The sequence below is a fragment of the candidate division TA06 bacterium genome (genome assembly GCA_004376575.1).
GTDB lineage: Bacteria > Hydrothermota > DG-26 > E44-bin18 > E44-bin18 > E44-bin18.
Genome location: SOJN01000087.1, coordinates 1 through 45,780, shown reverse-complemented (window position 1 = coordinate 45,780; position 45,780 = coordinate 1). Strand labels below are relative to the sequence as shown.

At 51.6% G+C, this 45,780-nt stretch carries 26 protein-coding genes; 9 read left to right on the top strand and 17 right to left on the bottom strand.

Annotated features, from left to right (window positions below):
* Positions 1–79 precede the first annotated feature (79 nt).
* The 16 genes from E3J62_07860 to E3J62_07785 form a co-directional block, all read right to left on the bottom strand.
* Complete coding sequence (locus tag E3J62_07860; protein TET45325.1) at positions 80–367, bottom strand: GIY-YIG nuclease family protein; 288 nt, start codon at positions 365–367, stop codon at positions 80–82.
* 285 nt (positions 368–652) lie between these two features.
* On the bottom strand, positions 653–2,632 hold the full coding sequence (locus tag E3J62_07855; GenBank protein TET45324.1) for a diguanylate cyclase: 1,980 nt from the start codon (positions 2,630–2,632) through the stop codon (positions 653–655).
* On the bottom strand, positions 2,629–3,984 hold the full coding sequence (locus E3J62_07850) for a sigma-54-dependent Fis family transcriptional regulator (GenBank protein TET45323.1): 1,356 nt from the start codon (positions 3,982–3,984) through the stop codon (positions 2,629–2,631). Before E3J62_07850 ends, E3J62_07855 begins: the two co-directional genes overlap by 4 nt.
* A gap of 11 nt (positions 3,985–3,995) precedes the next feature.
* Positions 3,996–5,960: a PAS domain-containing protein gene (locus E3J62_07845; GenBank protein ID TET45322.1), complete on the bottom strand. Its 1,965-nt coding sequence runs from the start codon at positions 5,958–5,960 to the stop codon at positions 3,996–3,998.
* Between the two features lie 185 nt (positions 5,961–6,145).
* Positions 6,146–6,499 (bottom strand): YlbF family regulator, encoded by a 354-nt coding sequence (locus tag E3J62_07840; GenBank protein ID TET45321.1) that lies wholly within the window; start codon positions 6,497–6,499, stop codon positions 6,146–6,148.
* A gap of 1,008 nt (positions 6,500–7,507) precedes the next feature.
* Positions 7,508–9,682, bottom strand: coding sequence for a VWA domain-containing protein (locus E3J62_07835; protein ID TET45320.1), 2,175 nt, complete (start codon positions 9,680–9,682; stop codon positions 7,508–7,510).
* A 204-nt stretch (positions 9,683–9,886) separates the two neighbouring features.
* Complete coding sequence (locus tag E3J62_07830) at positions 9,887–11,005, bottom strand: hypothetical protein (protein TET45319.1); 1,119 nt, start codon at positions 11,003–11,005, stop codon at positions 9,887–9,889.
* A gap of 16 nt (positions 11,006–11,021) precedes the next feature.
* On the bottom strand, positions 11,022–11,567 hold the full coding sequence (locus tag E3J62_07825; GenBank protein ID TET45318.1) for a sigma-70 family RNA polymerase sigma factor: 546 nt from the start codon (positions 11,565–11,567) through the stop codon (positions 11,022–11,024).
* A 49-nt stretch (positions 11,568–11,616) separates the two neighbouring features.
* On the bottom strand, positions 11,617–13,287 hold the full coding sequence (locus E3J62_07820) for a formate--tetrahydrofolate ligase (GenBank protein TET45317.1): 1,671 nt from the start codon (positions 13,285–13,287) through the stop codon (positions 11,617–11,619).
* A gap of 456 nt (positions 13,288–13,743) precedes the next feature.
* Positions 13,744–14,289 carry a peptidylprolyl isomerase gene (locus E3J62_07815; protein TET45326.1) on the bottom strand — a complete coding sequence of 182 codons (546 nt, stop codon included), beginning with the start codon at positions 14,287–14,289 and terminating at the stop codon, positions 13,744–13,746.
* Between the two features lie 151 nt (positions 14,290–14,440).
* Positions 14,441–14,839 (bottom strand): acyl-CoA thioesterase, encoded by a 399-nt coding sequence (locus E3J62_07810; GenBank protein ID TET45316.1) that lies wholly within the window; start codon positions 14,837–14,839, stop codon positions 14,441–14,443.
* Entirely contained in the window at positions 14,836–16,188 is a 1,353-nt protein-coding gene (locus E3J62_07805) for a radical SAM protein (GenBank protein ID TET45315.1), read from the bottom strand. Before E3J62_07805 ends, E3J62_07810 begins: the two co-directional genes overlap by 4 nt.
* Before the next feature lie 52 nt (positions 16,189–16,240).
* Positions 16,241–17,851: a hypothetical protein gene (locus tag E3J62_07800; protein TET45314.1), complete on the bottom strand. Its 1,611-nt coding sequence runs from the start codon at positions 17,849–17,851 to the stop codon at positions 16,241–16,243.
* Positions 17,852–17,865: 14 nt separating this feature from the next.
* Positions 17,866–18,249, bottom strand: a complete 384-nt coding sequence (locus tag E3J62_07795) for a hypothetical protein (GenBank protein TET45313.1) — start codon at positions 18,247–18,249, stop codon at positions 17,866–17,868.
* A gap of 79 nt (positions 18,250–18,328) precedes the next feature.
* Positions 18,329–18,640, bottom strand: coding sequence for a divalent-cation tolerance protein CutA (locus E3J62_07790; protein ID TET45312.1), 312 nt, complete (start codon positions 18,638–18,640; stop codon positions 18,329–18,331).
* Complete coding sequence (locus tag E3J62_07785) at positions 18,637–20,127, bottom strand: leucyl aminopeptidase (protein TET45311.1); 1,491 nt, start codon at positions 20,125–20,127, stop codon at positions 18,637–18,639. Before E3J62_07785 ends, E3J62_07790 begins: the two co-directional genes overlap by 4 nt.
* 797 nt (positions 20,128–20,924) lie before the next feature.
* Between E3J62_07785 and E3J62_07780 the strand changes: the two genes are divergently transcribed.
* The 9 genes from E3J62_07780 to E3J62_07740 all read left to right on the top strand — a co-directional run bounded on the left by E3J62_07780 (position 20,925) and on the right by E3J62_07740 (position 44,874).
* Positions 20,925–23,348: a T9SS type A sorting domain-containing protein gene (locus tag E3J62_07780; GenBank protein ID TET45310.1), complete on the top strand. Its 2,424-nt coding sequence runs from the start codon at positions 20,925–20,927 to the stop codon at positions 23,346–23,348.
* A gap of 592 nt (positions 23,349–23,940) precedes the next feature.
* Positions 23,941–26,328, top strand: coding sequence for a T9SS type A sorting domain-containing protein (locus E3J62_07775; GenBank protein TET45309.1), 2,388 nt, complete (start codon positions 23,941–23,943; stop codon positions 26,326–26,328).
* Between the two features lie 173 nt (positions 26,329–26,501).
* Positions 26,502–29,171 carry a T9SS type A sorting domain-containing protein gene (locus tag E3J62_07770; GenBank protein TET45308.1) on the top strand — a complete coding sequence of 890 codons (2,670 nt, stop codon included), beginning with the start codon at positions 26,502–26,504 and terminating at the stop codon, positions 29,169–29,171.
* A 407-nt stretch (positions 29,172–29,578) separates the two neighbouring features.
* The gene (locus E3J62_07765) at positions 29,579–33,151 is read left to right on the top strand and encodes a T9SS type A sorting domain-containing protein (GenBank protein ID TET45307.1); all 3,573 of its coding nucleotides are present in this window, start codon (positions 29,579–29,581) and stop codon (positions 33,149–33,151) included.
* Positions 33,152–33,744: 593 nt separating this feature from the next.
* On the top strand, positions 33,745–34,335 hold the full coding sequence (locus E3J62_07760; protein TET45306.1) for a hypothetical protein: 591 nt from the start codon (positions 33,745–33,747) through the stop codon (positions 34,333–34,335).
* 428 nt (positions 34,336–34,763) lie between these two features.
* Entirely contained in the window at positions 34,764–35,405 is a 642-nt protein-coding gene (locus tag E3J62_07755) for a hypothetical protein (protein ID TET45305.1), read from the top strand.
* Positions 35,406–35,567: 162 nt separating this feature from the next.
* Complete coding sequence (locus E3J62_07750) at positions 35,568–38,258, top strand: hypothetical protein (protein ID TET45304.1); 2,691 nt, start codon at positions 35,568–35,570, stop codon at positions 38,256–38,258.
* Positions 38,259–38,431: 173 nt separating this feature from the next.
* Complete coding sequence (locus tag E3J62_07745; protein TET45303.1) at positions 38,432–40,771, top strand: T9SS type A sorting domain-containing protein; 2,340 nt, start codon at positions 38,432–38,434, stop codon at positions 40,769–40,771.
* A gap of 941 nt (positions 40,772–41,712) precedes the next feature.
* Positions 41,713–44,874 (top strand): T9SS type A sorting domain-containing protein, encoded by a 3,162-nt coding sequence (locus E3J62_07740; protein ID TET45302.1) that lies wholly within the window; start codon positions 41,713–41,715, stop codon positions 44,872–44,874.
* 304 nt (positions 44,875–45,178) lie between these two features.
* On the opposite strand, the gene E3J62_07735 is transcribed toward E3J62_07740, so the two are convergent.
* Entirely contained in the window at positions 45,179–45,466 is a 288-nt protein-coding gene (locus E3J62_07735) for a GIY-YIG nuclease family protein (protein ID TET45301.1), read from the bottom strand.
* Positions 45,467–45,780: the final 314 nt, after the last annotated feature.

Genomic DNA, 45,780 nt, shown 5'->3' with positions numbered 1-45,780 from the left:
GTGGATTGCTTCGTCGGTTCCCTCCTCGCAATGACAAGGGAGGGCGTCATTGCGAGCGACCAAAGGTCGCGAAGCAATCTCACAGGTCATAGTACAGATCCCGCCACTCCTTGTTCACGCTTTCAATCAAGGCGATTTTCCTCTTCCTCGAACCGCCCTTAATCCGCTTTTCTCTTGTAATGGCATCAAGCACATTTCCAAAAACCTCGTTGTAGACCAATTTGATGATGTTGTATTTCCTCGTAAAACCCTTTACCAATCCCTGTTTGTGCTCCCATACTCTTTTCTTCAGGTCGCTAGTTATTCCCGTATAAAACACGGTGTGATGCTTGTTCGTCATTATGTAGACAGAATACTGTTTGTGCATTTCATATCACATTTAGATTGCTTCGCCTGCCCCGTTTCTCGCGAAGCGAGATACACGGGGTCGCCCTAACGGGCTCATCGCAATGACAACCTTCTTTCATATGCTTGATCTCAAAATGTATGTCAAAAAGCAAATCTGTCATTGCGAGCCAAAAAGGTCCGGCTTTTCAAGAGAAAAGACGAGACATTTTTGGTCCTTCGTCGGCACAAGCCGGCGGAGGACAATCGAAACGAGCCTAAGCAATCTCACAGGTCAATGACAATCCTTTTGCCATGCTTCATCTCCCTAATGTTTTTCATTTTGACTTGAATGTTTTTCCACAAGTTTGCATATCGACATCGCAGCCATCTCTCTCACACTCTCAAATCTATCCTTCAGCAAGACCCGGAGCGTCTCCAGAGCTTCAGGAACTCCCAGCTCTCCCAGAGCCCAGGCGGCATTGCGCTTCACGGTCGCCCTTCCATCTTTCATCGCAAGACGGAGCGGCCCCAGAGCCCTTTTGTCACCAATCTTTCCCAGGGCAACAGCTGCGGCAGACCTGACATAGTCTCTGGGATCACGCAAGAGCCCAACCACAGGCCCCACAGCCTCCAGGTGTCCAATGGCTCCCAGAGCCATGGCGCAGGTCCTAAGCACATATCCGTTCTTGCTACCCAAATGGTTCAGGAGCAGGTCAGCAACGTGACTCTTGTCCACCTGAACAAGGCCACTCTTGCCAATAAGATAGATGGAGTATGCTGCTCGCCACACACAGTCTAAATCATGGCTCTCCAGCACCTGACACAAAACATCCACGCACCTGACATCTGGAATGTAGCCGAGAGCCTCCGCCGCCGCTTTGGTCACAGGACTCGGCCCCTCTTTCAGGCAGCGAACCAGCTCTGGATAAGCAGCAGAACCTCCCAATGCACCCAGAGCCTTGACCGCAGATATCCTCACGTCTACTGAGCGATCCCGGGTCGCTTCTGCCAGATGAGGCATGGCCGAGTGAATCCCCAGGCGTCCGATAGATGTCAGAGCCGCGCATCTCACATGCCTTGAAACATCCGATCCCGCTCTTAACAGAGGTTCAAGCGCACTCCCATCCCCCATTTCGCCTAGGGCCTCAGCAGCTCTCATTCTCACATGGGCTGAAGTATCACTTAACGCCGCCATGAGTTCACCAGTACTTTCTCTGTCCGCTATTCTTCCAAGCGAGTATGCTGCTGATTTCCTCAACTTCTCATCCGGAGACTGTCTGAGCATCAGTTTCAGGCAATCAACAGTTTCGCCTAGGTGGAGTTCGCCTGCAGCTTCTATGACTGCTCTTCTGTAGGATGTGGGAATTGAGTCATTCACAATCAGGCTACCCAATAAGATCTCCGTATCGGTCCCCTTGTCACTCCCTTCGGAACTAAGGAACACAGAACCCTCTGTGCACGTCGCCTCGTACTTCGCCTTCCTCTTCAAGCTTGTCAGTTGCTGAGACATTTCCCTGCTGGTGCTCGCCTCTTTGCCACAGCGTAAAGAGGCAATAGAAATGGACATGAGCGGGAATTTCTTCCTCCTCCCTTCTCTGTCAAAGGAGACGATGCCGCCTCTCGACCGGTCGATCTCTGTATAGAACCCTCGAACCAACCGGTCAAATTCCAACGCCAGCCACCTCATGACAGAGCCCGGCTCGCGGCCGCTCACCACAACGAAGTCATCGCCACCTATATGCCCAGAAAAGGAATCCTCAGTATCAAACCTGGAAAGACCATCTACGATGGCAGACGAAAGGGCTTTTATGACCAGATCTCCCTTCTCAAAGCCATAGGCATCATTGAATGGTTTGAAGTTGTTTATGTCAATGTACGACACATAGAATACAGCCCCTGAATCGAACCTCGACTCTATCTCCATCTCTGTGCTGGAAGCACCCGGCAGTCCTGTCAGTGGTGAAACTGACCTTTCAATCAGTATTCTCTTTCTGAGGGCTTGTAATTGGGCTGCTACAAATTGCGGAGATGCTGGAGATTTGATTACCAGGTCTGCTCCATCCGGCCATGTTCCTACCTGTTCCATCACCGCGATGACTGGTACAAATCTTGTTGACGGGTCCTTTCTGAGCCTTCTGAGATCATTGTCAGAAGGATCAATGGCAACTATGATATCTGCGTCAGAATCTGTGGAGGGACTGTATCCAAGGGCTGCAATAGCCCTGAGGTAGGGCTCAAGTAACTTCTTATCTCCTAATCCTAATACCTTGCACGGTGAGGGCTTATGCCCAGCCCTCTCTCTCAACTATCCATCTTCCTCCTGTCCTTTGTTAATCCATACTTCTTCAGTTTTGCTGCCAGGGTATTCCTGTGAATCTTGAGAATCTCGGCCGCCTTGCCAATGTTCCACCCGACCTTACACAGGACTCGTTCCAGATGCTCCTTTTCGACGGCCTCCATGGATAGATCGTCTGTCTTCACGGCCTTTGCCACAGGAAAAGGGAGATCCAAATTCTCAATCGTGTCTCCCCTGGATAGGACAACCGCTCTTTCGATCGCGTTCTCCAACTCTCTCACGTTGCCGGGCCAGTCATACATCAAAAGGGAATCCTTGGCACTTCGCGCAAACCCCTTTATCTCCTTGCCCGACTCGGATGCAAAGTGTTTGATAAAGTGGTCGGCAAGCGACATGATGTCTTCACGCCTGTCGCGCAGCGGCGGAATCTCAATAGAAACTACATTGAGCCTGTAGTAGAGGTCCTCTCTGAACTCCCCTTCGGATATTTTCTCCTTGAGCGGCCTGTTTGTGGCTGCCACCACTCTCACATCCACCTTGAGGGTCTTGTCACTTCCCAATCTCATGATCTCGTGTTCCTGAAGAACCCTCAGCAATTTCGCCTGAATAGTAGGCGGGATGTCTCCTATCTCATCCAGGAAAAGAGTTCCACCATCAGCCAGTTCAAATCTTCCACGTCTCATACGGTCCAGGCCCGTGTATGCACCTTTTTCTGCCCCAAAGAGTTCCGCCTCAAGAAGGGTTTCGGGCAGCGCAGCGCATGCGACAGGCACAAATCTTTCTTTATTCCTGTCGCTCGCATAGTGTATTGCTCTTGCTACCACCTCTTTGCCCGTTCCGCTCTCGCCGGTCAGGAGCACAGTAGCCTTCGACCTGGCAACCCTGGCAACTGTACTGAGCACCTCCTTCATTCCGTTCGACTCTGCAATCACTTTTTCGAAACCGACTCTCGCTTCCAGCTCCTGTTTCAGGTAGATGTTCTCGACAATCAATCTCTGTTTCTCCACAGTCCTCCCAAGAACTATCTTCAACTCAGCCAGATCAATCGGCTTGGTCAGGTACTCATGTGCCCCTTGTTTCATCGCTGAGACTGCTGTATCCACGCTCGCAAATGCCGTCATGATGATTCCCGCAAGTTCCGGGTTCTTTTCACGCAGGCTTCTGAGAGTGGCCACTCCATCCATCCCTGGCATCTTCAAATCAATCAGGGCAATCTCAAACCCCTGAGAGGAAGCGAGTTCCACAGCCTCCTCGCCTGATGCTGCTGAGGTGACATCATACCCTTCTTTTTCAAGAAAACCCTGAAGAAGGTCTCTCTGCACTTTCTCATCATCTACTATGAGCACACGCGGGCCAGACAATTTATCCTCCTCTACACGCTTCCCTCAAAGGGCGGGACATTCAGCCATATGGTGAAGACCGTGCCTTTGCCCGGAGTGGAGTCGACATCAATTCTACCTCCGTGGTCTGCTACCACCCTCTGGGCTATGGAAAGGCCAAGGCCAGTACCGCGCTCTTTTGTGGTGAAATACGGTTGAAAAACCTTTCTCATCTTTTCCTTACTCATCCCCTTGCCCGTGTCTTCTATCCGCAGGGCCACCATGTCACCATCAACTCTTGTGGATAGGCTCACAGATCCTCCCTTACCTGCAGCTTCCATGCCGTTCCTCAGTATGTTTATCACAGCTTTCTTCAACTCGTCAGGGTCAAGCATCAATTCAGGTATGTCTCCGAGCAAGGCGTTTATCTCCACAGAAAGAGGGCCGGCCTCCCCTTCTGCCAGGGCCACGGTCTCGGTAACCAGTCTGTTTAAATCGGATCTCTGGAGGTTCAATTCCGAAGGTCTCGCCAGACTCAGGAACTGACTGACAATCCCGTCCAGCCTTTTCACCTCCTGTCTGAGTATTCGGGAGAAGTTCTTTGCACTCTCCATCCCTTCCTTTACAGCATATTCTTCTTCCAGGCGCTGCGCAGCCATGGATATCGCATTCAAGGGGTTCCTCACCTCGTGGGCGACTGATGCTGCAGTGTCCCCCAGCAAAGAAAGCCGTTCACTCTGCTTCATCTCCTGTTCCATTTTCCTTATTGCGGTAACGTCTCTCAATAGTGCCGTTCCGCCTGATACTTTTTCTTCGCTATCATACAGTGGCGAAATGCTTATTGAAACTGTTGAGCCAAGGATTTCAGTCTCGAACTCACCTCCAGTCTCTTTTCCTGACAGCAATTCCTTAAGCCGGAGAGGATCATCAGGAAAAACCTCATCGTAGGGTCTGAGCAGGACAGACGAGTTCACTTTCAGTATCTGGTGAGCTGCCCGATTCAGCACCGTCACTCTTCCCTGGCTGTCAACTGCAACCACCCCGGTTTCCATACTCTCAAGAACCGCTGTGGTAAAGGACCTTATTTCAGTGTAGGATTTGTTGACCACCTCAAAAGTCTGATTCAATGCGAGGAGTGTGAAAACGACAATGCCAATCAGGAACAGAACACCACTCACAACAATTGTCTGCCGCCGCGAACCTCTCATCACAGCATTGTAGCCGTCGAGCGAAAGTCCAGCCCTGAATATGCCGTAGGGTTTTTCTTCAAAGAAGAAAGGCTTCACGACCTCCAGAACTTTGACTCCTTGAAAGTCGTATTGCCTGCTTGTTGCCGTGGTTGACAAAAGCGCCTCTTTTAGAAAGGGATCGCGCTCAATCTTTTTCATCCTGTCGATGTTCTTTGAGGCAAAAATGATCCCCTGTCCCGGGTCCTGCAACAACAGGTAAACCAGCCCTTCTTTCTCACTGAGGCTGTCTATCAGACTGCCAATACTGATGTCTTTCTTGAAGTACTCAATGTAGGAGGCATCGACGGCACAGACAATGATTCCCTGGCCATGCCTTCTGGCCATGGCGAATGCGTACTCCCCGCCCCTCTCCCCCAGAAAGACCTCCTTACCTCTGGGAACAGTGGTGCTGTCAACAGAGAGAACATTTTCATGCTCTCCACTGGAAGCTATCAGATTCCCTCCCCCGTCATAAATGTCCACATAGGCGAGACCTCTGGCTACGGCTATGTCAAAAAGTGTCATTCTGCCTCTGTCAGCATACCTATCAACCACACGGCAATCGTCAAGCAGTTTGTCGGCCACAAAACCCAGGATAGCAGTCTCAGCTTTCAGGCTGTTCTGGCTACTCATAATCAGACTTTCTACCAGGGCTGCTCCATCTGCTTCCATCACCTCGAGTATGTTTCTGGAGGTGCGCCTCGTCTCGAAGTATGCCCCCAGCAGCATGAGCAGAGCCAGAGCAGCCGTGACTGCCGCGATGTGCTTGGGACTGACAAGCCTTTTCATGTGATTCGAAACCTCTGTGCTGAGCTCCTCATCTCACCAAGATTTGCCTGGGATGGTCAAACATCATAGAGCCGAACTTGACACCGAGCCTGGTGCCGCAGACACTATTTCTCACATCTATGTATTTTCGGAGATCTTGCTGGATCAGAGTATCGATTTAGAGACAAATGGTAAACTCGAGAAAACTAAGAACTCTCACTGGGCGCACTCTCATCTTTCAGCGCTTCATTCATTGCGTCGTTCACCCTTTTCATGAGCGCAAAGTACGCCTTCTCGGCCTCGAGAAATTCAGCGTAGACAGCGTTGGCCTGGGCTTTGTCCTTTAACTCCTTCAGGTTCCTCTTCTCTTCCACCTCAACCGGTATCGCCTTCTCCATCTTCTTGTTCAACGACCTTTCTTTTTCAGCCACCGAGTTGATGAGCGACTTCAGTTCCTCATCATTCTCCAGGGAATCGGATGCCTTTCCAAATTTCTTGTATTCCGGTGACTCCTTCAGCATCCTGCCCAGCGTCCTTGCACTCTCTTCTATCTCTCCCACGCCTAGTCCTTTTTCTCCTGTTTTCTTCTCTCCTCCCAGGCCCGCCTGTCATCCGGAGTGATCTTCCCCTCTTTCAAGAGCTTGCGGAATTCCTCCTCGGACAGATACCTCCTCCTTTGACCTTTTCTCCTATCTTCCTTCTGTTTCCTGCCGGGTTCCCGTTCCGCCATCTTCCCTCCTTTCTCTCACTGGTGAATCTTAGCCTTCCTGACTTGCCCTGTCAATCAAATTCCCCGCACACCTTCTCCTCTCCACGGAATTACCAATTACAAACTGCGAATTACCAATTTCGAATCATGAGGGGCTTGCCTCGCACCAAGTCCCAAGAAGTAAATCCTTGTCTCAAGATAGACGGACCTACGATCCGAAAACTGAACGCAGGGAACCAAAAAGGTCGGGCTTTTCGAGAGAAAAGACGAGGCATTTTTGGTCCTTCGTCGGCACAAGCCGGCGGAGGACAATCGAAACGAGCCTAGGCAATCTCACAGGTCGTAGTAGAGATCCTATCACCTTTTGTGCATTTCATATCACATTTAGATTGCTTCTTCGCCCTAACGGGCTCATCGCAATGACAGAAGGGGGGTGTCCTTCGTTATAGGTGGACTGCTTCGCCTGCCCCCGTTTCTCGCGGAGTGAGATACACCGGGAGCTTGTCGAAGGGTCGCTCACCCTCATCGCAATGACAAGGGAGGGTGTCATTGCGAGCGGCCAAAGGTCGCGAAGCAATCTCACAGGTCGTAGTAGAGATCCTATCACCTTTTGTGCATTTCATATCACATTTAGATTGCTTCTTCGCCCCGTTTCTCGCGAAGCGAGATACATGGGGTCGCCCTGCTACTCCTCCGTCGGCTGTGCCGACGAAGGATCAAAAATACCTCGTCTTTTCTCTGGAAAAGCCGGGCCTTTTTGAATCGCAATGACAGGAGGTTTTGTCGCGGCGAGTGTTAGTAAGGCGGGGCGGTTCACGAACCGCCCCTACAAACAACTGTCTTGGCCAGCCGAACAAACTTAGTCAAACAGCTCCGTCAGCTCTGATTGGCTGAACTCTTCTTTGCCGCTGTCTGCGATTTGAATCTGTTGATTGCCTATGTTGAACTGCACATTTTGACCGAGAGAAAGATAAGATCCAACGGAAGGGTCGTTCCTTAGCAGTTGGAAGTAAGCCTTGCTGAACCTTTTTACTTTGACTACAGGCATCTTCGAGTCACCAGTTGTTTCAACCCACTTCCCATTCTGGTTGAAGAAAGCTCTATTGCCAACCTGAACCACATTCTCGAATTTCCGCTCCACTCCCCGGTCATCATAGTAAGTGTTAGCAGGAACCTGAGCGGACTTCTTCATTCTCTTTGCGTTGACAGACTGGTTTACAGCCCAACCACCAACTGCTTCATCGGCAGCCTCGAGCTTTCTCTCAGCCTCTTCGCGCAGCGAGGGAAGCGCCACAGTCACATCTTTGTCCACAAGAAAGGACGTGTATTCGGTGAGGATTCCGAACCTCTTGCTCAACCTGACAATCTCTTCAACGAGTTCTTGGCTCTTTCCATGTGCTTTTATCTCCTCGATGAGGTGCCCGATCCTGCGCGACGCCCACAATAGAGGAATGAAGTCGTTTTCCTTGTCCTTTCGTTCAAACGCAAGGGTATATGAAAACCTCTTTGTCTTCCCTTCCATTTTTCCTTCCAGCACAATTCTCGCATTGCCCGAGTTCCTGTAACGGCCTGTCAGAACAAGCTGGCTCCCCTTGAACAGATCTGGAATCTTGCGCGGGTACACATCTGAAACACCCGCTGAGCCATAATGGATTTCGATGTCGGTCAAGACCGGATTCATGATCTTTGAGTAGAGCGAAGAGACTTTGACTTCTATGTCTTCGTTGGGTCTCACGTATTCGGAAGAACCTTTGCTTTCGTTCGCCAGCCTGTCCAGCAGTCTTGTGTTAACGTCATACCCAACACCAAACGTGAAGGCTCTCGCGCCTTTGGAGTTACGTTCAGCGACTCTTCTCACAATCTCGTTCACGTCCGTAATCCCAACCGTGGGAAGTCCATCGGTGAGAAACAGAAGCATCTTGGGTCTTGACCCGGACTCAAGCATGTCGAGCCCAGACACGAGCGCGCCGTGAATGTCGGTTCCCCCGCTCGCGCTCAACCCTTTGACAAACTCTTTGGCGTTTTCCACATTCTTTCTGGAGGCTCGAAGAAGGGTTGTAGAAAACTCCTTCACGACGTCATTGAATGTTATGAGAGCAAATCTATCCTTCTCATTGAGGGAGCTCAGGCAAAACGCGAGTGACGATCTGGCCTGTTCAATCTTTTTGCCGCTCATGCTGCCTGACCTGTCAAACACAAAAACGACATCCTTGGGCAAGACCTTCTGGTCAATGGACCAGTCGTTCGGCGAAACAAGAAGGAGAAAATAACCGTCCCCTCTCCACTCCTTATAGCTTAACAGGCTGACACCCATCTGCTCCTTTGACAGTCTATAGTAGATTACGAAGTCCTTATCAGGCTTCACATTCTTTTCTATGTAGGTGACCACTGCCTTAGTCGGGCCTGACCTCTCAATCTGTATCTGGTGTGTCGGTGAATAGATGCTCAGTATGGGAACTCTGGAGGTGATCGTAACCTTGACCCTCACGTCGTTAAGGGGGTCGGCTGAGAATTTCTCTGTGTTCAGCGAATATCGATACGAACAGAGGTTGGTGTCTTTTCTTATCAGTTCAGTATACACGAGCCCCACTCTCTTCTCGCCGTAGGCGGGAATGGGATAGACCCTGGCCTTGAACATATCCCTGCCTGCATACTCTAAGAGCGCAGGGTCTTTCTGCCTTCTGACTATATCTTCATATACCCTGAGTGCGCTCTCTTTGTCCAGAAGGCGAGCGTCAATCTTCTCGCCCCCAACGTACATGGAGAAATCATTTATGGCGGCCCCGGGAGGAATTGGAAATATGTATATCCCTTCCAGTTCGCTGCCGAAGTTGTTCTTGAACACCTGGTCGACTTCCGTGCGGGCCACCTGATTGTTTATTGTAACGTCGACGTGGTGGTATTTTATCGATAACGGTGGCGGAATCCGCTTGCTAATCGGCCTAACAGGTATAATTATTCCGTCAGCATAGGCACTGCAAGCCAGAAGAACCGCAAAAAGAACCAAACATGGGCTGAGCTTTTTCGATAACATTTGAAACCTCCTTTTTTGACATTCAGTCCTTATACACACGGGAGGAGGTACTTATTCCCATACTTCGCACTTGGCCCCAATGTACACCACTTGAAACCACGAGATTACACGAGATTAACACAGAAAAACATTCATCTTATGACAAAACAAGAAATGAGAAATCTTGTGGAAATCTGTGATAATCTGTGGTCAAAGGGTTCAACGCTAACCCTTAAGGTAGGATTTCAGCTCTTCTGACCTCTCCTTGAAATCCGATGGCATCTTTTCTTTGATGAGTCCTGAGCATTCTTTGATTGCAGATAAAGCCTTGGTCGCATCAGACCTGGACTTCGTTCTTCTGGCAATCAGATAGAGGTTCTCTGTATACAGGCCGCAGGCAGGGCGGATGAGGCGGCTCTCGGGATACTGACTGATGTAATCCTTCCAGATGCTTGCCGCCATTTCTAGAGTTTCGATACTTGCGGTGGTATCCGGGCCGGCGGTTATCATATTCATCTGGTATTGAGCAGCGGAAGCAAGGTCCGTGCCGGGGCTATCCTTCAGCACACGGGCATAGTCATCCATGGCAGAAGAATAATCGCCATCAAGTTGGGCAACGTTCGCCTGAGCATACCTTGTGGCTGGTGTCAATTCTGGGCTGCCCTTTTTGTCAGCCTTCCGTGAAAGTCTCAATCCATCCGGCCTGTACGCACGTACCGGGGTCTCGGCGGGAGCCTCAACGGCCCGGTCCTTCGCCACGGATTCGAACCTCTTTGCCCGAACACCGACCAGCCCAGCGGCCGGCGGTTCTGCTCCGCGTTCTTCCTTCTCTAATGCCCCAGCAATTGAACTCCCATTTGCCACTTTCTCTTCTGCCCTCGAGGTCAGTTTTGCTGTCGAGGTGACCTCATCGGCCGCTTCAAGCAAGGGGGCCTCAGGAGCGAGCTCAGACACAACCGGTATGGGTGTCAGTTTTGGCATGGGTACTATGATTTCCCTCTGCCCATAGAGAAACCCGATACCAAAGGCCATAAGAACGACGATGGCAGTCGTGCCAATACGGATTCTTGCTAATCTGACCTCAAGCCTGCCGATCCGCACTGGAGCTTTCCCCTCGGAGCGGATTCTCGCTCTCAGTTTTTGAGGAAAAAACTCAAAATAACCCTCTGCAGGCATTTCTGGCTTTGCAGAACGCACAGATTTGTCGAGCGCGTGGAAGCTCTCAAGATATCTGGTACATGCCTCACATTGGTTGATGTGCTCCCGTAACATCTCAGTTGACGAAAGGTCCAGCTCGCCATCCATGTAGGCTGAAAGGAGTTTTCTTACCTGTGAGTGATCCAATTGCTGTCACCTCCACTCATTCTTCTACAAGAGACCTGAGCATCTCTCTTGCCCTGCTTATCCTCGACATGACAGTCCCTTTTGGTATTCCAAGAACAGCCGAAATCTCAGCGTACGATAGCCCTTCGTTGACACGTAATACTAAGGCTGTTCGATACTTAGGATGCATTTGTTCAAGTTTTTCGTTAACTTTATCCAGAAGCTCTTTCCGCTCAGCACAATCTTCCTGCACGGGAGCGACTGAACCTACTGTCTCGGGTACATCATCCATTGGAACAAGCCTCTTCTTGTTTCTTATCGCGTTAAGAGAAAGGTTGACCGCAATCCTGTATATCCATGTAAAGAAGTTGGCACCTTCTCTGAACCTCCCAAAAGCTTTGTACGCTCTAATAAACGTCTCCTGACATATATCATCGGCCGCGTCATGGTCCCTCATCATGCTCAGTGCAAGGCCATACACCTTCCTGTGATACCTGGTTACGAGCGCGTCGAACGCTTTTGATTCGCCACTTTTTGCCAGCCTTATCAGTTCATCGTCGCTGGCTTTTTCGTAAGGTCCCATCAGGCGGCCTCACAATAAGATATACCCGAAATCGAGCGCAAAATTCCCATCACGAAAGACCGACAATCCGTCCAGACTCATCAATATCGACACCTTCTGCCGCAGGAACTCTTGGCAGCCCGGGCATGGTCATAATGTTTCCGGTTACAGGAATGACGAAATCCGCGCCGGCGCTGAGCCTCACCTCTCTGATCACAAGACGCCATCCAGCAGGCCTGCCCAACAGGTCCGGGTCGTGGGAGAGGGAATACTGCGTCTTTGCCATGCAGATGAATGATTGACAGAACCCCATGTCCTCATATTTCCTGATCTGTCTGCTGCTCTTCCCTTCGTAGTCTACGCCATCGGCACCATAGATCTTCTTCGCGATGAGCTCGATTTTCTCTTTCAAGGGCGCCTCTCTCGCGTAGAGTGGCCTCGGTATGGGCGCTTTCTTCTTGCACCCATCAAGAACCATCTCTGCCAGCTCAATCCCTCCTTTTCCACCTTTTTCAAAGACTTCGCTCGCCGCGACCGAAAGCCCCACATCCTTGCAGTGCTCCTTCACAAAATCAATTTCTTCCTTTGAATCTGATGGGAAAACGTTGACAGCGACAATAGGCGGCAGTCCAAAGCTGGTCAGGTTCTCGGCATGCTTCTCCACGTTGGGCATCCCATCGTTCAGCGCCCGCAGATCCTTCCTTTTGAGACGGCTCCTGCTGACTCCCCCGTGCCTCTTCAATGCCCTGATAGTGACAACGAGAACCGCGACATGAGGGTAGAAATCTCCAACTCTGGATACTATGTTCAGAAACTTTTCCGCGCCAAGGTCTGCGCCAAAGCCGGCCTCTGTCACCACAATGTCACCCAGCTTCAATGCCCCCTTTGTGGCGATGATCGAATTTGCGCCGTGCGCGATATTCCCAAAAGGACCGGCGTGGATTATGGCGGGAGTCTTCTCGATAGTTTGCACAAGATTCGGCTTCAGAGCATCCCGAAGTAGGGCGCACATCGCCCCCTGGGCACCCAGGTCCTCCGCAGTCACAGGATTTCGGTCCAGATCATACGCCACAACAATCCTGGAAATCCTCTTCTTCAAATCAGCATGGTCTTTCGACAGGGCGAGTATCGCCATTATTTCGCTTGCAGCGGTTATGTCGAATGCATCTTCTCTAGGCACACCTGTAGGTCTTCCGCCAAGGCCCACAACGATATTGCGCAGAGCTCTGTCGTTCATGTCCATGACACGGTGGTAAGGCACCGCATTCACATCTATTCCCAGTGGATTTCTCCTGTGGATCTTGTTATCGAGAAGCGCGGCAAGAAGGTTGTGAGCAGAGGTGATTGCATGCATGTCTCCTGTGAAGTGGAGGTTGATGTCCTCCATTGGGAGAACCTGGCTGTATCCTCCTCCAGCCGCACCACCTTTGATGCCAAAGACTGGGCCGAGAGAAGGTTCCCTCAATGTCACAATCGCTTTCTTGCCCAGTTTGTTCAACGCCTGCGCAAGGCCCACTGAGGTCGTAGTCTTACCTTCCCCTGCTCTCGTTGGATTTATCGAAGTGACAAGCACAAGAGGCGCATCCGGCTTTTCGCTGAACCGGGCCAGAGCGTCGAGTTCAATCTTCGCCTTGAAATCACCACAGCACATCAGGTCTTCGCGCTTAAGACCAATCATGCTTCCGATATCATTGATTGGAAGCATCTTCGCTTTCTGCGCAATCTCAATGTCGGTCTTCACAAAGGCCTCCTCTTCCAGAGCCCCATATTATAAACCTCCAAGTATCCGGGGTCAAACCTTGAAACTTGAATCCTGCGCGGGGACATCTCCCTCGTTTTGTTTCTCTGAGGCCTGAAAGGTCGAAGAATCTGCTGTTCGCGTGTTTCCCGTGTGCCAAAGGTAGACTCGGAGTTTATCCTGCTTAGTCTCTCTTGCTGAGACGGAGTCGAAGCTTAGAGAGAATTGGTCCTGAGGCGGCGCCGAAGGGAGCGAAGTCCAGAGTTCATGCAAGGACGAAACCGAGGGGAGCCAAGCGAAGGCGGACGCGGCAATCTGGAGTTAGGTTGGGGACCAAGCAGCAGGGGCGCACACAATACGCCCCTACTATTCAAAGTGTCGAAGATCCTTCGCACTTGGCTTCGCCAAGCATAAACTCCGTCGGAGGGTAAGGTCTGACCCCGGGCTGACAGCTTCTAGTTATTTCTTGTATTCGGATTTGGGGAGGATGCGGACGGTTTTCATAACGTCCCCTATCTTGATGCCTTTCACAATATCCATCCCCTTTATCGTCTGCCCGAACACCGTGTACTTGCCATCAAGGCTAGGCTGGGGTGCCAGGCAGATGTAGAACTGGCAGGAGGCCGAGTTTGGGTCCGAGCTTCTCGCCATTGCCACCGTTCCTGTGACGTGCTTCTGCTTGTTGAACTCTGCGGGTAGGTTATACCCGGCATCACCGGACCCATTTCCGGCCGGGTCTCCTCCCTGCACGACAAATCCAGCCACTACCCTGTGAAATGTGAGCCCGTTGTAGAACCCTTTGTTAGTCAGCGTGATGAAGTTATCCACTGTCTTGGGCGCGTCATCAGGATAGAACTCAAACACTATCTCTCCACCCTTGGCCATGTTAATCACAGCCACCACATCGTGCGCGTCTAACTTCCGGGCAGATGTGTCGGTGGCAACTGGTTTTGCCGCCGGCTCCTCAGACTTTGCCATGCTCAAACCCTCCGATTTTGCGGACATCTCCTGGGATTTCGAACACCCCACAGCAAAGACAAGCGCGATGGTCAAAAGAACTCCCAAAAGGAGTCCTGCAGCCCTCGTTTGACAACCTCTCATCATCAACCTCCTTTCTATCTAGCCAGACTTTGCACAAGAGTACCGTAAACCTTAGCTACTCCTGTTTGAGCTTTGCCCTCATTGCCTCAGGCATTGACACGGGCTTGCCATCGGAGTTGACTGAAGCATGTCTTGTAAACCCTGATGCAAGCAGCTTTGAGTCTCCTTTCCTGTAGATCTCGTAATCCATGCGTATAGAAGCTCTCCCCACGTTTCCAATAGTGGTGACGATGGTGAGCACATCATCATACCGCGCCGGACGCTTATAGCAGCATGTGCATTCAACAACTGGAAGGTGAATCCCTTTAGACTCGAGCTCTGTATATGGAAGCCCGAGCCCCCGAAGAAGTTCCGTCCTCCCAACTTCGAAGTACTCGAGGTACTTCGAATAATAGACGACACCCATCTGGTCGGTATCAGCGTACCGAGCTCTTATCTCTGTCTCGCCTTTCATCCTGCAGACTTGGATTCCGTGCAAAGGTACTCGTTCGCGCTATTGTAGAGAGGGCAGCCGCCTCCGCATATGGGAAGATCTTCACAGGTTTTGCACTCATCCATTATCATCTCTTTGTTCCTAATCTTAGTGGCCAGCTCCGAGTTCCATATATTGTCCCAACTGTCAGTCAAAATATTTCCAATCGGCTCATACCAACTCTGACACGGTATCACGCTACCGTCAGGTTCGATGCACATGTTGTATTTGGCCGCAGTACAGGCCTTGGGGCCTAGGTCGAGAGCTACGGGATCGAAATTCTTGTACTGAGTTGGAGTGTACCATATGAACCTCATGCCGAGTTTTCTCGCAGTATCCCTTATCCTGGTCACGATCGGGACAAGTTCCTTTTCAGTGAATCCCAATCCAGAATACTCTCCCTTGCCTGTGAATATCAAGCCGTTTGCCGCGAAGGTCTTTACGCCCAGATCTCGGATGAACTTGATCGTCCTTTCTATTGCCGGTTCATTCAATCTGGTTATGGTCGTGTTGGTGATTGTATAAACCTGTGTGCTGATTGCGTTCTTTATCCCATTTACCGTCTGCCTCCAGCCCGGACATCCCACAATAGTGTCGTGGATCTTCTTATCGTGGGATTCGAGCGTAATCTGGATGTGATCAAGACCTGCCTGTTCAAGGTTTTTCACGAAATCGAGCTGGCCCAGGCTTCTTCCATTGGTGAGAAGGCCAGTCACCATTCCCAGTTCTTCAGCATAGTCAACCAAATCCAATAGACCAGCGAAAAGCGTAGCCTCGCCACCGGTGAAGCAGACGTGAGGTATTCCCACATCCCACAACCTCTTGAGCACCCTTTTCCAATCTTCCACAGAAAGAGAGGGCATGTTCTTGTCCCTGGCCACATAGCAGTGCTTGCAATCGTTTTCACACTTGTATGTGAGCGCCAAATCCATTCTATAGGGGGCACTGACAGGCGTGTTAAAGGGCTCTATCCTTTCCACATCAAGATACGTGATAGGGCAAACATCATCTGTCCTTGCAAGGTCAGATATGGTCTGTTTCATCTTTTCGTAATCCTTGCGGAGCGCCTCAGCATCGACCTTGTACCTCTTCCTCATCTGGGAAATCATATCTTCTACAGGAGTTGCTTCTATGATGTGCATGGCAAGCTCAGCCGCGGTCTGATTCAGATGGAGAACCTTTGACGCATCGACAAGCAGAATACCTCTCCCATCATTTTCTATTCTCAGATGAAGCCTGTAGCCGCCAAACTCACCTTCAGCCCTCAGATGATACATCCCCTTTGACAAGGGCTTTGGTCGTTCAAACCACTTCTTCACTTTCAGTGGCAACTTCTCCTCCTTGAAAGAAGAACAGATTTCGGGTTGTTCTGTCGACTGAAGCTCACCGTCCACCTCCTGCACACGCGCAGGCACACCCAGCGCACGCACATGCACAAGCGCACCCGGACCCCCCGGATGACCAGGAAGACCCTGACTTTGCGGGAGGAGGGTTTGTCACTTTCGTTATGCCTCCGGTAAAGGACTCAACCTTGCTAACGAGCCCATGAGCAAAACCCTCAACAGACCGAACGACCGAATTGGCAAATTCTGAACCGGGCAATGAAGGAACGGAGATTCCCGGACCCGGAGCTCCAGCAGCAGCACCAGTTCTGTATCCTGGATACCACACAGGGACGATGACCACCCTATCCCCCAGTGCCTCTTTCATCCTCTGCTCGTATCTCTCATCCGCAATCAACCATTCCATTTCTCTGTCCAGGACTTCTGACGCAACCTCCTCTGTCTCGCTGGAAGCAACCTGCTCCCATGCCTTATTCACAATGGATCGATAGTATTCTCTGGTGTCACGTCTGGAAAAGCCCTTCATCTTTTCATTGGTCCCCTTGATGAGGCTGGTAATCACCTTTCTCAGTTTTGTCTCAGGAACCCTACCCTTTTTGTCCACGGCAACCAGGAACAATGATTCATACTCTCGGAGCTTCTCCTTATTTTTTTCCAGAACCTCCAATCTCAGAGGTTTGGCCTTGACTACTCTTAGGGCATCCTTCTTCAGCAGCCCAAAAAGGATCATGGTGCATACCCTGTCAAGGGGCTTTTCCAGAAGTATCGCGGCTTCAACAGCGGTCAGACCTCTCTTTATCCCGACACCCTCAATAGCAAGCGACGGGGGCATGTACTTCATCAGCCTTCGTTTCTGAGTTAGTGAAGCGACTACCCCTATCATCGCAACAAAGAACACCATAAAAAACCCGAAAAGAAGCGGAAAGATGTTTTCAATCGTTTTGAACACACTTCTCCGCCTGACAGCTTTCTTTGTCACGATTGCTCCGGGTTCAACATACTTTTTCGGGAAGGAGATTCCATAGGTATACTGTTTTGAGGGTGAGGCAGAAGCGTTTATCCACGTGAAGACTATCCTTTTTTCATCATCTAATGAATGTGCATCGAACTCTTTTTGATGCCACTTTGTCTCGTCAGGTGTGACTCCCGCTGGAAAATGGAAGGAGACCTGAAGGTCTGTTTTTCCTCTGGCAAACTTCGGGCTGAACCATGTGGGCGAAAAACGAAAGGATGTGTAGGTCTTATCCTCGGTATCCTGGTAGAGGACGCGCTTGCATTCGACATAGAAGTGGAGAGTACCAGAAGTTCCTGGAGTAATTTTCTTTCCACCAAGATGAATCTCAATGCCCGGGTGCACGTATTCTGATCGCCGTATCTTCTTGAGTTTCACGCCATCCAGGTCCGCTGCAGCAGAAGAAAGGATATAGTGTTTGTTCGGAACTCCTATGTCTACTATGTCGATAGCTTTTCCAGAAGGGCTACAAAAGAATGTCAATTCGTAGTAAATGCCTATCGTGCCTGAACGTTCTATGTAAACGTCAACATGATTCTTCCTTACAGAGAAATCATAATCCGCTGAGGCCCCATTTGGGAATAAGGCCACAGCCGTTCCCAGGAGCATAAGTACGACCACCGCGTTTCTGATCTTCATGGTGCTACTCCAATTCACCATTTTGGCTCCTCTTCCACTTTGTATTGAGAACCACAGTACCCGCAAGACACCATCACGGCCCCTGCTTTGACGGTGATCGAATCCTTGTCCAGTTTCGCGCCGCAGGAAGAACACTTCATCTCTTCCAGTCTCAAATCACCCGGGAGCTCTATTTTTTGCACTATCGTCAGTTCCTTTTCTTCTTCTATTTTGGCTGGCTTTTTCACAGCAGCGAACAGGAGTAGACCACCCATAACCAATAGAATGATTCCTACGACGAATCTCCCGCCTGGCGATGCGTTCTCAGCGGAGCTTGAAGTCGCGGCCAGCAGCCACAGTACCCCAAATAGCAGGAGTATACCCGCTACGACTATGCCCACCACTCTGCCGGCTGACATTATTCTCTTCCTCCTGACAAAGCACAGCAATCGACATGCAAAAGTAATCCGTCCCCGCAAAATCTAATAGGGCAGTGGTTCATTTGACGCTTTCCTTCACCCAGTCCAAGTACTTCTCCGAGCCGCCGCTAATGGGAATCTGGATCACTTCTGGGTTCTCGTAGCTGTGCATGGTGACGACGGCAGATTCAACAGCCTTCAGGTTCTTTTTCACAGTTTTCATGAAAACCATATACTCTTCTGCCCGCTCACAGTTGCCTTCCCACCAGTAGGCAGAGTTGACCTGCCACCAGTTGGCACATGCTATCAACTTTTCATTGAGCAGGTGATTGGCGATCCTGAGAGCCTCATCCTCACTGCCGCAAGTGGTTATTACTGCAAAGTAGTTCATCTTCTGGAAAGCCTCAGAGCCAGTTCAGCCAGCGATCTTGCGCCTACGCCAGTTGTACCTTTCTGCTGGTAGCCCTTCGCCTTTTCTGAATACTCCTTGCCCGCTATATCAATGTGTGCCCAGGATGTATCTCCGACGAACCTCTTCAAGAACATCCCCGCAGTGATTGTTCCGGCAGCCCGGCCGCCGGAGTTTTTCATGTCCGCGATATCGCTCTTTATCTGTTCGTCGTACTCATCAAAGGTGGGAAGCCTCCACATCTTCTCGCCGGTCTTTTCTGAGACATCCAAAAGAAGATCTGCAAGACGATCGTCGTTAGAAATGAGTCCACTCGTTATTTCTCCCAGGGCAACAAAGCACGCGCCAGTAAGGGTTGCAATATCAACTATCCTCTTTGCCCCAAGTTTCTTTGCATAGGATATGGCATCAGCAAGCGCCAGCCTCCCCTCCGCATCTGTGCTTATTATTTCTATGGTCTTTCCGCTCAGCGACTTTACAACATCGCCCGGCTTCAGTGCGTGTCCACTGGGCATGTTCTCAGTCGCGGGCATCACTCCGATCACCCCAATCTTTGGCTTGAGCTGTGCAATTGCCCGCATTGCTCCCAGAACTGCCGCTGCACCGGACATATCTGCCTTCATAGCACCCATGCCCTGGGAACTCTTTATGGATATTCCGCCAGAGTCAAAAGTTATGCCTTTCCCCACCAGCGCCAGGACGTTCTTATCAGACGGCCTGTATCTCATGACTATGAACTTTGCTGGCTCGTCTGTGCCACGGGCGACCCCAAGGAATGCTCCCATGCCTTCCTTTTCCGCGTCTTTCTCGCTGAGAATGTCTATTTTCATGCCGAACTTCTTCGCGATTTCCTTGGCCCTCTCTGCCAGTATTGTCGGTGTCATATTGTTGCTCGGCTCATTGGCCAGGTCTCTTGCCAGATTCTGGGCGTGAGCCAGTATTTCCCCTTTTTTCAGACCCTTTTCAACCTGTGAGACCGCTGCCTTTCTATCTTCCACGAGACTGAACGATTCAATCGCAGTTTCTTCTGGTTTCTTGTATTTGTCAAAACTGTAAGCGCCCAGAATTGCTCCTTCTGTCATCGCTTGGGCACACAGTTCGGCTGTTACTCCTTTCACACCCACTCCAAGAAGCGCAGAGGCCACACCTTTTACACCAAGAGCTCTAGCCTTGCTCACCAGACTTCCTGCGGCAAATCTTGCTGCTTCTACATTGAACTTGCTCCTCTCTCCCAGACCAACAACAATCACCCTATCCGAGAGCAATTTTCCCATGGTATGAACTACAGTAGTCTCACCCAGCTTTCCTTTGATTTCGCCCTGTTTGATCAGACTCGCAATGGTGCCTCCAAGCGATCCGTCAACTTTGGCAGCCGCTCCCGAAAGTGTTTTTTCATCCTGGAAAACCGAAACCGCGATGCAGTCCTCGCTTACGTCAGCAATTGAGTCCTTAAGCAATGATACTTTCATGATCACCTCCGAACAGTTACACGGAGCAAAAGAATACCAGCCCCGTTCGCGAGTGTCAACCCATTACCATGCCCGGCCCATCCCGCCTCCGGAAATTGCGAAATTCCCCGCACCTGTTCCCCCAGCCTTCGAAATTCCGCCCAAGCCCCTTCTCGTGACCCTCGAAATTGCCATCTTCCCCTCACCGAACCTTCGAAATTGCGGAGTAGTGATTTGGTTTTGTAGGGGCGCGGTTGCCGCGCCCGTGTTTCCAGCCAGGGAAACCCTGCCCACCCCACCTCCGGAAATTGCGAAATTCCCCGCACCTGTTCCCCCAGCCTTCGAAATTCCGCCCAAGCCCCTTCTCGTGACCCTCGAAATGCCCATCTTCCCCTCACCGAACCTTCGAAATTCCACCCACCAGCCTCCAACACCTTCGAAATTCCCATCCCGTCCTCCACACCACACCCGAAATTCCCCACCACCATTCCCAGACCCCCCGGAAAATCGAAGATCGAAAACGGAAACCAAAACTTTCCTCGCACAAAGTACTTCGCAATTGACAGTCTGTGGTTCGTAGTTTGGTCCAAAAGTCCATGCCTGGCCCCAATACAACCAAAGCAAATCCGTCATTGCACCTCGATTCTCTCCCTTCGGATACCCTCAGGACAGGCGGCATAAACTCACGACCAAAGGTCGCGAAGCAATCTCAAAGGTCGTAGAACAACTTTCCCGAGTCCTTTGTCTGGCACACATCTCCAACCCAATTTTCTGTTGACAATTCAGGCCTTTGTATGTATAACTCAACATGATACAAAATGGATAGGTCGCTGTTCTCTGTACGTTTTGGGGCTTTCCAAGACAAACCTTTGAGCAAGGAGGGAGTAGTGAAAAAGTACCTCATTTGGGTTGTATTGTTAATTACAGCCTTCGGTTTTCTCGCCTGGGCCGCAGCAAATCCTTCATCACAAAGGTCCAGCAAACAGATGATCTTGAAACCGAGCCCAAGAGGAGTCGATCTGGGTTCTCCCTCTGTAAAACTTCTGGGCAAGAGAGCTTGGACCTCAGAAAGGTCGCCTGGAAGGATGCCAGCGGGAGTCGTGCCCGTGGAAAGACATCAGAAAAGAAATCCGGATGAACCTTCGCCTCATCTCTTCTTCCCTCAGCTGGAAACCCTGGCCTGCGATGATGGCGTAGTTTGGGACGTGGATTACAATGGGGTGGATGAGTGGAATGAAGCGGTGCGGCTCACCCCTTCAGGTGCCTGCTCGCTTATCGCGCTTCTGTTCTGGCCTTCTGACCCCGATACCGAAGCGCCTGGTCTCACCTGGGGAGTGTGGGATGACGACGGTCCAGGGGGTCTTCCATCAACATTATTGGATACCGGCACTGAGAACAATCCGGATTACGACCAGTGGTTCCGGGTCGACCTCGGCAGTCCGATCTTCATCCCCTTCGGGGACGACATCTATATCGGTTGGCTTGATGAAAACAGCGTCCCTTACTACGTGAACGGCCTTGATGCCGTCCTGGATAGTTGCAACTACTGGTATGATGGCGTAGAGTGGCTACTGGACCCCTGGTTTGACGGGGATTTCCTGATTCACGGCATCGTCGAACCTGTTCCTGTTTCCGACGACGTTGGGCCCATTTCGGTAACCAGCCCTGGTCCGGTAATTCCTCAAGGCACATCTCTCAACCCGGAAATCGTGGTTCGGAATCTGGGAACTAACACAGCCACGTTCGATGTTATCTGCGACATTGATTCCTCCCTGATCCTGGTCTACAGTGATACCGTGAATATAACGGGATTGTCCAGTCTTACAGACACATCTATTATCTTTTCAGCAATGTGGAACGCCGCAAATGCTCCCGGGATCAACTATCAGGAGATCGTTTATACGACGTTGGTCGGGGATGAGAACCCTGGAAACGATACACTGATGAGCACGACTGTCACTTACGATCCCAGCAAAGTCATCCAGTCACCTTACACAACGAGTCCTCCAACCATTGATGGCTTTCTTACTCCAGGAGAATGGTCTGCTGCCACGACGCGCGACGTGAGCGACCTCCTCGGAACACCGGACGCTGCCGACGCCTTTGGTTCTGCAGCCATCTACGTGATGAACGATGCGGCCAACCTCTACATGGCCGTAGACGCGGCAGCTGATCCAACCGTGGACGATTTCGATCAGATTGCACCGTATTTTGACGACAACAACGACCATGCTTTTCCCTCTGCTCCTGACACGAGTGAAGGGAACTACTGGCTGTGGAAGATAACCGGAGCTGACTCTCTCTCCCACCGATGGATTCAGGCGGGCGGAGTTTTTGGTAATGAATACTTGGTTGGATACCCCGGAGCCATTGGCATCACCTCCGGACATCAACAGTTCGAACTTCAGATCCCTCTGGGAATTCTTGCTCAGGAACTGAATGCGTCGGCCGGGGACACGGTGGGATTCTTCATTCTTGCGATGAACGGCTTTGACTTTTCAACGTACGGCTGGTGGCCTTATGACACCGACCCCACCACCGGCTGGTACACCCCTTCTGAATACGGCGACATCATCCTGGAACCAGCGCCTATCATCCACGACGGAGCAATGATTTCCATTGACTCCCTGCCGGATACGCTCTGCACCGATTCCACCTACACCCTATGTGTCACAGTGGTGAACTTCGGGAATGTAACTGAAACATTCGATGCACATTTCTCCATCCCCCCTGTCTACGACGAAACCACCACGGTAACCGATTTGGCACCCAGCGAAACGACTCAGGTCTGCTTCCCTGACTGGACTGTTCCCTCTGCACCTGACAGCAACTGGTACACAATGACATCCTGCGTTCTGGTTCCTGGTGATACCGGTAGTGCCAACGACTGCAAGACCGATTCCGTTTTCGCCTATATGTGTGAGGTTGGAATTGAGGAAGGATGGAAAGTGCTCGCCGTTCCCAGGGCGTTTGCCCTGGGGCAGAGTAGTCCGAATCCATTCAACCATAGGACGGACATCCGCTATCAGATTCCCGTAAGGGCAGAAGTGAGTTTAAAGGTGTATGACCCTAGCGGCCGATTGGTGAAAACGCTGAGAGACGAAACCCAGGAGCCTGGTTACTACACAATCACCTGGGATGGGAAAGATCAGAACGAGTTCGAGGTCCCTTCCGGAATCTACCTGTATCGTCTGAAAGCCGGGGAATTCCTGTCGACGCGAAAACTGATCATGCTTCGGTGACTTTCATCTGAATGTTGAGCGCACAACTGATGTTTCACTCGAGAGGGCTACCTGTTAAGTAGCCTTCTCGTTTTGCGCCCTGGTGATGCTAACAACCTGTCTTGGTCTGATTGGCACATCAAACCAGAGTTTCTCATTGCCTTGAAAGCTTTCATTTCACCAAAACCGGAGTGAATCAAAGGTGCAGGTTTTGCGCGGGACACGTGCCAGAGATGCATTGTTACCCTGGAGACTGGATAAGAGGGGGCTTCAAATGGCTTTGTGCCCTAGATTCTTGCTGGCACGGAACTTGCTGCCTCGTCATGTTAGGGCTTGATTTCCTAAGGGAAGCGACGGGCAGGACCACACATTGAGCAACGTACGCTATCATTTTGAGAGTGCACGCGTGTGTTCAAATTTCTCCTTGACTCTTCTGAGAAGAATCTGCTACGCTGTCGAGAGATTGGTCATGCTTTGACGCATTCTGGAATTCCTCCGAGGGGGAAGGCCGGAGCATGGCTCTGGAGGTTCACCCCCGCATCGGAAGAAAGGAGGTGAGCGTCCGGAGTTTTCACGATGTACAAGAATCTGACTATATAAAGCAGGAGACTAAATGCGAAGATACTTGTTTTGGTTTTGTGTCTTGTTCGCTTTGCTTGCGGTGATCCCGGCGTCTGTTCAGGCACAGTGGATTATTGAGTTGGTGGACAGTACGGGCACCGTGGGTGAGCATGCCTCTCTGGCTGTGGATGGTGCAGGGTACCCCCATATCAGCTATTATACTTACAGCACCACCAGCCTCAAGTATGCCTACAAGGACGCCGGAGGCTGGAACATTGAGGAGCCTGATGCCGCCGGTGATGTTGGGCAGTACACCTCTCTAGTCCTAGACGACAGCGGATACCCTCATATCAGTTACTACGATAATACGGTCACGCTCTGGGATCTCAAATATGTGTATAAGGATAGTAGTGGGTGGCACAGAGAAAGAGTAGATCAGCCCGGATCGGCTGGCAAATTCACTTCACTGGCCCTGGACAAGGCTGGATTTCCCCACATAAGTTACGATAAACTCGTGGGCATGGGCGACACTGACTTGAGGTTCGCCAAAAAAGATGCCGGTGGATGGCAGACCGAGACGGTGGATGCTACCGGAACTGCCGGACAGCACACATCCCTGGCACTGGACAGCGACGGGTTTCCTCATATCAGTTATTATGAATTGAACGACTCGGATCTTAAGTATGCGAGATGGACAGGCTTGACCTGGTCCTTAGAAACAGTGGATTCGCCGGGAAGCGCCGGCAGCTATACTTCCCTTGTTCTGGATGAGAATGGGTACCCTCATATTAGTTACCACGATGAAGGGGGTACGAACCTGAAATATGCCTACAAGGATGCCGGGGGGTGGAACATCGAGACAGTGGACGATGTAGGTGACGTAGGCGAGTTCACCTCTCTGGCTCTCGATTTTGAAGGATATCCCCATATCAGCTACTATGACCGGGGAAACGGCGGCTTGAAGTACGCACACCTTGACTCCGCGGGATGGCACACGGATACTGTTGAGAGTGGGCCTCTTCCGCTTGATGTCGGTCAATACTCTTCTCTGGCTCTCCAGAATGGGCGAGTTCCCCACATCTGTTACTATGACAATTTTCGTAAGGATCTCAGGTATGCCTACAAGATCGTTTCTGATGTTGGAGTGCTTTCCCTTGATTCACCACCGGATACCGTGTGCCCTGATTCCACTTATCCAGTGTGCGTCACCGTTACGAACTTCGGGAACGTTACCAGTTCTTTCGATGCAATCTTAACCCTAGAGCTTTTTGCAGAGACATTAAGTGTCGTTGATCTCCCCCCTGGGACTGATTTGGCAATCTGCTTTTCTGACTGGACAGTCCCATCAGCTCTTGACACGAACTATAGGATAATAGTCTGCACTGAGATGATTGATGATGAAAGAGCCGGTAATGACTGTATCCTGAAAAATGTTTTTGCCTGGGGCGAGTGTGATGAATACCATGACGTTGGTGTGTCCACCATTTATTCTCCTCAGGACACCGTATGTTTCGGCGCAACTTACATACCTTGTGCCTTAGTAGAAAACTACGGGAACCGGACCGAAACCTTTGACGTAGTCTTGACCCTGGATTCCTACGCTGAAACTCTTGAGGTGCCGGACCTCGTCGCGGGAGACGATACGATGATCTGCTTTTCTGACTGGACGGTCCCCTTTATTTCCGACACTACCTATATGATGACTTTTTGCGCGGAGGTTCCGGCTGACACGAACCTCGCCAATGGTTGTGCTGTGGAGTCCCTGTTCGCATATGACTGCCCGTTTATCAACTGCGCCATAACCTCCTCTCAGTCTCCGCCGGATACAGTATGCACAGACTCCACCTATCCTGTGTGCGCGACTATCGAGAACTTCGGAAACGTAATCAGTTCCTTTCCGGTGTTCTTGTTTCTCGAGGCATCTTCCGAGACACTTCAGGTAGATAGTCTTATGCCAGGGGAAGATACAACGGTCTGTTTTTCCGATTGGACTGTTCCCCCTTCTCCTGATACCACTCATGAGGTTCTCTTTCAAATTGACCTCCCAGGTGATGAATATCCGCAGGACAACCGCTTGAACAGGTACATACATACAGTCCTCTGCGTCGGCATTGAAGAAAAAGGCACGGGGGTTCTCTCCCCCAGCTTCTTCATGCTACACCAGAATCGCCCCAATCCGGCTGTTGGGCAGACGGAGATTCTCTACCATATTCCTCAGGACAGCCGTGTAAACCTGGTGGTTTACGATATCACAGGAAGGACGATTAGAAGGCTAGTCAATGAACCGTTAGAGGCGGGAATCCATTCAGTTATCTGGGATGGAATGAATGATGCAAAAGAGGATTTGCCTCCGGGCGTCTATTTCTATAAGCTCATGGCAGATCCGGGCTCTGGAACTGAGCCCTATGGTGCTACCCGTAAGGTAGTACTACTCCGGTAGGTTTTCGGTGTGGGTTGGCGGAAAAGAATCCCATTCCGAACATGTTGCGGAGAAACAAATCTGAAGATCGGTCTGTTTTTCTCTGGCCCTCGTAAGCACAGTGCCAACTGCAGACCCAAGAAGATTATATCTCTGTTTAGGGGTAGGAGAGAAATTCAAAAGGAGAGGTGGAGATGAAAAGGTTTGGTTTGCTGGTTTTTGCCGTTGTGGTCTCTACATTTTTCTCGATGCCGGCTGCGGGCCAGTGGGCTGTCGAGATAGTGGACACTACGGGAGATGTGGGACAATACAGTTCATTTGCCGTGGACGGCAGTGGCTATCTCCACATTAGCTACTACGGGCTGGACAATACGGAACTGAAGTATGCCTACAAGGACGCCGGCGGGTGGAACATTGAAACAGCAGACGCGGCGGGAGATGTCGGGCAATACACTTCCATCGCCGTGGACGACAGCAACTACCCCCACATAAGTTATTACGACAACACTATCACTTTATGGGACCTGAAGTATGCTTACAAGGACGGCGCGGGGTGGCATAGAGAAAGAGTGGACGAGCCCGGGTCAGCCGGGCCATTCACATCTCTGGTTCTAGACGACAGTGGATACGCCCACATAAGCTATTCTGCGACCGTTGGTATGGGCGACCTTGATCTGAAGTATGCCTATCAAGATGCTGGTGGGTGGCACATCGACACAGTTGAGGCGGCAGGAAGTGTTGGGCAGCATACCTCTCTGGAGCTGGATGGGAGTGGGTACCCGCACATCACGTATCTTGACGTGACCAACTCAAATTTGAAGTATGCCTATAAGGATGCCGGGGGTTGGAATATTGAGACCGGCGATAATAATGGAAATGTGGGCAGCTACACGTCCCTGACTCTCGATGGGAGTGACTACCCCCACGTCAGTTACTACGACGAGACGAATTCTGGCCTGAAATATGGTTACAAAGACGCCGGGGGCTGGCATATGGAGACGGTCGAGGACGCGGGTGCGGTCGGCGAGTTCACCTCCATAGCTCTGGACGGGGGTGGATACCCCCACATCAGCTACTACGACAGGACAAATGGTGATCCGAAATATGCCTATAAGGATGCCGGGGGCTGGAACATCGAGGTCGTCGAGGATGCTATTGATGCAGGCCTGTATACTTCCATGACCATTGGACAGATGAGTTACTATGACAACTGGACCCACGACCTGAAGTATGCTTACTCGCTCTTTCCCGATGTGGGCGTTGTCTCCTTTGATTCTCCGCCAGACACCGTTTGCCCGGACTCAATCTACCCGGTGTGTGTCAACGTGAAGAACTTCGGAAACGTGGTCGACACCTTTGATATAGTCATGAACATAGACTTATATGCTGAGACCCTTCAGGTATTCGATCTTGCGCCTGGAGCTGAGTCACTTGTCTGCTTCTCCGACTGGACAGTCCCCTCAGTTCCTGACACCTCCTATAGAATAACGGTTTGCACCGAGTTGACCGGTGACATGAATGATACCAATGACTGTATCATGATGAGAGTTTTTGCCTGGGGTGAATGTGTACCGATCCATGACGGCGGTGTTGTCTCCATTGATTCTCCTCTGGATACTGTTTGCTTCGAGGCAACCTATGAGCCCTGCGCTACAGTCCAAAACTATGGCAACCGAACCGAAACATTCAGTGCGATCTTGACCCTCGATTCCTACGCTGAAACCCTTCAAGTGATAGACCTGCTCCCGAATACCTCGACGCAGGTCTGTTTCATTGACTGGACAGTTCCTACTACTCCCGACACTACGTATGTGATGACTGTTTGTACCGAGGTCTCAGGAGACACGAACGCGACCAATGATTGTGCTGAGGAGTCCCTTTTTGCTCATCTCTGCGCCGTACTCGACGCCGGCACGGACTCTCTTCTCTCCCCGCCTGACACCGTGTGCGCCAAAGACACAGTTTCAGTATGCGCAGTTGTTCAGAACTATGGGAATATGAACACATCTTTCCCTGTGGTCCTGTTCATCGACTTGTTCTCCGAGACTCTTCGGGTCAACGATCTTTTGCCGGGAGAGGATACAACGGTTTGCTTTTCGGACTGGATAGTTCCCTCTTCTCCTGACACCTTCTACGTTGTCGTTGTCCAGGTTGAACTGCCAGGTGACGTGGACCCCACGAACGATCGCGTGCGCAGAGATGTTTATGCAGAGGACTGCGATGTGTTCGATGCCGGTGTGGTCTCTCTTATTTCACCGGGAGACACTGTATGCACCGACACAACCTATCCCGTTTGCGCAATTGTGGAGAACTCAGGGAACGTAACCAGCTCCTTCGACGCAATTCTCTTTATCGATTCATCTTCCGAAACCCTTCGTGTGGATAATCTCCTTCCAGACAGTACGAGGGTGGTCTGCTTCAGCGACTGGACCGTTCCCTCTTCTCCTGACACCACCTATGGTTTTAGCATTGAGGTCGTACTACCGGGCGATCAAGATCCCTCGAACGACACATTGTCTGCCGACATCTATGCTGAGGACTGCGGGGTCGGGATAGAAGAAAGGGTTGCGGCGACTCTCTCTCCTACCTTCTTCATGCTTGACCAGAACCACCCCAACCCAGTTGTTGACAGAACGGAGATCGTCTACCATATTCCCCGGGACGGCCGCGTAAAACTTCTTGTCTATGACATCACGGGAAGGGTTGTGAAGAGACTGGTGAACAAACAGAAGGACTCTGGGGTCCACGCAGTTACCTGGGACACAAGAGACGACAATGGTAATGTTCTACCTTCGGGCATCTACTTCTACAAGTTGACTGTTGCAGGCTTCAACGTCGCGAGGAAGATGGCCATTATTCGATAGCTCAAGAATACGTAGAATGCTTTCCGGGGGCGGACTACTGATGTCCGCCCCTTTCCAGTGGTGGGGTAATTCGGTGCAGTCCATCCCTCCGCCCCTACTGGCCCCTCTTGAGGCATCTCTGTAAGATGCAGGAAAATAAGAACTTATTTGTTTCATACAGTGCCGGCTACGACCCTGGAGTTATTCCAGAATCCTCCCACACATTCAGACCGGCCGAACCAGCAGAATCGGTTTGTCTATATATAACGATTCTTATAGCTTATTTCTGCTTTCTATATAAAGAGATAGAAAGCCAGCTAATGGGGCAAATTGCCCTAAAATGGCCCGATGTGCGGCAGATTTGCCCACTCTGACCAGACAGCCTCTTCCCTCCTTCAGTGACTTAAGTCACTTGAGGCTAAAGAGTTATGGTGCGATTATCCTCTCTTCTTCTCATGGCATGTTTTTTGCCGTATCATTTCGTGACACACCACAGTGTGAGAAAGGGGGTGGTTCGACTAATAAGTCCCAGATCTCTCTACAAGAAGGAGGTGATGGAACGAGCCTTGATTGATAGTCCTTTCCTTTCAAGGAAAGAAAGGATTTTGACCTACTTGTGGCTAAGGAAGGAAAAAATGAAAAAACTGGAACCTAAGTGGCTTGCCGGACTAGCGCTTGTCCTGGTCGGTCTGCTTGGTCTTGGTGTCCACAGCAGTTTCACCTCGGAGTTCGCGAACAGCGTTAGGGAAGCTTCTCCAGAACTCGAGGTGACTGCGCCCCCGGACCAGTTGGTGACCGAGGAGGCTGCTCCCGAGGCAGAGAAGATCGAAACACGTCCGTATCCCGGCAAAGAGAGGTTTCTGGAGGCGCAGGAAAGATATGAGCGCATGGAGTCTCTCTTCATAGAAGGAAAGGTCAGCAAAACCGAATTGAGGGAAGCCCTGAGGGAGTTGAACGAAGTAGCGCATTCTCTGCGACCTGAGGGGCCTGATGCCTCTCCTGGTAAACCACGGAACCCCATGGCCCAGACATTCTGGGGACCAGAGGATTTCCAGGGCGGTTTACCATCGGGTTGGACAATTATTGACTATCTTAATGACGGCAACACGTGGCAGCATTCGACGACGATGAACTGCTCTCGCTCCAACATGACCGGAGGAAGCGGAGATTTCATGATTGTCGACTCGGACTGCGACGGTTCAGGCGTTCATATGATCGAGGAGTTGATCACCCCATCGATCAACATGTCCGGGTATTCTGACGTCCACCTCCATTTCAACAGCTTTTATAATTACCTTTCCAACGACTATGCCGACGTCGATGTCTCAACAGATGGAGGCTCAACCTGGAATAATGTCGCTCATTACACCGGCGACCACTCGGGCCCGCAGAATGTAGATATTTCTGCATATGACGGCATGACGATCATGATCCGTTTCTTGTACAACGACAACAACGGTTGGATGTGGTATTGGGAGATAGATGACGTCGAGCTCGTCGAGGAAGTGGAAATTGGATGCGACGGCCCCTACGAAGAGGACTTCAACGTCAATAACGGCATGTACGTGGGAACGGGTTCATGGCAATGGGGTGTACCAACTTATGGTCCTCCTGGTGCCTATTCCCCTCCCTACTGCTGGGGCACTAACCTGTCTGGAAATTACGGTAACAATGCATGTGATAGGCTCACTTCCATAAAGCTTCAGGCAATAGCAGATGGACCCATAATGCTATACCAGCACTGGTATAGTATCGAGGGCACCTGGGATGCCTATAACGTCGAGGTTTCTGTTGACGGCGGCCCGTGGACTGTTGTTGCCACGACCCCATATTACAACCACACCTACTCCTATTCGGCGTGTATCTCCGGGCTTTCTTTCAGCGGCAACTCCGGAGGTTGGCAGGAAGTCACCCTACCCCTGAACGGAAGTCTGGGCAACCCCAATCTGACGACAGGACAGACGGTGAAAGTCAGGTGGACTCTGAGTAGCGATTTCTCCATCACCTATCCGGGTCTTTACATTGACGACGTCTGTGGGAATGATCTTGAGCCTGCACCGCCCAGCCATGATGCTGAGCTGCGCTACGTCAACTATCTTCCCGAAGAGGTCGTGCCAGGCGGTGAGTCCATCGAGATTATGGCAATCGTGGCCAACATAGGAGAGATCACCGGCGATATCTTCGACGTCGTTTTCTATCTCGACGGCACAGAGGCAGCAAGAATTCAGACTGCTCCGCTTGATCCCGGCGACATCGATATAGTCAGCTGGAATTACGCGCCTACCCCGGAATACGCGCCTCACGAGGTCTGCGTGGAGGTTGAGGTCGAGGACGATCCGTCTCCTGGCAATAACGGACCGATCTGTTCGGACAAGGTGATGGCAACAGAGACATGCGCCAAGATACAGTACTGGAATGGCTCTCACGATAACGCATACGTGTTCAATTCCGTTGCGTGGGGTGCCCTGGATCCCGTGTGGGCCATCAAGTGTCCGTCAGCCGGACCCTGGGGTTCGGTCTTCAGTTACGGCGGCGTATATCTCTTTTACGAGGACAGCCCGCTGTGGCTCATCTATGGTCACTGGCCAGATGGTGGTGACATCGACGACATAAAGCTGGGCGTATGGCAATCGGATGACGTCGGCAACCCTGTTGAGCCTGCAGTCGGGGAGGTCACCGTGGCACATGACGGTGTTCCACCTGCCTGGGTCTACTACGTCGCGACTCCAGGTGACCTTGTATTGGGTAATGGGCCCTACTACTTCGGGATGGTCTCGCTGGATCCTAACCCTGACGGTGAAGGAATTATCGTAGGCCTACCCCAGACACCAGGGGTGAACTTCTGGCGTGTGCAGGACGCGTGGGCTCCGGCAGGTATTGCCTACGACCTGGCCCTGAAAGCGTGTGCAACGCCTGCACCAGCAGACCCTGACCTCGACATTGACGACGACTACGCCAACGTTGACCGAAACAACATGGAACTTGTCGGATCAAGGTCGAAGAAGAATGTGATAAGCAGAACCTACGGCTACTTCGTCCTTGTGAACCCGAAGGAGGACGCGGCTGGCCACGGCAATGTCGACTACTGGGATGGTCCGGGTAACTGCGACTTTTGCAGGATCGACTACGTGGCAAGCGATCTCGAAAACTACGAAGAGCAGAAGTCGATTCTGGCAGCGAGCATCAGCATGCTGCAGTGTCCTCAGAACCCAGGGAATCCTCTACCTGGAGACCCTCTCGCTCAAGGTGATGCTAGAGCGGTGGTCGTTGAGATAGTGATCCCTGACAGTGTTGAAACTGAGAAGGCTAAGAACGAGATGCGTGTCTACAGAGGAACGGTTGAGGCAACAGGTGTTTGCTGTGACCCGATCTGGTTCCCCGGAGTAGACTTCCCCGATTCTGACCAGTTCACCTTGAAGCTCGTCGTCACAATAGGAAAGCCAGGAAAGGTTCTGCCTAATTCGTTTGTCGGCGAATGGGGCGACAAGGGCTTCATCCTCTCTTGGGGGGCATTCGACTTCGCGGAGTCCTTCAACCTCTACCGTGCGAATGAAGACGGTGAGTTTGTCAAACTGAACGATGCACCTCTACCCGGAAACACGAGCTACACCGACGGAAATGTCGTCGAGACCGGGACGTATCAGTACAAGTTTGGCATCATCGCCGATGGACAAGAGGTTATCTTCGGACCTATGACGGCTGTGCCCATTCCAAGGACCCCGACACTTATCAGCCTTATGCCGACCGCGCCGAACCCGATGAGAACGGAAACGACTATCAAATACACGCTTCCTGACAATGCTGAGGTTTCCCTCAAGGTCTACGACGTGACCGGTGCCCTTGTGAAGACTCTGGTGAATGAGTCCGTTGAGGCAGGTTATCACTCTCTTCTCTGGGACGGCACCAATGAGACCGGAAATGAGGTCGCCAACGGTGTCTACTTCTACAGACTCACCACAGGAGACTTCAACCAGTCACGCAAGCTAGTTGTCTTGAGGTAAACACTCTTACGACCATTCAAGGCCCCCCGTTCCAGAGGCGGGGGGCTTCTTTTGCCCCTCCCCCATCTACTGCTCATCCCACATCACACTTGGATTGCTACGTCTCCCCCTGCCTGCCCCGTTTCTCACGGAGTGAGATACACGGGGAGCTTGTCGAAGGGTCGGTTATGCCTCTCCTCCATCGGCTCACGCCGACGAAGGACTGAATATGTCTCGCTCCATCTTACGATGGATCGGACCTATCCAGCTCGCAATGACAGGAGGTGGTGTCATTGCGAGCCCGACGTAGCTAAGAAGAGCGAAGGCGGGCGAAGCAATTCAGACGTCAGATGAGTCCTATTCGTCCTTCGACACTCTCAGGATTTCGTCCCTCGTCCTTCGATATTCTCACCCTCCCATTTATCTCCTTCGCCTGAACTCAGGAGACCGTGAAACGGCCCGGGCAGGTGGCGCTACTCCGAAACCTTAAACTTTGACGCATTTCAGACTTCGAATAACAGTGGCATTTTCCCTTGACTCAGAAAGAGGGAGACAGTATCTTGGGAAAGCCTCAGAAAAATCGATGGTAGATATCTCACTCAGGAGACTTGGGTATGTTTAGAGCCTTCTTTTCTATACTGTGCGTCGTTCTTGCGATGGGAGGATGTAAAAGAGACGAGCAGCCGCAGGATTATTACCCGATGGCCAAGGGGAACAGGTGGGTCTATGCGACTGGAGATCACTCAGATAGACTCACCTATGAGGTGGACGCGAGTGTAAGGATGTCGAACGGTGAAAACGCCTGGAGGATGGTGCGCAATTGGGACCTGCCGAGCAAGTCACTCCTCATGGTCGATTCCATTTACATCGTCAAGAGGGAAAATGAAGTGGTGGCGTACAGTTCTCTAAGAGACACGACGCCGGACGTACTCCTCAGGTTTCCCCTGGAAGTGGGAAAAAACTGGGTGGTGTCAAGCCGGGACAAGTATACCATAAGTGTCACTGTAACGGCCCTGGAGGCGGTGAACGTCTCCGGGAAGACCTTTAAAAGGTGTTTCAAGCTGGAATCGAGCAGGAGCGAGCAGGACTCAGTAGTGGTATCTGGCTCAGAGTGGTATGCGCCCGGTGTGGGAAATGTTATGACCATTATCCGCAAGAAATCCCATGTCCGCGAGACGAAACTGGTCGACTACACCGTCCACTGATGTGTCAATGAATAGCTTCCTTCAGTAGCCCAGCCCCTCAGTTTTCAAGCATAGCCCATGCCTTTGTCAAGAGAGCTTGCCCTCCCCTCTTGTGCCTGGTGATGCCAAAGCGTATTGGTCTGATTGTTCCATCGGGCCAGAAGTTATTGCTTGTTTGCGGACCTTTCCAGGTGAACCCTCCGGGCCAGGCGGGCGTGCAGGTTTTGCGTTAGATGGGTGCTAGAGATGCACTACCCTTGGTATATGAGAAGAGAAAGGCGCACCACAAGGCCCCGAACACCAACTTCCAACTGGCATGATACTTGCGCTATTCGATTATGGGGTTTGCCGCCGAAAAAAATGCTTGACAACACGGGGAAGGATGGGATACCTTAGACGAAATGAAATCGCCCCTCAGCACATTTGCCTTTCATTAATGGAGCTTCAGCTTGGTTAGAGCTGCATTTCTTGTCCTTTCTATTCTGTTCGTACTAGTCGGCTGCAGAGAGAAATCCCCAATCCAGGGAGAGGAGGTGAAAGCTGATTATTTCCCCTTGGCTGAGGGTAACCGTTGGGTCTATGTGGGAGGGTCCGCTGACAGCCTCGCTGACACGATCACCTTTGAAGTCGCGGAGATGGAGACGCTTTCCACGGGGAACCCTGCCTGGAAAATCAGGCGCAACTGGAAGCGGTTAGGACAATCTGGAGTGGATTTTTTCTACATTGAGAAGAGGGCGAACGAAGCGGTGCTTTATTTGAGTAAGACAGATCCAAATCCAGACGTGTTTCTCAAACTCCCGCTATCAGATGGGAAGACCTGGTCGAAAGTAACAGGTAGGATGGTGAAGGATCCGGAAAAGGAACCTCTCAACATAACAAAAACCTTCACAGTCACATTCGCGGACACTGTCACCGTTTCCGACAAGACCTATGAGAAATGCTTCAAGGTAGAATCCCACGAGAAGGCACCGGATGCGACACTGATGTCAACTTATGATTGGTATGCTCCAGGCGTGGGACGTGTCAAGTCTGTCATGAGGTCATCCTCGCGTGATTACAAGATTCGGCTGATCGACCACGCGCTTCACTAGTTAACACTTCGCAAAGGTGATCGAGAGTGCCAGATAGCATCTGCAGAAAAGACTTGACCAGACGTGTGCGTTCCACTAGACTTCCACAAGTCCGACAGGACTTTGGGTACATTTCACAAAGGATCGTCGCGAACGATCGCAACGATAAGAGGAGGTAGAGGAATGAGTATGTCTAAGTCGTCGCTGGTACTTTTGGTTTTAGCGGTTCTGCTGGGTTCCGGGATCGCTTCGGCTCAGACCGACTTCTTGATCTGGGATGCCGATCTTAATGCCAACAGCGGCCCAGCCATTGAGACCGCCTTAACCAGCAAGGGATTTCAGGGTATCTATACCACGGACATCAACCCTTACCTTGGAAGCCTTACGGACTACTGCGCCATCTTCATTTGCCTTGGCGTCTACGACTTGAACTATGCCCTGTCGCCAGGAGCCATTGTAACCGCACTTACAAGCTACCTGGACAACAACGGAAAGATCTACATGGAGGGAGGAGACACGTGGGCCTATGATACACCCACCGCCCTCCACGCCTACTTCAACATCAATGGTCTTGAGGATGGATTCGGTGATGTGGGAACGGTCCTGGGGCAGGGAGGGACCTTCACTGCGGGCATGTCCTTTAACTATTCCGGGGACAACGAGTACATAGATCGTCTGGATCCGATAGCAACTGCCGTTGTCGTCTTCGCAAATCAGACACCCGCCTACAATAACGGAATCGCTTACGACGATGGCGGTGGCTCCTATAAGACGGTTGGCGCGTCCTTCGAGTTCAGCGGTCTGGATGACGCCACGCCACCTAGCACGAAGGCTGACCTGGCTGACTCCATCATGTCATTCTTTGGATGCGCACCTACACTATGTGACTCAAATGTCTCGGTTGTTAGCATCAATAATCCGGGAACGTGGGTTGCACCGAATTCGCCGACAGCACCCCAGGCTACAGTGCAAAACATCGGCCTGATGACTGTTAGCTTCGATGTCACATGTGTAATCGACACAGCAGGAAGCCCCGTCTACACCAACACCCAGAGCGTTGTTGACCTGCCTAGCGGCAACTCGCAGGCCGTTAACTTCGCGAATTGGACTCCTGGTGGGGTGGGGACTTGCTACGACGTTACCGTATACACGCAACTGGTCGATGACTGCCAACCCGAGAACGATACGGCGTTTGGAAACACGTGTGCCTTCGACACCTCGTGGACCATCGTTTCGCCCCTGACCACCAACCCGCCAACCATGGACGGGAACATTGGCGGGGCTGAATGGGCCGACGCCGCGCAGCGTGATGTGAGTAACATCCTCGACAATACAATGAGCAATCCCGGGTCCGCATACCTCTATGTTAAGAACGACAGCAACAACGTTTACTTCGGCCTGGATATTATCATAGACAATACCCTGGATGAGTGGGACGCCTTTATTTCGTTTTTCGACGACAACAACGATGGAGCCTGGCCAGTGTGGCCGTTCCCCCTAGAGGGCCAGCTCTATGTTGAGCAGCACGCGGCCGGCGACAGCATTAAGTTCTTCGCTTGGAACAGCGATTCTGGCGTGCAGACTTTCTGCGATGCTGGTGCCCTCCAGGGAGCTGTAGGCTTCGGTTCCGGACGCGTGCAGTATGAGATTGCTCTGCCTCTTCTTGCCATTCCGGATACCTTCTGCGGGGATTACGTTTCTTTGCAGTGTGGCCCTTGCGATACCGTGGGGTTCTGGCTCACCGCCATTGACCTGGGGACTTCTCCCACTTCCTATCCAGCCTGGTGGCCTCCCACTGCTGACTACCCGGGCATGCTGGATCCTCCCAGAATGGGCCAATTGATCCTGTCGTGCGGAGCAATACATGACGGTGGTGCGACCTCTGTCACTGCCCCGCCGGACACCGTGTGTATAGATTCTTCGTACCAGGTGTGCGCCATGGTTGAAAACTTCGGGGCCTTTTCCGAGACCTTCGATGCGGTGGCTACCATCAACGGATGGACAGATACCGTTCAAGTCGTTGATCTTGCCCCTGGGAGTTCTGTCGAAATCTGCTTCGCCAACTACTGGACGGTGCCGTCCTTTGCCGATACCTCATATACTGTGACCATCTGTACTGAGGTTACGGACGACAATAACTCAGCCAACGACTGCGCCTCCAAGTCGGTTTACGCTGACTCATGCATACCGGCCGTGCACGATGGCGCAGTGATTTCCAAACAGTTCCCGCCGGATACTGTCATGACCGACTCTACGTACCAGGTGGAGGTGATGGTGGTGAACTTCGGGAACGTTTCCGAGACTTTCACCGTAGACTTCAACATACCTGCTGCTATCTACGCAGAAACCGAATCCGTATTCAATCTGGGCGCCGGCGCCACCACGTCTGTTTCGTTCGCCAACTGGACGGTCCCCACTACACCTGACAGCTTCTGGTACGCCTGGAGCGCCTGCACTCAAGTGACAGATGACAACAACAGCGCCAATGACTGCCTCATGGATTCGATCTTCGCCTGGACGGACACGACGACAATACCCGGAGTCGAGGAAGGATGGAGAGTGGCTGCCATCCCAACCATCTTCGCCCTGGGGCAGAGCAATCCGAACCCGTTCGATCGGACGACTGCGATCCGCTACCAGATTCCTACTCCAAGACACGTCACTTTAAGAGTGTACGACATCGTCGGTAAGCGGGTGCGCACTCTTGTTGATCGGGAAAAGGGAGCGGGTTACTACACGGCGGTCTGGGACGGAAGGGATGATGGAGGAGAGGAACTCTCCTCTGGAGTGTATTTCTATTGCCTGAAGGCCTGGGCTGGTTCAGGAAAAGAAGAATTTACCGCGACACGGAAACTGGTCGTGATGAAAAAGTAAGGACTCTTGACTCGAGCCAGTTTACTCAAAAGTCTCTCCGTCAACGGGAATCCGGGACGGAGAGACTTTTTCCAAAAACCCTTGACAATTCTTCTGGTTTACTCTAAATTTAGTATTGTATTCGTTGTTAGCCCTTACGAATCCGAAACCTTTCCAAAATTGGAGGTAAGGTGATGAAGAGTTTTAGGCCGTCTCTGTTATTCTTGATTTTGGCGTTTGCCCTGGGTTCCGGGGTCGCCAACGCCCAGACTGACTTTCTGATATGGGATGCTGATGGCAACACAAACAGCGGCCCGGCCATCAGAAGTGCTCTCTTTGGCGCTGGATACGAGGGCGACTACACCACAGACATCAACCCTTATCTTGGAAACCTTACGGACTACTGCGCCGTCTTCATTTGCCTGGGCATCTACGACCAGACTTACATCCTGGCTCCTGGGGCCATTGTGAACGCACTTACCGCCTACCTGGACAACAATGGGAAAGTCTACTTGGAGGGAGGAGACACGTGGGCCTACGACATCCCCACAGCTCTCCAAGCTTACTTCAATATCATAGGTGCCAAGGATGGGTATGATGATCTTGGAACCCTGATCGGTATGGCGGCAACCTTCACTGAAGGGATGACCTTTAACTATTCGCCCACAGCAGACAACCGGTATATCGACCGACTTCTTCCGGACACTGGCGCCGGCGCCTACACCATCTTCGAGAACCAGACCCCTTCCTATGGGTCCGGAATCGCCTATGACGATGGAGGAGGCTTCTATAAGACGGTGGGAGTCTCTTTCGAGTTTGGCGGTCTAGAGGACGGTTCTTCCCCGAGCACCAAGGTGGACCTTGCTGATTCGATCATGTCGTTTTTCGGTTGTGTACCGACGATACATACCCTGAACGTGGCAGTCACCTCCATAAACAGCCCTGGGAGTTGGATTGCCCCCAATACTCCTGTAACTCCCCAGGCCACGGTGAAGAACCTGGGGTCCGACACCGCCAATTTCGATGTAACCTGCGTGATTGATTCACTTGGAGATACCCTTTACACAGACATTCAGAGCGTCGCGAACCTGGATAGCGGTAGTACACAGCTGATAAATTTCGCCAGCTGGACCCCTGATGGAATTGGCAACTGCTACGGCGTCACTGTTTACACTGACCTCTCCGGAGACCAAACACCTGCCAATGACACCCTTGTGACTACGTCCTGTGTTTTCGACACTACCTCGGTGATCGTTTCACAGTACACGTTTGACCCCCCCACCGCAAATGGCTTCATGGCTCCCGGAGAGTGGATTGATGCCACTCGCCGGGACGTGAGTAACATTTTCAATAGTATCAGTCCAGGGGCTGTCTATTTCTACGTTAAGAACGACAACGACAATCTCTACATCGCCATAGATGCCGTTGCTGACGTATCGGAGGAGAGATACGACGTTTTGTGGACTTTCATGGATGATAACGACGACGGGGCGTGGCCCAGGTGGCCCGTCCCCACTGAGGGAGAATTCGCCATCTCGAACATCGGCGCCAACGACAGTGTCAGTCTCAATGCCTTGAATAGCGATTCGTGCAACTGGTGGCCAGTCTGTGACGTTGCCAGAGGCCAGTATGCCAACATAACCTCAGGCAACATGCAGTATGAATTCACTTTATCTCTAGCTGTCGTTCCGGACACTTTCTGTTGGGGTTATGCTGGAATTCAAGCCTCAGCCTGTGATACAATGGGGCTCTGGCTTGCTGTCCTGAATCAGAGTCCAGTTCCGACATGGATAGGCTGGTGGCCGACCAGTGCAGAAGATCCGGCTGGCTGGGCTTGCGCCCCGGGCAAAATGGGGAAGGTAATCCTGGGGTGCCCCGCGAGTATCTACGATGCTGGTGTTGTCTCCCTGGACGCTCCGTCTTGTTTCTGGACCGACTCTTTACATGATGTGCAGGCCACGGTGAGGAATGTCGGCAATATGACCATCGATTCTATCTTTGCCGTCTGTACTATTGACAGCATCGGTGGCAACGCATATACTGGCAACGCGATAGTTTCGAATCTGGCGCCTGGCCAGAACTCCCTGATGAATTTCATACCGTGGGTGGGGCCCTCTGTCTCTCCTGACTCATTCACCATGACCGTCACCATTACTGCTACTCAAGACACATTGACAGGCAATAATGCCCTTTCCAAGACAATCTACGAATGCACTGTAGGAATTGAGGAAAAACTGACAGGACCTCATCTACCCAGGACCTTCGGGCTCTCGCAGAATAGACCCAATCCGTTCTCCCGCAGCACGACGATTGCTTACGCCCTTCCCAGGAGAAGTTCTGTGAGCATCAAGGTTTTCGACGTCGCAGGGAATGAGGTTCGAACTCTTGTGAACAATCTCATCGAGCCTGGATTCCACAGCATATCCTGGGACGGCAAAGATGCTCGGGGCGGCGCGATTGCAACCGGTGTCTACTTCCTGAGGATGGACGCTGGAACATTCAACTCTGTCCGAAAAATAGTGATGCTGAAATAAGTAACATACTCACAGTCAACAGAGAGGGGTGCGCTTAATCAGGCACCCCTCTTTCTAGTTTTGTAGGGGCAGGGTTTCCCTGCCCAGAAAGACGGGCGCGGAAACCGCGCCCCTACAAAGAAAGAACCATATCAAAATGCAGAATGCCGGAGGTTCCTCGCTACGCCTGGGATGACAGGAGGTGGTGTCATTGCACCTCGATTCTCTCCCTTCGGATACCCTCAGGACAAGCGGCATGAACTCACGGCCAAAGGCCGCGAAGCAATCTCACACGTCGCACAACAAGTTTAGCCAGCACCTGATCGGCGACCAGAGAGATTCTCCAGGTTCGCAGTAGCCTCGTCTGCATCACTATACAGTGGTTCATAGAGCATTTTCTGTGGGGCAGAATTAACCATTGTTATGGTGCTGGAATGATTCAGTTTACTTAAGTCCTTGCGAATTACGGGCTTACAGGCACTGGACATCTGGCTCTATGTGACTTGCCAGCCGCCTCCTGAGGACATCCGACTGAGGGCCGTATGTTGTTTCAGCTTAAGTAATGTATAAGTATATCTAAATAGACACCAAATCTGCATCTCAGAAACCCTTGGTTCAGCCTACTGCTTGGGGAAAGATGACACGTTTCACGAACTATCGGGGAGTATTTCCCCATCGCCTTTCCTGTCGTGCATCCGGCGGAACCACCTAAGTCTTTGTATGCTTTAGCTTTAGTATGTTCCAGTCGTGATATGACTGGGTGGCACAAATTTTGCTTTATCATTTTATGCCAACAGGCGAATTGACCTTTGCGTGAAAGGAGGTGAATGTTGCCGTCATATCCCAACAGTGAAGGAGGTGATGCAGGTAGTGTCCGTGCCTTTCCGCGGTTTTTCCGTGGGGAGGAAAATCTTTAACAGTTTCCGTCTTGATTTTGAAGGCGGAAGTTGCGAGGTAGGACAATGAAACGGCTAAGCTTTTTGACACTCGCAGTTTGTCTTCTGTTTGCTGTGGGTGCTTTCGCTGAGACTGCCGGGGTTGTGTCTGCGACCGACGGAGCAGATGCTCAGAGGGCTTACTGGGAGAAAGTGCTTAAGTACGCCGATGTCTTCCCTGGTGCCACGGTTGAGGATTTCCTCTATCAGGAGCCAGGAGAAGGCCAGGCTCTTATGTCTCCCCAGTATATCGCCTGGGTGCAAGTTTTCACCTTCCCCATCAACGAGAGCCCTTACGCTGTCGGTGTGGCTTACAACAAAGACGCTTCTTCGGATGAGCGTTACCAGGTGTCTACAGGCATTTCGCCTGATCAGTATATCCGGTTTTACAGCAGCGCGGGTTCCCAAACCCGTACCTGCACGCAACCGAGCTCCAGTGGTTGGGGTATGAGAGACCTGGCCTGGGACGAATCCAGAAGTGAAATCCACGGCGCTGCTAACGCGTACAGAAGACGTCTGATAATTCTGGACAACTGTCGTAGTCAGTGCAATAATTATCTCACACAGTTCTCTTACCAGTACGGCAGCGCCCATCACGATGGCGGCTCCAGTCCCGACACTATATGGTCCCATTACTGGTACACCAACTGGGGCGCTTACTCGATCAGCCGCCCATCCTGCACCATGACCTGGCAGGGGTATCTGATAAACAACCCTGGTGGTGCTCAGTATGGTATTGCCATTGACAGAACCGGGACTTTCGGTGAGTCCTGGGTTCTCTGGGTCTCCTATCAGTCAGGAACCGGTGGAAACCGCTTGCATGCCCTGAAGAGGAACGGCAGCACCATTGGCTACCAGTCTCTTCCTGGAACTGCTGGCGGGATCGACTTCGTTGATGACTGGGAAGGCACAGGTGCACCTGCTATCATCTACATGAGTCAGGAAAGCCCTGACCGTGTTCGCGTGTACCAGCCGCCTCCAGATAATGACGTCGCTGTCGATGGTATTCTCAAGCCCAGCGATGGGTTCCTCTTTAGCGCAGGCGACGATGTTGAAATCGAGGCAAGGGTGGGCAACCGTGGTACGCAGCCCCAGAGCGACTTCGACGTGCGTGCGATAATCATGGACGGCGCAACTGAAGTCTATAACGAGGTAGTAACAGTCGCTTCCCTCGCATCAGGTGCGACCATTGATGTTACGTTCCCTGACTTCACCATTGCAGCGGCGGAAGTGGCCTATGATCTCGAGATCTGCACGGAGCTGGCTGGCGATGAACAGCCGGGCAACGACTGCAAGTCCAAGACTATCATGGCAGTGGAAGAGTGCGATGTGTACCGCTGCGATGATAGAAGTTCCATAACCAACGCTCAGTACTGGATTGGTGGGTATTACTGGGGTAACGCATACACGCCAGCGGGCTATCCTGCAAAGATTAAGTATATTGGCGCCAAGGTGTGTTCTCCAGGTGGACCTTTCTGGCCATGGCCGAACGCCAATCTGGATCCGTTCGAGCTGGCGGTATTCCTTAAACCCACGGCTACTCCGGATCCTACTCCAGTTCGGCAGATGATCGTTGTGGACGATGGTCTCGCACCATTCGGGGAGGTTTATGGAATCGTATCCCCTCCACTCGAGATCACTAGTGGGGCTATTGTGGCCGCCATGACTCTTCCCAACTACCCGGTCGAGCTAACGGGCGTCTATTGTGACGCGGTCTTCAATTGCTCAGGTAACAGGTTCTACAGGACGAGTACTGGTTTCTGGTATCAATACACCTCAAGCATCGGAGACTGGTATATCTGGGCCTGCATAGAGACTCCTCCACCGATAGAGTGGATGGATGATACGCTCGAAGCGGATGTGGGCTGCGATGTGGTTGGAGCTGGTGGAGAGGTTGCGTTCGACACAGACGTCATGTGCAACGGGGATGTCTCGGACATCGACTTCAGGTCCACGGACCTGGTGAATGCGTCTGGAGACAAGATCCCCAGGACCGCGGTCTCCTTCGATCCGGCTGCCTTCGCTTCATTGGAGCCTGGCGACGTGCGGACAATAGCCGTCACTGTCTCCATTGCTATTGCTCAGCCTGCAGGAGATTATGAGGGTGAGCTCATTGTTGAGGGCATAGCTGCTCCTGGACCTGTTAGCGATGAACTTCCCGTTACTATTCACGTGGAAGAATGCTGCGATCTGGACGTTGACGACGACTACGCGAACCTGACAGCCAACAAGATGACGCTCGTCGCTGTGGAGAGCAAGAAGAGCGTAATCAGCGTAACCATGGGCGAGTTCGTCGTGCTCAGTACGAACGACAAGTTCACCAATGTCGACATGGATGACGGCCCGGGCAACGTTGGCTTCTCGTTCACGTGTTCCTCTACGGATCTCTCCACCTACTTTGATAACAGGAGAGAGATCCCAGGCAGTGCCGTAACATTCACGCCTGATCCGGGTGCTCTTGCCAGCGGCGAAGCGATGAGGGTTGTCCTCACAGCCACGCTTCCTGATAAGCTGCACAGGATGAGACACGATGAGGAACAGTGGGTCTACAGAGGAACAGTTACGGTTACAGCTGACTGCGAAGACGAAGACGACTTCACCCTGAACGTGAATATCGTCAAAGGTCAGGCCGGAACGGTTCTGCCCAACACGTTCGTCGGGGAATTGGATGAGAGAGGCTTGCTCCTGGCATGGGGCGAGTACAGCTTCGGAAAATCGTTCAATCTCTATCGTGAGAATGAACCTGGTGAGTACGTCTTGCTGAACAGGAATCCTATGCCTGGAAGCTCAAGCTATCTCGACGAGAACATTGTTGAGGGTGGAACGTATGCGTATAAGTTTGGCGTCATCGACGAGAACGGGAAAGAGACGGTCTTTGGTCCGATGACTGCTGCTATTACGCGAAGGCCGACTTCAGTCAGCCTTATGCCGGGCGTTCCCAACCCGATGAATTCGGAGACGGTGATTCGCTACACCATCACGAACGAATCTGAAGTTTCCCTCAAGGTCTACGATGTTACGGGTTCTGTTGTGAAAACTCTGGTGAATGAGTCAGTGCCAGCCGGCTATCACTCAGCGGTCTGGAACGGCACCAACGACGCCGGAAACAAGGTCGCCAGTGGTGTCTACTTCTACAGACTCACTGCTGGAGACTTCAATCAGTCCCGCAAGCTAGTTGTCTTGAGGTAAACACTCTTACGACCATTCAAGGCCCCCCGTTCCAGAGACGGGGGGCTTCTTTTGCCCCTCCCCCATCACCACCAAATCACGAAACTCCCATCCCATCCTCCCCACCGCACCCGAAATTCTCTACCACCATACCCAGACCCACCGGAAAATCGAAAATCCAAACGAAGGCTTTCGCCTGCCCCGTTTCTCGCGAAGCGAGATACACGCGGTCGCCCTGACGGGCTCCGAGTTTATGCCGAGCGAAGTCGAGGTGCAATGACAGGAGCGGGTGTCATTGCGGGCGGCCAAAGGGCGCGAAGCAATCTCACAGGTCGTAATACAAATCTCGCCACTCTCTGTTCATGCTTTTAATCAAGAGAATCTTCCTCTTCCTGGAACCACCCTTGATCCGCTTTTCTCTTGTAATGCCGTCTAGCACATTTCCAAATACTTCGTAGTAGACCAATTTGGTGATATTGTATCTCCTCGTAAAACCCAACACTAATCCCTTCTTGTGCTCCCATACTCTTTTCTTCAGATCGCTAGTTATTCCAGTATAGAGGACGGTGTTATGTCTGTTTGTCATTATATACACAAAATACTGTTTGTTCATTTGGCACTCCATTGAGATTGCTTCGTCGCTCACGCTCCTCGCAATGACAACTATGTTCTTTGTACATCGCTACAAGCAGACTTTCCTTCAACACTTACTGTGAAACAGAGAAAGGGTGTCATTGCGAGCGGCCAAAGGGCGCGAAGCAATCTCAATGGTCACAGAACAAGTCTCTAAAGTGCCTGTCCGTTCACATCACATTTAGATTGCTTCTTCGCCCTAACGGGCTCATCGCAATGACAGGAGCGGGTGTCATTGCGGGCATATTACTCAAGAATGTGGCCTGTTTAGTCATGTCGGACACAGGCGAAAGT

What these genes read in the sequence shown, in the direction of transcription:
- E3J62_07860 (TET45325.1), bottom strand. Translation starts at nt 367, where the DNA reads ATGCACAAACAGTATTCTGTCTACATAATGACGAACAAGCATCACACC.
- E3J62_07845 (TET45322.1), bottom strand. Translation starts at nt 5,960, where the DNA reads ATGAAAAGGCTTGTCAGTCCCAAGCACATCGCGGCAGTCACGGCTGCT.
- E3J62_07835 (TET45320.1), bottom strand. Translation starts at nt 9,682, where the DNA reads ATGTTATCGAAAAAGCTCAGCCCATGTTTGGTTCTTTTTGCGGTTCTT.
- E3J62_07825 (TET45318.1), bottom strand. Translation starts at nt 11,567, where the DNA reads ATGGGACCTTACGAAAAAGCCAGCGACGATGAACTGATAAGGCTGGCA.
- E3J62_07815 (TET45326.1), bottom strand. Translation starts at nt 14,289, where the DNA reads ATGTCCGCAAAATCGGAGGGTTTGAGCATGGCAAAGTCTGAGGAGCCG.
- E3J62_07810 (TET45316.1), bottom strand. Translation starts at nt 14,839, where the DNA reads ATGAAAGGCGAGACAGAGATAAGAGCTCGGTACGCTGATACCGACCAG.
- E3J62_07800 (TET45314.1), bottom strand. Translation starts at nt 17,851, where the DNA reads ATGAAGATCAGAAACGCGGTGGTCGTACTTATGCTCCTGGGAACGGCT.
- E3J62_07795 (TET45313.1), bottom strand. Translation starts at nt 18,249, where the DNA reads ATGTCAGCCGGCAGAGTGGTGGGCATAGTCGTAGCGGGTATACTCCTG.
- E3J62_07790 (TET45312.1), bottom strand. Translation starts at nt 18,640, where the DNA reads ATGAACTACTTTGCAGTAATAACCACTTGCGGCAGTGAGGATGAGGCT.
- E3J62_07785 (TET45311.1), bottom strand. Translation starts at nt 20,127, where the DNA reads ATGAAAGTATCATTGCTTAAGGACTCAATTGCTGACGTAAGCGAGGAC.
- E3J62_07780 (TET45310.1), top strand. Translation starts at nt 20,925, where the DNA reads ATGGATAGGTCGCTGTTCTCTGTACGTTTTGGGGCTTTCCAAGACAAA.
- E3J62_07775 (TET45309.1), top strand. Translation starts at nt 23,941, where the DNA reads ATGCGAAGATACTTGTTTTGGTTTTGTGTCTTGTTCGCTTTGCTTGCG.
- E3J62_07770 (TET45308.1), top strand. Translation starts at nt 26,502, where the DNA reads ATGAAAAGGTTTGGTTTGCTGGTTTTTGCCGTTGTGGTCTCTACATTT.
- E3J62_07765 (TET45307.1), top strand. Translation starts at nt 29,579, where the DNA reads ATGGTGCGATTATCCTCTCTTCTTCTCATGGCATGTTTTTTGCCGTAT.
- E3J62_07760 (TET45306.1), top strand. Translation starts at nt 33,745, where the DNA reads ATGTTTAGAGCCTTCTTTTCTATACTGTGCGTCGTTCTTGCGATGGGA.
- E3J62_07750 (TET45304.1), top strand. Translation starts at nt 35,568, where the DNA reads ATGAGTATGTCTAAGTCGTCGCTGGTACTTTTGGTTTTAGCGGTTCTG.
- E3J62_07745 (TET45303.1), top strand. Translation starts at nt 38,432, where the DNA reads ATGAAGAGTTTTAGGCCGTCTCTGTTATTCTTGATTTTGGCGTTTGCC.
- E3J62_07740 (TET45302.1), top strand. Translation starts at nt 41,713, where the DNA reads ATGAAACGGCTAAGCTTTTTGACACTCGCAGTTTGTCTTCTGTTTGCT.
- E3J62_07735 (TET45301.1), bottom strand. Translation starts at nt 45,466, where the DNA reads ATGAACAAACAGTATTTTGTGTATATAATGACAAACAGACATAACACC.